The sequence below is a fragment of the Rhizobium sp. BK289 genome, assembly GCF_014193575.1.
Lineage (GTDB): Bacteria > Pseudomonadota > Alphaproteobacteria > Rhizobiales > Rhizobiaceae > Rhizobium > Rhizobium tropici_C.
Genome location: NZ_JACHZO010000011.1, coordinates 1 through 57,671, shown reverse-complemented (window position 1 = coordinate 57,671; position 57,671 = coordinate 1). Strand labels below are relative to the sequence as shown.

General features: G+C 60.6%; 46 protein-coding genes (1 of these 46 running past the window's edge). 20 read left to right on the top strand and 26 right to left on the bottom strand.

Annotated features, from left to right (window positions below; genetic code table 11):
- Positions 1-1,128, top strand: partial view of an ornithine/lysine decarboxylase gene (gene odc2, locus FHT84_RS21110; protein ID WP_183764788.1) — the 3' portion only. It extends 6 nt beyond the left edge of the window; the window shows 1,128 of its 1,134 coding nt (coding positions 7-1,134); its start codon lies beyond the left edge, outside the window; the stop codon is at positions 1,126-1,128.
- Positions 1,129-1,241: 113 nt separating this feature from the next.
- A complete protein-coding gene (locus tag FHT84_RS21105) occupies positions 1,242-1,832 on the top strand; it encodes an N-acetyltransferase (RefSeq protein ID WP_183764791.1) in 591 nt (196 codons plus the stop codon).
- Between the two features lie 57 nt (positions 1,833-1,889).
- Here the strand turns inward: FHT84_RS21105 and FHT84_RS21100 are convergent, their stop codons facing one another.
- The 6 genes from FHT84_RS21100 to FHT84_RS21075 form a co-directional block, all read right to left on the bottom strand.
- The gene (locus FHT84_RS21100) at positions 1,890-3,275 is read right to left on the bottom strand and encodes a cytochrome c peroxidase (RefSeq protein WP_183764795.1); all 1,386 of its coding nucleotides are present in this window, start codon (positions 3,273-3,275) and stop codon (positions 1,890-1,892) included.
- A gap of 18 nt (positions 3,276-3,293) precedes the next feature.
- Positions 3,294-4,922, bottom strand: coding sequence for an alkaline phosphatase family protein (locus tag FHT84_RS21095; protein WP_183764798.1), 1,629 nt, complete (start codon positions 4,920-4,922; stop codon positions 3,294-3,296).
- 417 nt (positions 4,923-5,339) lie between these two features.
- Complete coding sequence (gene cysE / locus FHT84_RS21090) at positions 5,340-6,155, bottom strand: serine O-acetyltransferase (RefSeq protein ID WP_183764801.1); 816 nt, start codon at positions 6,153-6,155, stop codon at positions 5,340-5,342.
- Positions 6,156-6,273: 118 nt separating this feature from the next.
- The gene (locus FHT84_RS21085; protein WP_112343272.1) at positions 6,274-7,263 is read right to left on the bottom strand and encodes a WD40 repeat domain-containing protein; all 990 of its coding nucleotides are present in this window, start codon (positions 7,261-7,263) and stop codon (positions 6,274-6,276) included.
- Positions 7,263-8,357 carry a GTP-binding protein gene (locus FHT84_RS21080; RefSeq protein ID WP_183764804.1) on the bottom strand — a complete coding sequence of 365 codons (1,095 nt, stop codon included), beginning with the start codon at positions 8,355-8,357 and terminating at the stop codon, positions 7,263-7,265. The genes FHT84_RS21085 and FHT84_RS21080 overlap by 1 nt, the downstream gene beginning before the upstream one ends.
- 152 nt (positions 8,358-8,509) lie before the next feature.
- Complete coding sequence (locus tag FHT84_RS21075; RefSeq protein WP_183764808.1) at positions 8,510-9,301, bottom strand: creatininase family protein; 792 nt, start codon at positions 9,299-9,301, stop codon at positions 8,510-8,512.
- An 86-nt stretch (positions 9,302-9,387) separates the two neighbouring features.
- On the opposite strand from FHT84_RS21075, the gene FHT84_RS21070 reads away from it, so the two are divergent.
- The 3 genes from FHT84_RS21070 to FHT84_RS21060 all read left to right on the top strand — a co-directional run bounded on the left by FHT84_RS21070 (position 9,388) and on the right by FHT84_RS21060 (position 12,049).
- The gene (locus tag FHT84_RS21070) at positions 9,388-9,900 is read left to right on the top strand and encodes a MarR family winged helix-turn-helix transcriptional regulator (protein WP_112343275.1); all 513 of its coding nucleotides are present in this window, start codon (positions 9,388-9,390) and stop codon (positions 9,898-9,900) included.
- Positions 9,901-10,019: 119 nt separating this feature from the next.
- Positions 10,020-11,039: a LacI family DNA-binding transcriptional regulator gene (locus FHT84_RS21065; RefSeq protein ID WP_112335169.1), complete on the top strand. Its 1,020-nt coding sequence runs from the start codon at positions 10,020-10,022 to the stop codon at positions 11,037-11,039.
- A gap of 41 nt (positions 11,040-11,080) precedes the next feature.
- Positions 11,081-12,049, top strand: coding sequence for a 2-hydroxyacid dehydrogenase (locus tag FHT84_RS21060; RefSeq protein WP_183764811.1), 969 nt, complete (start codon positions 11,081-11,083; stop codon positions 12,047-12,049).
- On the opposite strand, the gene FHT84_RS21055 is transcribed toward FHT84_RS21060, so the two are convergent.
- Complete coding sequence (locus FHT84_RS21055) at positions 12,050-12,838, bottom strand: gamma-glutamyl-gamma-aminobutyrate hydrolase family protein (RefSeq protein ID WP_183764814.1); 789 nt, start codon at positions 12,836-12,838, stop codon at positions 12,050-12,052.
- 296 nt (positions 12,839-13,134) lie between these two features.
- Between FHT84_RS21055 and FHT84_RS21050 the strand changes: the two genes are divergently transcribed.
- The 7 genes from FHT84_RS21050 (at position 13,135) to FHT84_RS21020 (ending at position 21,463) form a co-directional block, all read left to right on the top strand.
- Positions 13,135-14,241 carry a TRAP transporter substrate-binding protein gene (locus tag FHT84_RS21050; RefSeq protein ID WP_113250033.1) on the top strand — a complete coding sequence of 369 codons (1,107 nt, stop codon included), beginning with the start codon at positions 13,135-13,137 and terminating at the stop codon, positions 14,239-14,241.
- A gap of 229 nt (positions 14,242-14,470) precedes the next feature.
- Complete coding sequence (locus tag FHT84_RS21045; RefSeq protein ID WP_112343279.1) at positions 14,471-16,774, top strand: EAL domain-containing protein; 2,304 nt, start codon at positions 14,471-14,473, stop codon at positions 16,772-16,774.
- Between the two features lie 356 nt (positions 16,775-17,130).
- On the top strand, positions 17,131-17,886 hold the full coding sequence (locus tag FHT84_RS21040) for a hypothetical protein (RefSeq protein ID WP_112343280.1): 756 nt from the start codon (positions 17,131-17,133) through the stop codon (positions 17,884-17,886).
- 274 nt (positions 17,887-18,160) lie between these two features.
- Positions 18,161-18,385, top strand: a complete 225-nt coding sequence (locus tag FHT84_RS21035; RefSeq protein WP_112343281.1) for an aa3-type cytochrome c oxidase subunit IV — start codon at positions 18,161-18,163, stop codon at positions 18,383-18,385.
- A gap of 109 nt (positions 18,386-18,494) precedes the next feature.
- Positions 18,495-19,658, top strand: a complete 1,164-nt coding sequence (locus FHT84_RS21030) for a Re/Si-specific NAD(P)(+) transhydrogenase subunit alpha (protein ID WP_145644471.1) — start codon at positions 18,495-18,497, stop codon at positions 19,656-19,658.
- Between the two features lies 1 nt (position 19,659).
- Positions 19,660-20,058 (top strand): NAD(P) transhydrogenase subunit alpha, encoded by a 399-nt coding sequence (locus tag FHT84_RS21025; protein ID WP_112343282.1) that lies wholly within the window; start codon positions 19,660-19,662, stop codon positions 20,056-20,058.
- Positions 20,059-20,068: 10 nt separating this feature from the next.
- Entirely contained in the window at positions 20,069-21,463 is a 1,395-nt protein-coding gene (locus tag FHT84_RS21020; RefSeq protein WP_112343420.1) for an NAD(P)(+) transhydrogenase (Re/Si-specific) subunit beta, read from the top strand.
- A 48-nt stretch (positions 21,464-21,511) separates the two neighbouring features.
- Here the strand turns inward: FHT84_RS21020 and FHT84_RS21015 are convergent, their stop codons facing one another.
- The 4 genes from FHT84_RS21015 to rpsU form a co-directional block, all read right to left on the bottom strand.
- Positions 21,512-23,167, bottom strand: a complete 1,656-nt coding sequence (locus tag FHT84_RS21015; protein WP_113250031.1) for a sensor histidine kinase — start codon at positions 23,165-23,167, stop codon at positions 21,512-21,514.
- 254 nt (positions 23,168-23,421) lie between these two features.
- Entirely contained in the window at positions 23,422-24,492 is a 1,071-nt protein-coding gene (locus FHT84_RS21010; protein WP_112343284.1) for an FAD-binding oxidoreductase, read from the bottom strand.
- 118 nt (positions 24,493-24,610) lie between these two features.
- Positions 24,611-25,486, bottom strand: coding sequence for a tetratricopeptide repeat protein (locus FHT84_RS21005; RefSeq protein WP_112343285.1), 876 nt, complete (start codon positions 25,484-25,486; stop codon positions 24,611-24,613).
- A 136-nt stretch (positions 25,487-25,622) separates the two neighbouring features.
- Positions 25,623-25,835, bottom strand: coding sequence for a 30S ribosomal protein S21 (gene rpsU, locus FHT84_RS21000; protein WP_004117638.1), 213 nt, complete (start codon positions 25,833-25,835; stop codon positions 25,623-25,625).
- A 326-nt stretch (positions 25,836-26,161) separates the two neighbouring features.
- Here rpsU and FHT84_RS20995 point away from each other — a divergent pair, with 326 nt between their 5' ends.
- The 6 genes from FHT84_RS20995 (at position 26,162) to FHT84_RS20970 (ending at position 32,190) form a co-directional block, all read left to right on the top strand.
- Positions 26,162-26,440 carry a hypothetical protein gene (locus FHT84_RS20995; protein ID WP_183764817.1) on the top strand — a complete coding sequence of 93 codons (279 nt, stop codon included), beginning with the start codon at positions 26,162-26,164 and terminating at the stop codon, positions 26,438-26,440.
- A 162-nt stretch (positions 26,441-26,602) separates the two neighbouring features.
- Positions 26,603-27,856 carry a sarcosine oxidase subunit beta family protein gene (locus tag FHT84_RS20990; protein ID WP_112343287.1) on the top strand — a complete coding sequence of 418 codons (1,254 nt, stop codon included), beginning with the start codon at positions 26,603-26,605 and terminating at the stop codon, positions 27,854-27,856.
- Positions 27,856-28,275, top strand: coding sequence for a hypothetical protein (locus tag FHT84_RS20985; protein ID WP_183764819.1), 420 nt, complete (start codon positions 27,856-27,858; stop codon positions 28,273-28,275). Before FHT84_RS20990 ends, FHT84_RS20985 begins: the two co-directional genes overlap by 1 nt.
- A gap of 15 nt (positions 28,276-28,290) precedes the next feature.
- On the top strand, positions 28,291-28,656 hold the full coding sequence (locus FHT84_RS20980) for a sarcosine oxidase subunit delta (RefSeq protein ID WP_112343289.1): 366 nt from the start codon (positions 28,291-28,293) through the stop codon (positions 28,654-28,656).
- Positions 28,653-31,649, top strand: coding sequence for a sarcosine oxidase subunit alpha (locus FHT84_RS20975; protein WP_183764822.1), 2,997 nt, complete (start codon positions 28,653-28,655; stop codon positions 31,647-31,649). Before FHT84_RS20980 ends, FHT84_RS20975 begins: the two co-directional genes overlap by 4 nt.
- On the top strand, positions 31,642-32,190 hold the full coding sequence (locus tag FHT84_RS20970; RefSeq protein WP_183764827.1) for a sarcosine oxidase subunit gamma: 549 nt from the start codon (positions 31,642-31,644) through the stop codon (positions 32,188-32,190). The genes FHT84_RS20975 and FHT84_RS20970 overlap by 8 nt, the downstream gene beginning before the upstream one ends.
- Here FHT84_RS20970 and FHT84_RS20965 read toward each other — a convergent pair.
- The 13 genes from FHT84_RS20965 to FHT84_RS20905 form a co-directional block, all read right to left on the bottom strand.
- Entirely contained in the window at positions 32,187-32,675 is a 489-nt protein-coding gene (locus FHT84_RS20965; RefSeq protein WP_112343292.1) for a MaoC family dehydratase, read from the bottom strand. The two genes, FHT84_RS20970 and FHT84_RS20965, sit on opposite strands and share 4 nt — an antisense overlap.
- Positions 32,676-32,744: 69 nt before the next feature.
- Positions 32,745-34,715 (bottom strand): glycogen debranching protein GlgX, encoded by a 1,971-nt coding sequence (gene glgX / locus FHT84_RS20960; RefSeq protein WP_183764830.1) that lies wholly within the window; start codon positions 34,713-34,715, stop codon positions 32,745-32,747.
- A gap of 209 nt (positions 34,716-34,924) precedes the next feature.
- A complete protein-coding gene (locus FHT84_RS20955; protein ID WP_112343294.1) occupies positions 34,925-36,553 on the bottom strand; it encodes an alpha-D-glucose phosphate-specific phosphoglucomutase in 1,629 nt (542 codons plus the stop codon).
- Between the two features lie 4 nt (positions 36,554-36,557).
- Complete coding sequence (gene glgA, locus FHT84_RS20950; protein WP_183764833.1) at positions 36,558-38,000, bottom strand: glycogen synthase GlgA; 1,443 nt, start codon at positions 37,998-38,000, stop codon at positions 36,558-36,560.
- Between the two features lie 3 nt (positions 38,001-38,003).
- Positions 38,004-39,266, bottom strand: a complete 1,263-nt coding sequence (gene glgC, locus FHT84_RS20945) for a glucose-1-phosphate adenylyltransferase (RefSeq protein ID WP_112343296.1) — start codon at positions 39,264-39,266, stop codon at positions 38,004-38,006.
- Between the two features lie 26 nt (positions 39,267-39,292).
- Complete coding sequence (gene glgB / locus FHT84_RS20940; RefSeq protein ID WP_113250024.1) at positions 39,293-41,500, bottom strand: 1,4-alpha-glucan branching protein GlgB; 2,208 nt, start codon at positions 41,498-41,500, stop codon at positions 39,293-39,295.
- On the bottom strand, positions 41,497-43,959 hold the full coding sequence (locus FHT84_RS20935) for a glycogen/starch/alpha-glucan phosphorylase (protein ID WP_112343298.1): 2,463 nt from the start codon (positions 43,957-43,959) through the stop codon (positions 41,497-41,499). The genes glgB and FHT84_RS20935 overlap by 4 nt, the downstream gene beginning before the upstream one ends.
- 295 nt (positions 43,960-44,254) lie before the next feature.
- Positions 44,255-45,457, bottom strand: coding sequence for a VWA domain-containing protein (locus FHT84_RS20930; protein WP_245430398.1), 1,203 nt, complete (start codon positions 45,455-45,457; stop codon positions 44,255-44,257).
- A 148-nt stretch (positions 45,458-45,605) separates the two neighbouring features.
- A complete protein-coding gene (locus FHT84_RS20925; protein ID WP_112343299.1) occupies positions 45,606-46,484 on the bottom strand; it encodes a transglutaminase family protein in 879 nt (292 codons plus the stop codon).
- Positions 46,485-46,488: 4 nt separating this feature from the next.
- Positions 46,489-48,906 (bottom strand): circularly permuted type 2 ATP-grasp protein, encoded by a 2,418-nt coding sequence (locus tag FHT84_RS20920; RefSeq protein ID WP_112343300.1) that lies wholly within the window; start codon positions 48,904-48,906, stop codon positions 46,489-46,491.
- Positions 48,907-48,919: 13 nt separating this feature from the next.
- Positions 48,920-52,240, bottom strand: coding sequence for a transglutaminase family protein (locus FHT84_RS20915; protein ID WP_183764837.1), 3,321 nt, complete (start codon positions 52,238-52,240; stop codon positions 48,920-48,922).
- A gap of 182 nt (positions 52,241-52,422) precedes the next feature.
- Positions 52,423-53,850, bottom strand: a complete 1,428-nt coding sequence (locus FHT84_RS20910) for a mannose-1-phosphate guanylyltransferase/mannose-6-phosphate isomerase (protein WP_112343302.1) — start codon at positions 53,848-53,850, stop codon at positions 52,423-52,425.
- A gap of 292 nt (positions 53,851-54,142) precedes the next feature.
- Positions 54,143-55,243, bottom strand: coding sequence for a DUF475 domain-containing protein (locus tag FHT84_RS20905; protein ID WP_183764840.1), 1,101 nt, complete (start codon positions 55,241-55,243; stop codon positions 54,143-54,145).
- A 419-nt stretch (positions 55,244-55,662) separates the two neighbouring features.
- On the opposite strand from FHT84_RS20905, the gene FHT84_RS20900 reads away from it, so the two are divergent.
- Positions 55,663-55,914: a hypothetical protein gene (locus FHT84_RS20900; protein WP_112343304.1), complete on the top strand. Its 252-nt coding sequence runs from the start codon at positions 55,663-55,665 to the stop codon at positions 55,912-55,914.
- Positions 55,915-55,947: 33 nt separating this feature from the next.
- Here FHT84_RS20900 and FHT84_RS20895 read toward each other — a convergent pair whose 3' ends face one another.
- Positions 55,948-56,418, bottom strand: a complete 471-nt coding sequence (locus FHT84_RS20895) for a hypothetical protein (RefSeq protein ID WP_112343305.1) — start codon at positions 56,416-56,418, stop codon at positions 55,948-55,950.
- A gap of 172 nt (positions 56,419-56,590) precedes the next feature.
- The gene (locus tag FHT84_RS20890; RefSeq protein ID WP_112343306.1) at positions 56,591-56,833 is read right to left on the bottom strand and encodes a hypothetical protein; all 243 of its coding nucleotides are present in this window, start codon (positions 56,831-56,833) and stop codon (positions 56,591-56,593) included.
- Between the two features lie 312 nt (positions 56,834-57,145).
- Between FHT84_RS20890 and FHT84_RS20885 the strand changes: the two genes are divergently transcribed.
- Complete coding sequence (locus tag FHT84_RS20885; RefSeq protein ID WP_112343307.1) at positions 57,146-57,454, top strand: hypothetical protein; 309 nt, start codon at positions 57,146-57,148, stop codon at positions 57,452-57,454.
- Positions 57,455-57,671 lie beyond the last annotated feature (217 nt).

The window sequence follows — 57,671 nt, the reverse complement described above, 5'->3', positions numbered from 1 at the left end:
ACGCAACGTATTCGCGATTTCCTCGCTGCCCGACGTCCGGACGGTCCTTGCCTGGTGGTCGATCTCGATGTCGTCCGCGACAATTTTCACGCCTTCCGTCATGCCATGCCGGACAGCGCCATCTATTATGCCGTCAAGGCCAATCCGGCTCCGGAAGTGCTGCGCCTGCTCGCCAGCCTCGGCTCCAACTTCGATTGCGCGTCCGTCGCCGAAATCGAAATGGCGCTCGATGCCGGTGCGACCGCTGAGCGTATCTCCTACGGCAACACCATCAAGAAGGAGCGCGATATCGCCCGTGCGCATGCACTCGGTATCAACCTCTTCGCCGTCGACAGCCACGAGGAAGTCGAAAAGATCTCGCGTGCGGCCCCCGGCGCCCGCGTGTTCTGCCGCGTCCTGACCGATGGCGAAGGTGCGGAATGGCCGCTGTCGCGCAAGTTCGGTTGCGTCCCGCAGATGGCCGTCGACGTTCTCGTCTACGCCCACCAGCTCGGTCTGGAATCCTACGGCGTGTCTTTCCACGTCGGCTCGCAGATGACCAAAGTCGATGCCTGGGACAATGCTCTTGCCGATGCCAAGCGCGTTTTCGTCTCGCTCGCCAAGCAGGGCATCCACCTGCAGATGGTCAACATGGGCGGCGGTTTCCCGACCAAATACCTGCGCGACGTTCCCTCGGCCGAAGCCTATGGCAAGGCGATCTTTGCGTCTCTGCGTGCCCATTTCGGCAACCAGATCCCGCACACGATCATCGAACCGGGCCGCGGCATGGTCGGCAATGCCGGCGTGATCAAGGCTGAAGTCGTTCTGATCTCCAAGAAGTCGGACAATGACGCCGCTCGCTGGGTCTTCCTTGACATCGGCAAGTTCGGCGGTCTCGCCGAAACCATGGACGAGGCGATCCGTTACCCGATCCGCACGACGCGCGACGGCGACGAGATGGAACCTTGCGTCATCGCCGGTCCGACCTGCGATTCGGCCGACGTGCTCTATGAGAAGAACCTCTATCCGCTGCCGGTGTCGCTCACCATTGGCGACGAGGTCCTGATTGAAGGCACCGGCGCCTACACCACGACCTACTCGGCTGTGTCGTTCAACGGCTTCGACCCGTTGAAGGCTTACATCATCTGAGGTCCGGCAGGGATCTGAAGTTCGACAAAGCTGCCCCCGTAGCCAGCCGGGGCGGCACCCTCACAATAGTTTGTCACCACCGCTGATAACGGTATTGGGCACGGGAGGCCGAGATGGCCGCTGTTCTTGATTCTGTCCGCGCATTCTTTGCGCCGTCCACATTCACTCTCGACCTGGAAAACGCAGGCGATGTCGTTGCGCGCGAAAACCTGCTGGATCGCGCCATGGGTCCCGACCGCCGCAAGAAGTCGTCGGAAAAGCTGCGTCAGGGCCGCGTTCCGGCCGAAGGCCTGGCACTGGTCGCGCGCGATCGCGGCGACCATGTCATCGGCACGGTTCGTCTCTGGAACATCGAAGCCGGCGTCGATCGCGAGACGCGCCCGGTCGATGGGTTGCTGCTCGGCCCGCTGGCGATCGATCCCGCCTATGAAGGCAAAGGCATCGGTTCGGCGCTGATGCGCGCTGCCATCCTGGAGGCCAAGAAGCGCGGCCACGGCGCGATCCTGCTGGTCGGCGATGCGCCTTATTACGAGCGTTTCGGCTTCTTCGCCGCAAAGACGCGGCATCTCGTCATGCCCGGTCCGTTCCAGCGCGAGCGCTTCCTGGCTCTCGAACTCAAAGACGGTTGGCTCGACAGTGCCGCCGGCATGGTCGTTGCCAGCGGCCGCAAGCTTGCCCAGCCGCCGATAGCAAAGGCTGCGTAAAGCGCCCGAAGAGTCCTGGAATATCAAAAGCCTCCGCCTGTCCAGGTGGAGGCTTTTTTATTTAGCGGCCTTCATGCCCTCCTTCGCCGGGTCGTATCCGTCCGTCAGCGTTTTCAGGAAGGCGACGACATCGGCGATCTCGGCGTCGTTGAGCGCTGGGGCATCGCCGGGCTTGCGGTTCATCGGCGCGTCGATGACATCGATATTGGCCCGATACTGCGCTGGCAGGTCATCATATTTCAGGACCTTGCCGCTCGCATCCTTCGGATAGATTTCCCCCGGATTGGTGTCGCGCTTGACATAGAAGCGGGTGACATCCTCGAGGTTCCGATAGACGCCATTGTGGAAGAAGACATGTCGGGTGGCGACGTTGCGCAGCGTCGGCGTCTTGAACAGGCCGCAATTCTGCTGCTGGGCGGAATAGGCGTCGTTGCGCAGCGGGCCGCAAATACCGGTGTCGTAGTAATGGGCATCGGCATTGGCCGGAATGGCCGGATTGCGCGGTGCGCCGAGCGCCTCGAACTCGAAATCGGTGAAGTTGGGCATCTGCCCGTCGCCGGTCATCTTGTCGAGATGGCAGGAGGCGCAGTTGCCCTTGTTCGCATCGTCGAACAGCTTCAATCCCCGCGCTTCCGCATCCGTCAGCACTGACTTGCCGCGCAGGTAATAATCATACTTGCTCGTATAGGGATGGAAGGAGTTTTCCTCGATCTGATAGCGGGCAAGTGCGAAGCCTACCTCTGAAATGGTCATATCCTGATCGTTGAGGACATTGTCGCCGAAGAGCGCCGAAATATCCTTGCCGTAACCCTTCTTGAGCTTGGCATAGACGATGGCGGCATCGGCATTCGCCATTTCGAAGGGTGAGATCATCGGCTGCAGGGCCTGTTCCTCCAGTGAATCCACTCGCCCATCCCAGAACATGCCGCCCTGCGGCACGAGGTTTGCTGCGGCTGCCGCATCGGCCTTGACGACGGCCTCTGCCGCCAGCGGGCCGGTGACGGCCGCGGGGGCATTGGCGAGAGCCACGCCCGATGCTTCGGCCATCGGCGAGGCTTCCGCGGCCTCGTCGGCAGCGCTCTCCTCGCCTATCGAGAAGGATGGCGTCGACATCTTGTAGGCGAGGCTGGGCACCGCGCGGACGCCCGGCTGATCGAGATGCGGGCCACCGAGCTGGACGGCGAGGCCATTGGCCGGCGCATAGTGGTTGGCCGGGTCATGGCAGGTGGCGCAAGACATCTGGCCGCCACCGGACAGCGACGGATCGAAGAACAGCTTCTTGCCGAGCTGCGCCACCGCGCTCAGTGGCGCCTGTTCATCATAGCCATCGGTTGCCGAAGCACTGGCGGCCGGTTCGCTTGCCATGCCGACAGCCGCACCCGCAAGCGATAGGCCCGCGAGTGCGAGGAGCGGCAGGAGACGGTGGCTGATCTGAACGGGCATTCCGTCTCCCCTTTGGTTTTACGATGCCTGGTTGCCGGTCTTTGGATCGAGGATCAGCTTCGGCGCGTCACCCTTGGACCAGTCGAACATGGTGTTCAGCGAGCCCGAGAGCACATCGAAGGAGCCGCCGCCGAGGCGGGCGCCGGCCATCCAGTTGTCCTCGATGAAGCGCATGACGGAGGTCTGGTCCGTCAGCGTGTGATCGACGAAGTTGACCTTGGCGTAGGGTGAAATCACAAGCAGCGGCTGGCGCGTGCCGTAGCCGCAGCGTCCCTGCGCCGGCTGGCCATTGACGCCGGGGAGGGCGGTGCCGGTGGAGCAGCTGTCGCCACTCAGCACGTCATAGCCTTTGACCGGGATTTTCGACGGATTGACGACCGCATGGGCATGATCATACCAGCCATCGGAATCGTCGTAGAGGATAATGATGGCGGTGTCCTTCCAATCCGGCGAATTCTGCACGGTGTTGACTACCTCAGTTACGAATTCCTGTTCGTCGAGCGGATCGGAATAGCCGGCATGGCCGTCCTGATAGGCAGGTGCCTTCAGGAAGCTGACCGTCGGCATGTTGCCGTTCTTCAGCGCCGCATAGAAGTCGGTCATGTCGTACTGGTGGTTTGCCGCATCGGTCGTCCCGATCGCCGCCACCGAAGAGGGGCGCGCATGCGTCGGGTTGGCGGTCGAGGCATAATATTGGAACGGCTGGTGATGCGGAATGTAGTCGGCGTAGTTGACCTTGGTGATGGTCGACGTGGTCGCGCGCTTGCAACCTGTCGTGCCGTCCGGGTTGGTCAGCGACAGGTCGAAGCCACCCTCGAAGAAGCCCCAGGTGATCTTGTGATCGTTCAGCATGTCGCCGATGTTCTTGCCGTACATCAGCGCCGTCTGGCCGACCGAGCAGACGTCGCCGGTCGGGTCGAAATCGCTGATCGCGGTCCAGCCGCCATTGCCGTCAGGCACGATGCGGCCCTTGGAATAGGTGCCGTCGCTTTCCAGTGTGTAGCCGGGCGGCAGGATGGCGCCGTTGGTCTGGCCGGAAATCAGGTTCAGCGCGCCAGGGGTCGAGGGGCCGAAATTGGTGGAGAAGGAATTGTCGTTCAGCGCGTAATGCTGGGCATAATTCCAAAAGGCCGTGACGGTGTTGCCGTCATAATAGCCCATGACCTGCCCTTTGGTGCCGAAGGCACCGGCGGCACCCTTGGTGCCACGGCCGGTATTGGCTGGGAAAAGGTCCATAGCGAAGTTGTTGTAGGCGGCCTGTTCGGCGGTATAGCCGTGGTTCTGTGACTGGGTCGCCGCCTGCGTACGATCGAGCCGGAAGGGCGCCGCCGCATCGGCGCCGTTTGCCGTGTTGGTCTTGTTCGGGTTGTTGTCGAGAAGACCGGCATTGGCGAGCGTGTTGATATCGGTTGGCGTGTTGTCTGCCGCCTTGAATGCCGGTTCGCCATCGACATTCGCTGCCTTGGGATAGGTCGCGAAATAATGGTCGAAGGAGACGTTTTCCTGGAAGATCACGACAAGATGCTTGATGGGCGTCGCGGTATTCGGTGCCGGGCTTAGGTCAGTGGCACCGGCGGCGGAACAGAGCAAAACAAGGGTAAGCGCGCTGCCGGCGATAAGCGCGGCGCCACGTGAAAGACTGATCATCGTCATATCCTCTTCGAGTGGGGGCATTGCTCCGGCGCATTTGCGCCACGCCGGGCATAGAGAACCCTTTCGAGCTATCAATGGAGCATGACAGTTCCATGAAGGGTGACGGGCAGGCGATTCAGCCGTTGATATCGCATCTTCGGCAAGCACTTGATTCTGCTGTGCTGGATGCGGAACGGTACGAGTCGCCTGTCTGGAGCGTTTACGGTGCTACCTTATGTCACGGACTGCCTGCGGTTGTTTCCTCACCCGCTCTCGTGCTTCGAGACGGCCCTTCGGGCCTCCTCAGCACGAGGGCCGATTTGCGCGCCTCGCCACGGAACTTGCTTCACCTCATGGTGAGGTGCAGCGCCGTTAAGCGCGGCGAAAACGACGATGCCTTGAACCAGGAGGTGGCCACAGTCCCAGCTGAAATCAGATATTCTGATCCATCGTCTCAGCCGGGATCTCGTCGGCGCGATGGATGCGCACGACCACGGCAGGCACGCCTGCGACGGTGCAGTGCGGCGGCACGGGTTTGACCACGACGCTGCCCGCGGCAACCTTGCTGAAGGCGCCAACTTCGATATTGCCGAGGATCTTGGCGCCGGCGCCGATCATCACGCCGTGACGGATCTTCGGGTGACGGTCGCCGCTCTCCTTGCCGGTGCCGCCGAGCGTGACGTTCTGCAGGATGGAAACCTCATCCTCTATCACGGCAGTTTCGCCGATGACGATGCCGGAGCCATGGTCGAGCATGATCGAGGTGCCGATCTTCGCGGCCGGATGGATATCCGGGCCAAAGACGAGCGAGACGAGATTGGAGAGCCAGCTCGCAATTTCCTTGCGGCCTTCCGTCCAGAGCGCATGGGCGATGCGGTGCGTCTGCAGGGCATGAAAACCCTTCAAGTTCAGAAGAGCATGCAGGTAGGTTGTGCAGGCGGGGTCGCGGGTTCGCACCGCGACAAGATCCGCTTCCGTTGCTTGCAGGATGGCGGGATATCGCCTCAGTACGTCGGATAGCAGAGAAAGCATGTCGCCGTGCTCGATCCTGACGACGCAAAGCCTAGCGGCCAATACGTTGGCAAGGCTTTCGGCCTCGGAGTTTCCGGCAAGCAATTGCGCCTGCAGCAGCGGCGCAAGCGTCGGCTCGCGCGCCGCCAGTTCGGCGGCTTCGCAACGGATCACATCCCAGACGTTTTCGGCTGGTTTAGGCGCATTTCCGGCGATTGCCGTTCCTGACTGGGGCATGATCCTGTCTCTCTGCTTAGAGCAGTTCAGCGATCCACGGTATCCATGAACTGCTCTGTCTCATTGTTTTCACGCAATTCCGGACGGAAAACCGCTGCGCACTTTTCCTTGAATTGCCTTAACCGGAGATGTCGACGACGCCGCAGTCGCCGGCTTCGGAGGCGAAGGCGAGCAGCTTGCCGGATTTGCTCCAGCTCATCGACGTAATGGCACCCTTGCCGGGCCGTCGCAAGAGCGCTTCCTTGGCGTCGCCGATGCGCACCGCAAGGATCATGCCATCGATAAAGCCGATGGCGAGGATATCCTCGACGGGGTGGAACTTCACCGAAGTCGCCATGATGTTGGCGCGGGTGCCGAGCTCCAACGGCGCCTTGCCCATCGGACCATCCTTGCCCTGGAAGGGCCAGACGATCGCCGCCGGTGCGCCGGAGGAGGCCAGCCATTTCCCCTTGTTGGACCAGGAGAGCGACTTCACCTTGGCGGGATAGCCGGTCATGCGCATGTGCCTGGCTTCGGCACCCGGCTTCGCATCCATCTTCCAGCCGTGCAGCGCATTTTCCTGCATGGTCGTGACGATGAACTGGCCATCCGGCGAGAAGGTGACGCTGGTATGGGCGCCCTTCCATTCCAGATTGACCGGCTGGGCGCTCATGCCGACCCAATGCAGCGATACGCCGTTGTAGCGGGCAACCGCAATGCGCAGGCCCTTCGGAGCGAAAGCGATGCCTTCGACGGTACGTTCTTCCGGAAACTCTTTCGTCGTCCCGTCGGAGAGCTGTACGAAGGTGCTCTTGCCATAGGAATAGGCGACAGCGCCCTGCGGGCCGGCTGCAAGCTGGCTGATCCACTTGCGCGGCGCTTCGGCGAGCACCGCCATGCTGCCGTCGGCTGCGATCCGCAGAACCTTGCCATCCTCGCCGCCGGAGATCAGGCTCTCGCTATGAGGATCGCGGATGCAGGTCAGCATCCCCTGATGGGCTTCGGTAACCTTCTCACCGCCTTCGAGGCGGTGGATCGCGCCGGCGGCGCTGGCGAAAAAGGGGGTATCACCTAAAAATTCGACGGCCAGAACGTGGCCGTCGATATCAAGCGGAGCAACAGTCGGCATCAGGCAGACGCCTCGCACGCCTTGAAGCTGGCTTCCAGTTTTTCGCGGTCAAGCTCGCGGCCGATGAAGACGAGACGGCTCTCATGCTTTTCGCCGTCCTTCCAGGGACGCTGGTGGTCGCCTTCGATGATCATGTGCACACCCTGAACGACATAGCGTTCCGGATCGTCCTTGAAGGCGATGATGCCCTTGAGGCGCAGGATGTTCGGGCCTTGTGTCTGCGTGACCTTCTGGATCCACGGGAAGAAGCGCTCGGCATTCATCTCGCCGCCGCGCAGCGAAACCGACTGCACGGTGACGTCATGGATCGGGGAAGGAGCATGGTGGTGATGATGGTCGTGATCATGGTGGTGATGATCGTGGTCGTGATCATGATGGTGGTGGTGATCATGATCATGATCGCAATCCGGGCCGCAGACATGATCCTCATGGCCGTGCTCGAGGAAATGCGGGTCGTTCTCGAGCGCACGTTCCAGGTTGAAGGCGCCCTGGTTCAGCACGCGAGCGAGCTCGACGCCGGATCGGGTCGTCTTGTAGACGCGGGCAGCCGGGTTGATCGCGTGGACGATGTCCTCGATCTGGGCAAGCTCTTCCGGCGTTACGAGATCGGACTTGTTGATGACGACGACGTCGGCGAAGGCGATCTGGTCTTCGGCTTCGCGGCTGTCCTTCAGGCGCAGCGGCAGGTGCTTGGCGTCGACGAGCGCGACGACGGCGTCGAGTTCGGTCTTGGCGCGGACATCGTCATCCATGAAGAAGGTCTGGGCGACCGGAACCGGATCGGCAAGGCCCGTCGTTTCGACGATGATGCCGTCAAAGCGGCCGGGACGGCGCATCAGGCCTTCGACGACGCGGATGAGATCGCCGCGAACGGTGCAGCAGACGCAGCCATTGTTCATTTCGTAGATTTCTTCGTCCGACTCGACGATGAGGTCGTTGTCGATGCCGATCTCGCCGAATTCGTTGACGATGACGGCGTATTTCTTGCCGTGATTTTCAGACAGGATGCGGTTCAGCAGCGTCGTCTTGCCGGCGCCGAGATAGCCGGTGAGAACGGTAACGGGAACGGGCTTTTGCGTGGCTGTTTCGGTCATGGGAGCCTCGAAATATGGAAGGTTGCCCCGGAGAGCAGATATTGGTCGGGTTCCATATAAGGAGTTGAGGACGTCAGTTCAAAGGCTTTTGTATGTTATAAGATCACATTGCATTGCGCAGGAATGGAGCAGGCGTCGATTCATGATGCCGATCAAGTCAGCGTCGTCGCATCGAATGCGTCGACATCCTCGAACAGCTCGACGAGACCTTGCACCGCGTGCGCGATCAGCCGCTCGCCCTTGGCCGCCGTTGCGACGCCTGCATTGCCGGCAACGCCTTGCGTGCTGAGATCAGACATCTTCCAGCCGAAGGCATGCGGGCCGTAGGCGCGCAGATGCTTGAAGCCCTTGATGAACTCCGATTGTCGCGACGGGAAGTTCGCCGCCTTCGACATGTCCACTTTCTCCGGATGCAGCGCCAGCATGACCGATGTCTCGATATCACCGCCGTGAATGTCGATGGCTTTGTCATCCGGCGCGATCAGCCCGTCCGGTACGCCGAAGCGGGTCCAGCTGGTGGCGACCGCCAGCATGCCGAAGCGCACACGCGCCTCCGCCGCGACGATGGTCATCAGCGGCGAGTTGCCGCCATGGGCATTCAGCATGACGAATTTGCGGATGCCGAGCCCGCTCAACCGCTCGGCGATACCAAGCCAGCGCCCGATAGCCTCGTCGAAGGTCAGCGTCTTCGTGCCGGCGACATCCATATGCTCGATCGAGTAGCCGACGGCCTCGACGGAAAGGAAGGTAACCGGCAGTTTGGCCGGCAAAGCAACCTTGAGACGTGAAACGATTCCCTCGGCAATGAGCGTATCGGTTTCGAACGGCAGATGCGGTCCGTGTTGCTCATAGGCGCCAAGTGGCAGCACGGCGATCCATTTTGATCGCTCCTGCGGCGTCAGTGTTTCATCATTGTCATCGAAACATGGCAAAGGATACGCCATCTGAGGATGTGCCTCTTGTTTATGTCAGTAACCTGCGCAATGTCATAGCGTGATGACTTAGCGGCGAAAAGGTCAATGGAATCACGATGGGCAAGAAGAACAAGGTCGGGAAGAAAAGTAAGTCAGGTAAAAAGAAGGATCACCGGGACTACACGCTTGCCGATCTGTCGCCGGCATTGACACAGGCAGCGCGGGCCATGCGCACGGTGATGACACGCAGCCTGACAGCGAGTGGTCTTTATGCCGGGCAGGATGGGGTCATTCTGGCGCTGGCGGCAAATGACGGGCTGCCCGCTGGTACGCTGGCCCAGAAGCTCGGCGTCAAGGCTCCGACCATGACGAGGACGATCGGCCGCATGGAGGCGCAAGGCTTCGTCGAACGGCGGCCGGATGCCGAGGATGCGCGGCTGACGAAGGTCTATCTCACCGAGACGGGCCGCAATAGCGTCAGCGAGATCGAAAGTTCCGCCGCGACCTGCGATGAACTGGCTACCCGCGGATTCTCCGAAAAGGAAATCCGCTCGCTCGTGCGTCTGCTCAAGACGATCGAGAGCAACCTTCAGGCCGGCGACGACGAAGAAGACGACGAGGAATTCTGAGAATCCTCGCGAATTCGTGTTGCACGATGTGATTAAAGCTTTTAATTAAAGATTTTAAATTCCGGAATCGTAAAACGACGGAATATGTTGACGGCTGCGTTTCACGGGGGAGGGAGTGCGTGGCGCAAAAGATAAAGCTTTCTACGATTGCGGAAACGCTCGGTATTTCAACGGCAACTGTATCCCTGGCCTTACGCGATAGCCCATTGGTCGCGGTCAATACCCGCGAGAAGATCAAGGATCAGGCCCGCGCGCTGGGCTATATCTACAATCGCCGTGCGGCAAGTCTCAGGACATCGCGGTCCGGCATTATCGGCGTCGTCGTCCACGACATCATGAATCCCTTTTACGGGGAAATCCTGAAGGCGATCGAAAGCGAGCTCGACCGCAGCCGCCATACCTTCATTCTTTCCAATCATTATGATTCGGTCGAGAAGCAGCGGACCTTCATCGAGACGCTGTTGCAGCTCGGTGGCGACGGCGTCATCATGTCGCCGGCGATCGGAACGCCGCCGGAAGATTTCGAGCTGGCGGAAGAAAACGGCATGCCGGCCATTCTGGTGGCACGACAGATCGAAGCGCTGGATCTGCCGACCTTTCGCGGCGATGACAGCTATGGCATTTCGCTTGCGACCAACCATCTGATCAGCCTTGGCCACCGCTCTATCGCGATGATCGGCGGTACCGACCAGACCTCGACGGGACGCGACCGTTACCAGGGCTATGTCAATGCCCTGCGCAAGGCTGCCATCGAGGTCGATCCCAATCTGCGTATTCCCGGCGCGCGCTCCAAACAGGGTGGTTTCGAGGCTGCCGTGCATTTCCTGTCGCTGCCGCAGAAGCCGACGGCCGCCGTCTGCTGGAACGATCTGGTCGCTATCGGACTCATGAACGGCATTTCGCGCGCCGGCCTTGTGCCGGGACGGGATATTTCGGTTACCGGCTATGACGATCTGGAAGAAGCGGCGATTGCGACGCCGGCGCTGACGACCGTCTGGAACGGTCAGGCCGAGGTCGGAAGACTTGCAGCGCGGGCGCTTTTGGATAGGCTGGCAGGAAGCCATGAGCCGGATGGTATCCATCTTATCAAGCCGGAAATGCGCATCCGCCAATCCACGGCGCCCTACAAAGCTCGTTAGCAGCGGTTCGGCGCCGAACAGTCTCTCAAGAGGAAAGATCCATGTCCGACAGCCGCATCGCCATCCTCGTTCCGGGGAAGATACACCCGCGTGTCCTCGAAAGGCTCGGGAAACGGTTCGATATCGTTTCGGTCGAACGGGATGGCGGTCCGAAGGTCGATGCGGAGACCGCGGCCCGCATCCGCGGTGTGGCTGTCGCAGGCGGGTTCGATGCGGCCTGGATCGATGCCTTTCCGAATGTCGAGGTCATCGCCAATTTCGGCGTCGGCTATGACGGGATCGACGTCAAGCACGCCGCCTCGAAGGGGATCGTCGTGACCAATACGCCTGATGTCCTGAACGACGAGGTCGCCGATACCGCGATCGCCCTGCTCCTGAACACGCTGCGGCAGTTTCCGAAGGCGGAGACCTGGCTGCGCGAAGGGCATTGGGCAAAGGAAGGGGCCTTTCCGCTCTCGCCTTTTTCCATGAGAGGGCGCCGCGTCGGCATTTACGGGCTTGGTCGCATCGGTCTGGAGATCGCAAGAAGGTTGGAGCCGTTCAAGGTGAAGATCGGCTATCACACCCGCACGCCGCGCGACTCCCTGCCTTACGATTACTACCCGACCCTGCAAGAGATGGCGCAATCGGTGGATACGCTGATCTCCATCGTGCCGAAGACGCCGGAGACCCACAAGGTCATCAATGCCGAAATCCTGTCGGGGCTCGGGCCGCGGGGGGTGTTCATCAATATCGGCCGCGGCTGGTCCGTCGATGACGACGCGCTAATAACAGCCCTCGGCAACGGCACGCTGGGCGCTGCCGGCCTCGATGTCTTCTATGACGAACCGAATGTCCCGGCCGGATATCTCTCGCTGCCGAACGTTTCGCTGCTGCCGCATGTGGCATCCGCCTCGGTGCCGACGCGCGATGCCATGGCCGATCTGGTCTCCGACAATATCATCGAATGGTTCGCCAAGGGTGAGCCTGTGACGCCGGTGCCGGAAACCCCCGTCAAGCCACGAGGCTGATCATACGGCTTTTTGCTGATACGGAGCGACCGGAGGCCGCTCCTTGCCAGCCGCATAATCGCGCACTGCATCGCCGAAGGCGGTGAAGAGCTTCAGCGACGGCGAATCCGTTTCGGCCCAATATTCCGGGTGCCACTGTACGCCGACGGCAAAGGCCTTGGCGCCGATGACGGAAACGGCCTCGATCGTGCCGTCCTCGGCCAGCGCTTCCACCTGCAGTCTCGGCGCCGTATCGGCGATCGCCTGACGATGCAGCGAGTTGACGCGCACTTCACCCGGCCCGACGACGCGGGCGATGCAGGAGCCTTCCTTGACGAAGACGCTCTGGCGGATCGCATACATCGTGTCGCGATCGACATTCGGCGGCTTACGGTGATCCCAGATGCCCGGCTGATCCTGGATTTCGCTTGCCAGCGTACCGCCAAGCGCGACATTCAGCTCCTGAATGCCGCGGCAGATGGCGAGCATCGGAATGGCGCGATCGATGGCGCGGCGGATGAGCGGCAGCGAAGTCGCGTCGCGCGCCGGATCGAAAGGACCGTCGCTTTCAAGCGCTTCCATTCCGTAGAGGGATGGGTGCACATTGGTAGCCGAACCGGAAACGAGCAGCCCATCCACCCGGTCGAGAATGGCGTCCGCATCATTGCCCTCCTCGAGCGCAGGTACGATCAGCGCCATTAATCCCGCAGCCTTCACGGCGGCATGAACATATTGCAGCTGCACCGCGTGCCAGCGCGTGCCGTCGAATTCGCGAATGTCGGCGGGGATGGCGATGATCGGTCTGGACATTCGAGGCTCCGGAAACGGCGAAACGGTTGTATGGTGGGACCTCTGGATGATCATGATGTCAATCCAAAGGCATGTTATCCACGTCACGAATCTACGCGAAGACGGCGCAGGCGGCAACGTGCGGCGGTTTCCATAAGGCTTTGTTTCCCTTCGTCATGCGGATGTACAGGAATCGCCATAATGCGGTGCAAGAGAGCTAACTTGAAAGACTGGGTGCGGCGTGGTTAGTTCCATCGCTTGCGCCATGATGGGGAACGCGCCGTTTCCCAGCAATGCCGTCCGTATGGGAGAATTCGATGGATCGCCGTTCCTTCATCAGGCGGGCAGGAGCCGTTGGCGCAGGCGCTGCAGCCTCCACGCTTGCGAGCCCGGCTTTGGCCCAGGAATATCCGAAGGTCACCTGGAGGATGACTTCCTCTTTCCCCAAGAGCCTGGACACGATCTATGGCGGCGCGGAGGATATTGCCGCGCATGTTTCCGACGCGACCAACGGCAATTTCGTCATTCAGACCTATGAGGCTGGTGAGATCGTTCCTGGTGCACAAGCGGCCGATGCGGTGAGCGCCGGCGCGGTCGATGCCGCGCATACCTGCTCCTATTATTTCTGGCAAAAAGATCCGACCTATGCCATCGGCACGGCGCTGCCCTTCGGCCTCAACGCCCGGCTGACCAATGCCTGGTTCTATCAGGGCAACGGCAACAAGCTGATGAACGAGTTTTACGCAACGCAGGGCATATTGGGCCTGCCTGCGGGAAATACCGGTGCGCAGATGGGCGGCTGGTTTCGTAAGGAAATCAATACGCTCGACGACCTCAAGGGTCTGAAGATGCGCATTGCCGGATTGGCCGGCAAGGTGATCGAAAAGATCGGCGTGGTGCCGCAACAGGATATCGCGGTCAACGGGGTCTACGACGCGCTGAGCAAAGGCATCGTCGATGCGGCCGAATGGGTTGGCCCTTACGACGACCTGAAGCTCGGGCTGCAGCAGATCGCCAAATACTACTACTATCCCGGATGGTGGGAAGGCGGTTCCGTGGTGCACGCTTTCTTCAATCTGGAGAAATGGAATGCCTTGCCGAAAAATTACCAGGCAATCCTCACGGATGCCTGTGCCTTCGCCAATACCAACATGCTGGCGAAATACGATGTGAAGAACCCCCAGGCGCTGAAAGATATCGTGCAGCAGGGCGTGACGCTGCGTCCGTTCAGCCAGGAGATCATGGAGGCGTGCTTCCAGGCCGCCGGCGCGCTCTATGCGGATCTTTCCAAATCCAACGCTTATTTCAAGCGCATCTACGAGGATCAGGTTTCCTATAAAAAAGATGCGTATCTTTGGATGCAGCTTTCGGAGTATACTTTCGATACTTTTATGATGATCCAGCAGCGAGCGGGCAAGTTGTGATCGTATTCTGTAAGTCTTTAGTAATATCTTGTTTTATTTATTAGCGACTTAAATATTATTTTCGAGGTAGGGTGAGCCGGGAATCATTGCACTAATACGATGCGGACCGCAGCCTAACTTCGATGTAAGTTACCGACACGATTGATAAATCTGTCCAGTTGGGTGTTATTGAGCAATCAAATTTTAAAACGTTTTCACTAGGGTGTCCGCCGCATCAGGGGAAGTCTGAATGAAGCCTCCAAGCCCGGACACCGTGCCGACGGATGTTTATCTGTCGTTCGTCAGTTCGCTTTTCGGAAACCGTAAAACGCTGTTTACGGGCGTGTTCGTTCATATCCTCACCTATGTCATCGTTTTCCTGAGCACGCGCGCAAATATCTATCTCACGCTTTGCCTGGCTTTCGGTGCCGTATTTGCCTTGCGAATGTATTCGTTCCGGCAATTCGATGCGGCGGACAAGCATAGTTTCACGCGGGCCGATATCGCCAAATGGGAAACGCGTTATGTGATCGGTGCCGCCGCAACCGCATCCATCCTCGGCATCGGCAGCGGTTATGCCATCCTGATCGTGCAGGATCCGCTGGCGGAATTCATCTGCATCGCCGTAACGATGGCGTCGATGGTGTCGATCGTCGGCCGCAACTACGGATCCCAGAAGGCGATCGACCTGCAGACGCTCGCCTGCTGCCTGCCGATCATCATCGCCTGCCTGATGTCGCAGCAGCTCTACAAGGCGATCGTCTCCATCATGCTCGTCCCCTTCGGGTTGACGACGCGGGCGATGGCGAACGGCGTGCGCGAATTTCTCTACAAGAACGTCATCGCCTCGCGCGAGATATCCCTGATCGCCGACCGGTTCGATACCGCGCTCAACAATATGACGCACGGGCTCTTCATGCTGGATGCCCAGAACCGCATCCTCGTCGTCAACCGCAAGGCTTGCGAACTCCTGAATTTCGCGCATCCAGAGCAGCTCAAGGACTGCGAGTTCGACGTCGTTCTCCGTTACGGCGCGCGCAACGCCTTCATCGACGGCTCCTTGCCCGGACTCATCCACCGGCAAATGGGGCAGCTGGTCAGCGGTACGCTTTCCCGCACGCTTATCCAGTTCAACGAGGATCAATTTCTGGAATTCTCGGCCAGCCGTCGCGCCGACGGCATCGTCATCCTGATCTTCGAAGACGTCACCGTGCGCATCCGGGCTGAGCGCAAGATCCTGCATATGGTCCGCTATGACCCTCTGACGGGCCTGCCGAACCGCGAATATTTCATCGAGCTGGTCAAGGAAAAGCTTGCAGCGCGCATGCGGGACGGCCGGATCGGAATCCTGGTTCTCGATGTCGACGACTTCAAGCATGTCAACGATACAAAGGGGCATCTGGCCGGTGATCGGCTTCTTGTTGCCATAGCCGAGCGCCTGAAGGAGCTCGCGGGCACTGCGGCGCTTTCGGCACGGCTGGTGGGCGATCAATTCGTCCTGTTCTTCCCGAACGAGGACAATGCGCCGGAGATCGATGGCCATATTCGCGCGCTGCACGCGGCAATGACAGGCATCTACGATGTCGACGGCAACAGCTTCCGCATTTCCTTCAGCGGCGGATATGTGACCATGCCGAGCAGGGAGTTCCGCTCGGAGGAATGGCAGGTCAAGGTCGATCTGGCGCTGTTCGACGCCAAGTCGCGCTTGAAAGGCGGATGCAGCGCCTTCGAAGAGGAGATGGATGCGCGCTATGTCGAGCGCCAGAAACTGAAGGAAGACCTGCGCGAAGCTGTCGAGGCGGGCAGGCTGCATGCCGTCTATCAGCCGATGTTTACGCCGGACGGCTCCCGCATCGTTTGCTGCGAGGCGCTGGCGCGCTGGATTCATCCGGAAAAGGGTTCGATCCCGCCCAATATCTTCGTGCAGATCGCCGAGGAAATGGGCATCGTTGCCGGCATCACCCGCTTCATGATCAACCAGGCCTGCCGGGACTGCGTTTCCTGGCCGGCGCCGCTTGCGGTCTCGGTCAACCTGTCAGCGCAGGATCTGCGCAACGACGATATCGTCACCGTCGTTATGGAGGCACTCGAGGCGTCGGGATTGGAGCCGTCGCGGTTGCATCTCGAGGTCACGGAAAGCTGCCTGATGGACGAGGTGGCAACCGTTCGCTCCATTCTTGCCGATCTGCGCGCCAAAGGCATCACGATCGCGATCGATGATTTCGGAACAGGCTTTTCCAGCCTCAGCTACCTGGATTCCCTGCCGGTGGACGTCGTCAAGATCGACCGGTCCTTCGTTCGCGACATCACGACGGACAGCCGCCGCTTCAAGTTATTGTGCGGCATCGTCGATCTTTCCCGTGCGCTCAGCCTCCATATCGTCATCGAAGGCGTCGAGACGCTCGAACAGCTGGCACTCATCGTTGAGAAGAACCTGGCCGATATCATCCAGGGTTATGTGTTTTCCGCACCCGTGACCCGGGAACAGGTGGCTGTGATGGTGGCCGGCCTCAATCGTCGGCTGCCGGGTGCGCGTGAGGATCATGTCGCCTGATACAAGGAGCGGACGCGTATTATTGCGCAGACGCTAAAATAATCCGGGAACCGGCGATCGTATCACGCCACCATAATGATCCGGGCCAATCGATCATCCTGCCGCAGGCTGCTTGTGTAAATTGTAAGTCGAAGATCCGCGCTTGTTTTGTGCGGATCAGATAGCTGGGCAGATCCGCTTATTTATCATGTCATAACAACGATAACTTGGTTGCAGCGCGCGGCCGAGCCTATACCGGTATTCGTTAAAAAAATTAACCTTAATGGAATTAATAGTTAATAAAAATTAAATCAAATATTGATCAAACCACGAGTTTTTACCAATTATGTTCCGTTAACCATCATGGAACATTCATTATGACTCATGTGAGTGCTTGGAAAGACAGCTTTGCCGGCAAGCTGATGGAGGTGCTCGATCACGTAGAATATCGCCGGATCGAAAGCAGCGAAGACATGGAGGGTGTCGCGCGGCTACGCTACAAGGCCTACAAGGCGCGCGACGTCTTGCCTGTGGCGGCCAAGAACTTGATCGACGACATCGACTTCGACGATCACGCCTATATTTTCGGGGTCTATTATGACGAGGAGCTGGTGAGCACGGTGCGGATACACCATGTCACGCCGGATCATCGCGTATGTCAATCGACCGGTATCTTCCCCGAGGAAATTCACGCCTTCCTCGATGCCGGCATGACGTTGATCGACCCCGCACGCTTTGCCGTCGATCCCGATTTCGAGCTGGAGCTGCCGGGGCTGCCCTATCTGACGCTTCGGCCCGCGATCGTCGGCGCCGTCTATTTCAACACGGATCGCGTGATGCAGCACATCCGCCCGGCACATGCGGCCTTCTACAAGCGCGTCTTCTATGCCGATACGATCGTGCCGCCGCGGATGACCAAGACCTATGGCTTCGAGTTGACGCTGCTGGCGTCGCGCTCGAAGGAAATTCGGGGCAAGCTGATGCAACGGTATCCGTTCTTTGACTCGGAGCCCTATGAAAGACGCATGATGTTTTCCCGCAACGAGGATAACGGTTCGCCTCCGTTGACCATTCTGCCGACGGCACGGCTGGCAAATGGCGGTCGCCGCGAAATTCGCGGGCAATTCGGCTAGCATGGGGTGATTTTGGGTCGAATGGCCCGGATGCGATTCCGCGCCGGAATCAAGCAGCTGGAGCATGATGTCGTCCGAAATCGACTTTTCGGTATCTTGCTCCAGACTGCGCGCCCGTGCGACCTTCTCGTGCATTGCATTTTTCCTCGCTTTGTGTAACCCCTCGATAGAGGAAATTCGGCTGCGGCATCTGCCATGCCTCAGCCTTTGAGGATTAGCTCCAGCCGCCGGCCTGCATGGCCGGTCGGGGAGTGAATTGAGGGGAGACTTCTGAATGGCCGAACATCATACCGGACCGGTCGAAACTGGCGCCGCCATGGACTACAAGGAACATGAGAAAACCTATAAAGGTTTCCTGTTCGTGGCCAGGCTGGGATCGGTGATCGTCGCTGCTTTGCTGATTGCTATGGCGGCCGGTTTTTTCGGTCATGCCGGCTTGCTTGGCGGCTTTATCATTTTCCTCGTTCTTTCGTTCCTTGGTTTCCTATTGTCGCGTTGACCGACGCAGGGCCGTCCGGCCCGCGGCTTTGCTGAAAATTATGACCTGATTTCGCAGGTGTTGCCCTGCTGCATCGAGCAGGGCTGCGGTTCGATGTGGGGTGGTGCTGTTGAGCAATCTGGTTTTCGTGGCCAAGGAAAGCGTGACGGAAGAGACGCGCGTTGCGGCTTCCGTCGAGACGGTGAAGAAGATGAGGGGGTTCGGCTTCGATGTCGTGATCGAAGCCGGTGCGGGGGTATCATCGCGCATTCCGGACGCGGAATACGAAGCCGCCGGCGCACGAATCGGCTCCGTCAAGGATGCGAAGGCGGCGGATGTCATCCTCAAGGTCAGACGCCCGACGACCAAGGAAATCGCCGGCTACAAGAACGGCGCGATCGTTATCGCCATCATGGATCCCTATGGCAACGAGGCCGCTCTTGCCGAGATGGCGCGCGCGGGCCTGACCAGCTTTGCCATGGAGCTGATGCCGCGTATCACCCGCGCGCAGTCGATGGATGTGCTGTCGTCGCAGGCCAATCTCGCTGGATATCAGGCCGTGATCGAGGCTGCTGCCGTCTATGACCGGGCACTGCCGATGATGATGACAGCGGCGGGAACGGTGCCGGCGGCAAAGGTATTCGTCATGGGTGCCGGCGTTGCCGGCCTGCAGGCGATCGCCACGGCCCGGCGCCTGGGTGCGCTGGTATCGGCGACGGACGTACGGCCGGCGGCCAAGGAGCAGGTGGCCTCGCTCGGTGCGAAATTTATCGCCGTCGAGGACGAAGAGTTCAAGGCGGCGGAGACCGCCGGCGGCTATGCCAAGGAAATGTCCAGGGAATATCAGGCCAAGCAGGCGGTGCTCGTCGCCGATCACATCGCCAAGCAGGATATCATCATCACGACGGCGCTGATCCCCGGCCGTCCTGCACCGCGGCTCGTCGGCCGCGACATGCTGAAGGCGATGCGCCCGGGCGCGGTTGCCGTGGACCTCGCGGTCGAGCGCGGCGGCAATATCGAGGGCGCCGAATACGGCAAGGTCGCCGAAGTCGAAGGCGTTCGCGTGATCGGCTATCCCAATATGGCGGGCCGGATCGCGGCCAGCGCCTCGGCCCTCTATGCCAAGAATCTCGTCACCTTCCTGGAAACGATGGTCGACAAGGATAGCAAGAGCCTCGGCCTCAACCGCCTCGACGAACTGATCAAGGCGACGATGCTGACTGACGGCGGCGAGGTTGTGAACCCGAATTTCGTCGATCCCGACCAGCCGACGGTCAACAAGGGAGATCTCTGAGATGGCCAGCCAAGCAATGGATCAGGCACTGCAGCAGCTGAACGACGCCGTTGCCGCCGTCACCGCAGCCGCCGCACAAGCGCCAGAGGTCGCCAGCGCTGCAACGGGCGGAGCGGTCGATCCCTTCGTTTTCCAGCTTGCGATCTTCGTGCTGGCAATCTTCGTCGGCTATTACGTCGTCTGGTCGGTGACGCCGGCTCTGCACACGCCGTTGATGGCGGTGACGAATGCCATTTCCTCGGTCATCGTGGTCGGTGCCTTGTTGGCCGTCGGCATCTCGGTGAGCGGTATCGCCACCGGCTTCGGCTTCGTGGCGCTGGTGCTTGTCTCGGTCAATATCGTCGGCGGCTTCCTTGTCACCCAGCGCATGCTGGCGATGTACAAGAAGAAGGACAAGTGAGGGCGGCATGCTGAGCAATATCGCCGCTTTCCTCTATCTCGTTTCCGGTGTCCTGTTCATCCTGGCGCTGCGCGGGCTCTCCCATCCGGCCACCAGCCGGCGCGGCAATCTCTACGGCATGATCGGCATGGGCATTGCCATCGCAACCACGCTGGTGCTGGCGACGCCGTCCTTCGGCGGCCTGGTGCTGATCATTCTCGGCCTTGCCATCGGCGGCGGGGCGGGCGCCTATATCGCCCGCGTCATTCCGATGACGTCGATGCCGCAGCTCGTTGCAGGTTTCCATTCGCTGGTCGGTCTGGCAGCCGTCCTCGTGGCCGCTTCGGCGCTCTATACGCCATCTTCCTTCGGTATCGGCGAGATCGGCCGCATCCACACGGAAGCGCGCATCGAAATGGCGATCGGTGTCGCGATCGGCGCGCTGACTTTCACCGGCTCGATCATCGCCTTCCTGAAGCTTGACGGGCGCATGTCCGGCAAGCCGATCCTGCTGCCGAACCGGCATGTCATCAATGCTGCCCTGCTTGTGCTGATCGTGTTCTTCATTATCAGCCTTGCGGCAAGCGAGAGCCATTTCGCTTTCTGGGCCGTTGTGCTGTTGTCGCTGGCGCTCGGCGTGCTGCTGATCGTGCCGATCGGCGGCGCCGACATGCCCGTCGTCGTGTCGATGCTGAATTCCTATTCCGGCTGGGCAGCCGCCGGTATCGGCTTCACGCTCGGCAATCTGGCGCTTATCATCACCGGCGCGCTTGTCGGATCTTCGGGTGCGATCCTGTCCTACATCATGTGCAAGGGCATGAACCGCTCCTTCATCTCCGTCATTCTCGGCGGTTTCGGTGGCGAAACGGCATCGGGCGGTGCCGATAATTCCGACAAGACCGTCAAGCTTGGTTCGGCGGAAGATGCCGCCTATCTGATGGCGAACGCCTCCAAGGTCATCATCGTTCCGGGTTACGGCATGGCTGTGGCGCAGGCCCAGCACGCGCTGCGTGAGATGGCGGACAGGCTGAAGGCCCATGGCGTCGAGGTGAAATATGCCATCCATCCCGTCGCCGGCCGCATGCCCGGTCATATGAACGTGCTGCTGGCGGAAGCCAATGTGCCCTATGACGAGGTCTTCGAACTCGAGGACATCAATTCGGAATTTGCCCAGGCCGATGTCGCCTATGTCATCGGCGCGAACGACGTCACCAATCCGGCAGCGCGCGACGACAAGACCTCGTCGATCTACGGCATGCCGATCCTCGATGTCGACAAGGCCAAGACCTGCCTCTTCGTCAAGCGTTCGCTCGGCTCCGGCTATGCAGGCATCGACAACACGCTGTTCTACAAGGACGGCACGATGATGCTCTTGGGCGACGCCAAGAAGGTCACGGAGGAGATCGTCAAGGCGATGAACGAGTAGGCTTTGGAAAACGGCATACGGGAAAGACTGATGATCGCGGGAGGTGCTTCAGCTCCGCTCGCGTTCCATCGTGCTGCGCAGGGCGGTCAATCTCCAGACGAGGCCGGTTGGGCGAAAATCGATCTCGACGCTGCCGCTGAAGGATGCAGCGGCGTGCGTTTTCGTCACCGTGGTGCCGAAGCCGGTGTCCTTTGGCGGCTTGACCGGAGGGCCATCCCTTTCCGTCCACACGAAGCGGATCATCGGCCCGTTTTCGCCGGCCTCCGTCGTCCATTCGATGGTGATCTTGCCTTCGGGAGCCGAAAGCGCCCCGTATTTCACTGAATTGGTCGCGAGCTCATGCAGGACGAGGCCGAGATTCTGCACGGCCTCGGGCTTCAGCAGGAAATCGTTGCCGAGAACATCGAGCTGCTGCGGCCCCTGCAGGAAGGTCGCAAGATGAATGTCGATCACGCGGCGCAGCGAAACGCCGGACCATTGTTCGCTGGTCAGGACCTCGATCGAACGCGCCAATCCTTCCAGCCGGTCGGCGACGGCGCGCTGGAAGCTGTCGACGCTGTCCGTCTGCCGTGCGAGCTGCCTTGTCATCGCCTGAGCGAGCGCCAGCAGATTCTTGGTACGGTGGACGAGTTCGTGCATGACGAAATGCAGCCGGTCTTCCGTGACGCTGCGATCGAAGGATGCGTTGGAAAGCGCTATGGCCACCTGGTTCGCCTCGATGACACTGGTGTCGATCGGCGATACGATCTCGCCACGGCCCATGCGGTCGGCCATGTCGGCAATGCTCTGAATGGTGATGCGCACCTGCCGCGCCAGGGCATAGACAGCAATCAAGGCGATCAACAGCAGCGTGACGCCGCCGTAGATCAGAAAGCGCCAGGTGCTCATCAGCGACGCCTGCGCCGATGCGATCGGTCCCCAGACGACCGCCTTCCAGGACCAGCCGGAAATTTGCGCATAGCCGAGCACTGCGTTCGGCAGGACCTTCTCATCCTGATAAACACCGCTGGATGCGATCAGCTTCGGCAGGATGTTCTTATTGAATGCGTCGCCCGGGGCGAGGGTCGTCGGGCCACCGGCGGCAACGACATGTCCGGATTTGTCCAGAACGGCGGCAGACCAGCCGGGTGGCAGGGCTTCCGTGGTCACGAGCTTGGCGAGTTCGTCCGCATCCTGGGTTACCGCGAGGGCAGCTCCGGCCGGGGAGTGCTCGAGAGGCAGGGTGACGTTGTAGACCCAGCGGCGGGCGTTCGTGCCGATGAAGACATCGGACGCCTCGATTCGTCCGGAGTTCAGTGCCGATTGCAGCGCGGCTATATTGCCGGTCTTGCCGAGCGGCTTGCCGAGTGGCCAGCGCGTATTCAACCTCAGCTGGCCATCCTTTTCCATGAGCAGGACGAAGAGGGAATCTGTGCGCAGGACCGTTTCCGTGCGGGCAAAGAAAGTGGCGATATCGTTGCGCTCGAGTTCAGGCGAAGAGGACAGCAGCCGCAACGTCGTCGCCATGTCCTGCAGCTGGCGGTCGATGACTCGCGCCAAAGCCTGAGCGTCCTGAACCGTATCGCCTTTCAGCGCATCGCGTTCATTGTTTTCCAGCTGGACGAGAAGGAGAGCGACGAAGGCCAGAATAGGCAAGGCAATCGCCAAGGCTATGGCGATCAGATAGGCTCCAATCGACGCTTTCGGGAAATGCGATTTCCTCATGAGGCGATCAACCGATCGTGCCTCCACGACGGTCCAAAGCGCCGGCAAACGCGAAAAGAATGGTTTTGGTCATCATGCCCAGCGCCCCCATGCCCTGTCCCGAGCTACATGCTCTCGAAGCGTCCATGTTAGGGCTCGGTAAATTGCCTTGCAACATATGAAAAGTCATTGCTTCGAAATCATAAACGATCTCGGGTATTTACGACTGCGGCAATGCATCCCCTGAGTTGCGGTGCCCCTGCCTTTTACGAGGGTCAGGCAAAGCGCGAGAGGCGGAAAGAGGCAAGCTGATCGTCGTTCTTGCCGTCGACGATTGCCTCGGCCGCAAGCAGGCCGACCAGCGGCGCCAGCGTGACACCCGAATGCAGCACAGCGACATAGAGGCCGGGCGCGTCATCGACGCCTCCCAGAATGGGTAGGCCATCCTTTGGGGTCGGGCGATGACCGACGGTGTGGAAATCGAGCTGCAGCGCCTCTCCGCCCTTCAAGGTTGCCTTGGCCTTGGCGAAGAGCTCGCGGGCGGCCGCCTGTGGATCATCGCCGGGATCGGTGCCGCCGAAGTCGCCGCCGGCAATGATCCGCCCTTCAGCCGTCTGGCGCAAATGCAGTTCCGGCGCCATCACCAGGCCATTCAGCAGCTTTTGTGCGGGCTGGGAATGAACGATAAGCCCTGGCGGCGTTTCCAGCGGCACTTGGATATCGACAGATGCCGCAAGCGGTGCGGTGCCCGCACCGGCGGCAAGAACGACATGGTCGGCGCGCATCTCGCCTTCGCTCGTCTCAATACCGGTGATTCGCCCGCCTTGCATCAGCAGACGTTCGACTTCGACGCCGGACAAAAAGATCGCGCCGCGGCGTGTGGCATCTTGCAAGAGCTGCTCTGCCGCGGCAACGGGTTCGACGGCGCCCTCTTCGGCGACATGCAGCGCATAGTCCGGCGGATTGGCGAGATTGGGTTCGATCATCGCGCTGGTAGCTCGATCGACCGGCTGTATGCCGTAGCCCCAACCGTGATGCCGGGCTGCATAGGCGTCCAGCTCCGCCTCCGGGAGATCCCAGCACAGGCCGCCGCACCAGGATAGCGGCAGGCCGGGAAGCTCGGCGGCAAGCCTCGACCATTCGCGCATCGAGCGGTGGCGGAAATGGAAGTAGAATTCCGGATTGCCCCAGCTCGCATTGATCCAGGCGAAGGAATTCGGTGTCGCCACGCCGCCGGCCCGCTCCGCGATCACCGTGACGGACGCACCCTTGCGGCTCAGATGCCAGGCGATGGACGCGCCGATGATGCCGGCGCCGATAACGATGATCTTCTGGGGGGAGGGCATGTCTCTGTCTCGTTCGGATGGGAATGGACCGAGACTAGGCGTTCGCCGAGGCAAAGAAAAGCCGCCGGGCAAAGGATCGCCGGCGGCTTGGATGTCCTATCGCGATGCAACCTTCGTATCAGGCGCCGGCGCCGACACGCGCCAGGCCGTCCCTGGCCGGCTGGTAGTTCGGATCGAGATTGACCGCGTGCTGATAGGAGCGGCGCGCTTTCGCCTTGTCGCCCCGGCGCTCATAGACGAAGGCCTGGTTTGCCCAGGATTCGGCAACCTTGTTGTTGAGCTCGATGGCGTGGTTGAAATCGGCGAAGGCGTTGTCGTCGTCGTTCTGCGCGAGATAGGAGATGCCGCGACTGTTGTATGGCTCCGGCGAGTTCGGAGACAATGAGATCGCCTTCGAGAAATCGTCGATCGCCTTGTCCTGCTGATTGCGCTTCTGAAAGATCACGCCGCGGCCGTTATAGGCGCGACCGTCGGTGGTGCCGAGGCTGATTGCCTTCGAATAGTCATTGAAGGCGTCGTTATCGCGGCCGGCCTGGCGGTAGAGGTTACCACGGCCGATATAGGCGACGTCGTAGTTCGAATTGATCTGCAGCGCTGCGTTATAGTCCGCGATGGCTTCCGGCAGCTTGCCCATGTTGCGATAGATGAGCGCGCGGTTGGCGTAGGCCTGATAGAACTTCGGATTGAGCTGGATCGCCTGATTGAAGTCGCCGAGGGCGCGGTTGAAATCGCCGCCGCGGCCATAGGCCGTGCCCCGAACGTTATAGCCCTCAGGATCCTGCGGGTTGGCATTGATGACCGACGTCAGCGACGCGATATTTTCCGAGGAGCCTTGCGCCTTGTCGATCTGAATCACGTTATCGGTGGAGGCGGTTTGGCAGCCGGAAAGGCTGATTGCGGCAAGTATCGCCAAAGCAGGCAGCACCGCGGCGCGCTTCGAAACGGGTAAGGAGAGGTTCGAAGTGCGGAACTTTACGGAAGTCGTCATTGCCATTATCGGGTCGCTTTCCCCATGCGTCATATCAGGCTGTTCTGATTTAATCCGATTTGCCCAGAGAATAAATCAAAAAGGCGGCGGCGAACGACTCGCCCCCGCCACACATGCATCTGAAAACGTCGAAAAACGGCGATTACTTGGCAACCAGGCCTTCGCGCTGAGCGCGCTTGCGAGCAAGCTTGCGAACGCGACGAACAGCTTCAGCCTTCTCGCGAGCACGCTTCTGCGACGGCTTTTCATAGTAGTCGCGCATCTTCATTTCGCGGAAAATACCTTCGCGCTGCATCTTCTTCTTGAGAGCGCGGAGAGCCTGGTCGACATTGTTATCGCGGACAAGTACCTGCACGAGAATCACGTTCCTTTGGTTTGGTTGATGCCAGCGGCGACTGCAGCGCCAGGAGGCAAAAATATAACGTTCGCGCAGCCGCAGCCTTGCGATTGGTAGGCGAGATAGCAGATCGGTTTGTCAAAGTCTAGCCAGATCGTGAGTTTGCAGAGGAAAAAGCGGTTTGTCGAGTACCGAATTCAGCCAGAAATGCCTGTGGCACTTCGCGGAAGCTGTTGAATAAGCGATCGGCGATCCCCCGGTCTTTGCGACATTGACATGCTTGTGTGAGTATCTCGGATCACGCTCCATTTAGGCCATCGCCGGATGTCAGAGAGAATCGCCTTATGAAATCGCGTCGCTTTGTTGCCGTTGGAAGATTGCTTGCAGCGCCAGCGCTTGTCCTCGTCGTTCTCGCTGCGGCGCTTGCGCCTGCCGCGGCCGGCGAGGTGCGGCTCGGCAAGAATGTCCGCGTCGGCGGCCACGACTTTTCCAATCAGACCTTCGACAGTAAGCACCGTGCGAGGATCTATCTTTACAATGGGAAGCCGCAGAGGGAGGGATGCGCCTGGCGTAAGGACGGTCATGGCGGGCGGGTGAAGGTCTGCCATCTGCAGCGCAAATAAAGTTGCTAAGAGGTCGTAAGCGCGGCAGCCGGGAACGCGGCAATTTTAACCGTGTCGAAAGACGGTCCCTAATGCGTCGCAAAAGAGCCGTTGTGTCGGTTTTCGATTTGCGATTTGTATGACCCACAAGAAGGGCGTCTTGCCTGAAGGAGTTGAGGGCGAATGCGTAAATACTCGGTTTTTGCCGTGGCACGGGAAGCGATGCGGGCTCACAAGGGTTGGGAGGCTCAGTGGACCTCGCCGGAGCCGCGCAAGGAGTATGACGTCATCATCGTCGGCGCCGGCGGTCATGGCCTTGGCGCCGCCTACTATCTCGCCAAGGAGCACGGCATCACCAATGTCGCGGTCATCGAGAAGGGCTGGCTCGGCGGCGGCAATACCGGCCGCAACACGACCATCATCCGCTCGAACTATCTCTATGAAGAGAGCATGCACATCTACGAGCATTCGATGAAGCTCTGGGAGGGGTTGTCTCAGGATCTCAATTATAATGTCATGTATTCGCCGCGCGGCGTGATGATGCTGTCGCACAATGTGCACGACCAGCAGTCCTTCAAGCGGCATATCCACGCCAACCGTCTCTATGGCATCGACAATGAATGGCTGACGCCGGAACAGGCCAAGGCTTACTGTCCGCCACTCGATATTTCGAAGACGGCGCGCTATCCGATCAACGGCGCCGCTCTGCAGCGCCGTGGCGGCACGGCGCGTCACGATGCCGTTGCCTGGGGCTTTGCCCGCGCCGCTTCCGATCGCGGCGTGCACATCATCCAGAATTGCGAAGTCACCGGCATTCGCCGTGGGCCGGATGGCCGCGTGACGGGCGTCGAAACGAGCAAGGGCTTTATCGGCGCCAAGAAGGTCGGCGTTTCGGCCGCCGGCCACACCACGGTCGTCATGCAGATGGCCGGGGTGCGGGTGCCGCTGCAATCGAGCCCGCTGCAGGCGCTGGTCTCCGAGCCGCTGAAGCCGATCTTCCCCTGCGTCGTCATGTCGAACACGGTGCATGCCTATATCTCGCAGTCCGACAAGGGCGAACTCGTCATCGGCGCTGGCACGGACCAGTACAACTCCTATAGCCAGACCGGCGGTTTGCAGATCATCACCCATACGCTGGATGCGATCTGCGAGCTGTTCCCGATGTTCCGCCGCGTGAAGATGATGCGTTCCTGGGGCGGCATCGTCGACAATACGCCCGACCGTTCGGCGATCCAGTCGAAGACGCCGGTGCCGGGTCTCTACGTCAATTGCGGCTGGGGCACGGGCGGCTTCAAGGCGACGCCGGGTTCGGCCAATCTCTTTGCCCATCTGATTGCCCGCGACGAGCCGCATAAGTTCAATGCCGGCCTGACGCTGGATCGCTTCCGCACCGGCCGCCTGATCGATGAGGCGGCCGCCGCCGCCGTAGCGCACTGATGCCGGCGGCGGTCGGGATCGTTCTTGCGGCGGGGCTTTCCTTGCCGGCCGGAACGATCGCGGCCGAAGTCAGCGATCTTATTCCGGGGGCCGGGGATTTTCGCATGCAGGTGATTCACAAGGCGAAGGATGAGGCCGAATGGCCCTTCGTGGCCGAAAGCGGCGTGCTTGCCTGCGCCAGGGTGCTGAACAAGCCGGCCGTTTACTTCGTGCCGGAGCAGAAGCCCGAGACAAAGCGCGCTTTCGCGCTCGATACGGATCTGCTTGGCATGAGCCTGGTCAATCTGGGGATGACCGACGTGCTGAAACCCTATGGATCGCTGGAAGCGCTGCTGAAGCGCATAACACCTTTCGTCATCATGGGACGGCGGCTTTGCGCCCAGCCTCCCGGCACAAGCCTTACGGGCTCCGAGCTTTAACACAGGTAGAAAACGATGCTGCTGATTTACTGCCCCTATTGCGAGGAAGAGCGTTCGGAACTCGAATTCCGCAACGCCGGCGATGCGCATATCGTGCGGCCGGCCAATATTGCCGGAATCTCGGATGAGGAGTTCGAGGAATATTTCTTCCTGCGCGACAATCCGAAGGGCCTGATCTTCGAGCGCTGGCGGCATATCCATGGCTGCGGCCGCTTCTTCAATGCCGCGCGTGACACGGTAAGCGATCATTTCTATCGCACGTATAAGGCCGGCGAGCCGAAGCCGGATGCCGCGACGCTGCTGCCAGGCGCGTCCGAACCGGTTGCGCAGCATAAGAACGAACAAGAACAGACGGCACAAGCAGAGGGATTTGTTGAATGAGCGGCGCCAATCGTATCGCGGGCAAGGGACGTCTGACGCCGGCCAGAACCGCTCGCTTCACTTTTGACGGCAAGAGCTATACCGCGCTCGAAGGCGACACCGTCGCCTCGGCGCTGCTTGCCAACGGCGTCCATCTTGTCGGCCGGTCCTTCAAATATCACCGTCCGCGCGGCATTCTTTCGGCCGGAGCCGAAGAGCCGAACGCGCTGCTCGATATCTCGCGCGATGCGGCGCGGCGTCAGCCGAACGTACGCGCCAGCGTGCAGGAAGTATTCGACGGCATGAAGGCACAGTCGCAGAACCGCTGGCCCTCGCTCGCTTTCGATGTCGGCGGCGTCAACAATCTGATGTCACCCTTCTTTGCCGCCGGCTTCTACTACAAGACCTTCATGTGGCCGAAGGCGGCCTGGAAGCATCTCTACGAACCCTTCATCCGCCGTGCAGCCGGCCTCGGCGTCGCGCCGACGGAAGAAGATCCGGATCATTATGCCAGCCGCTATGCGCATTGCGATGTGCTTGTCGTCGGTGCCGGTATTGCCGGCCTTTCCGCAGCACTCGCCGCCGCCGAAACCGGCGCCAAAGTCATCCTCTGTGACGAGCAGCCTGATGTCGGCGGCGCGCTCCGCTTCGATACCGGCATCAAGATCGACGGCGTCGAGGGCTATGACTGGGCGCAGGCTACCGTCGCCAAGCTCAAGGCGATGCCGAATGTCCAGGTCCTGACGCGGACGACTGCCTTCGGCTACTACAACCATAATTTCTTCGGTCTTGCCGAACGGGTGACCGACCATCTTGCAAGGCCAGGCCGCGACCTGCCGCGCGAACGCCTGTGGCAAGTGCGCGCCAAGCGCGCCATCCTGGCGACCGGCGCCATCGAACGCCACATGGTATTCCCGAACAACGACCGGCCGGGCATCATGCTGGCGTCTGCCGCGCGTGCCTATCTCAACCACTATGGCGTCGCCGTCGGCGCGAAGATCGGCGTCTATACGGCGCATGATTCGGCCTATGAAGCCGCCTTCGATCTCAAGCGCGCAGGCGTTTCCGTCGTTGCGATCGTTGACAGCCGCGCGCGGCCCGGCGAGGCAGTTCTGGCCGAGGCAAAGCGGCTGGGCATCGAGGTGATGACCGACTATGCCGTCATCGACACGGCCGGCAAACTGCGCGTTTCCTCGATGACGGTCGCGCGCAACGGCAGCTCCGCTACCCGCAAGATCGCCATCGACGCCCTGCTGGTTTCGGCGGGCTGGACGCCTTCCGTTCATCTCTTCTCGCAATCGCGCGGCAAGCTGAAATTCGATACCGAGAAGCAGCGCTTCCTGCCGGGTACCTATGTTCAGGATTGCCTTTCTGTCGGCGCCTGCAACGGCACGGACGGGCTGCAGGCCGCGATCGAGGAATCTCTTGCCGCCGGTGAGCTGATGGCGCGCGCCACGGGCAGCACCAATGGCGGTGAAAAGATCCAGCTCCACGCCGAGCAGGCCTTCGAATGGACCGGCGGCATGATCGGCGCGGCCGAAGGCGCCGGGCCGGACACGAATGCAAAGGCTTTCGTCGATTTCCAGCACGACGTCTGCGCCAAGGATATTCGTCTCGCCGTGCGCGAGGGCATGCATTCCATCGAGCACATCAAGCGCTTCACCACCAATGGCATGGCCTCCGACCAGGGCAAGCTTTCCAACATGCACGGGCTGGCGATCGCCGCCGAAATGCTCGGCAAGGATATTCCGCAGGTCGGTCTTACCACCTTCCGCGCGCCCTATACGCCCGTCACCTACGGCACGCTGATCAGCCATTCGCGCGGGGCTCTCTTCGATCCCGCCCGCAAGACGCCGATGCATGCCTGGGAAGAGGCGCATGGCGCCATCTTCGAAGATGTCGGCAACTGGAAGCGCGCCTGGTTCTATCCGCGCGCCGGCGAGACCATGCATCAGGCCGTCAACCGCGAATGCCGCACGGCGCGCGAAGTGGCCGGCGTGTTCGATGCCTCGACGCTCGGTAAGATCGAAGTGGTTGGGCCGGATGCGGCGGAATTCCTGAACCTGATCTACACCAATGCCTGGGACACGCTGAAGCCCGGCCGCTGCCGCTACGGCATCATGACCCGCGAGGATGGTTTCGTTTATGACGATGGCGTCGTCGGACGTCTGGCCGAGGATCGCTTCCATGTGACCACCACGACCGGCGGTGCGCCGCGCGTGCTGCATCACATGGAAGACTATCTGCAGACAGAGTTTCCTCATCTGAAGGTGTGGCTGACGTCCACCACAGAGCAATGGGCCGTCATTGCAGTGCAGGGTCCGAAGGCGCGCGAGATCATCGAGCCGCTCGTCGAGGGCCAGGATCTGTCCAACGAGGCCTTCCCGCATATGAGCGTGGCCGAGTGCAAGGTCTGCGGCGTACCGGCGCGGCTGTTCCGTGTCTCCTTCACCGGTGAAACCGGCTACGAAATCAACGTGCCTGCCGATTATGGCCAGTCCGTCTGGGAAGCCGTCTGGGCTCGCGCCGAGCCGATGGGCGCCTGCGCCTACGGCACCGAAACCATGCACGTGCTGCGCGCCGAAAAGGGCTACATCATCGTCGGCCAGGATACCGATGGTACGGTGACGCCTGACGATGCCGGCCTTGCCTGGGCTGTTTCCAAGAAGAAGACCGATTTCGTCGGCATTCGCGGCCTGAAGCGGCCGGATCTCGTCAAGGAAGGGCGCAAGCAGCTCGTCGGTCTCGTCACCCGCGATCCGAAGGTGGTGCTGGAGGAGGGCGCACAGATCGTTGCAGATCCGAATGAGCCGAAACCGATGACTATGCTCGGCCATGTCACTTCTTCCTACTGGTCCGAGAATCTCGGCCGCTCCATCGCCTTCGCGCTGGTGGCGGGCGGGCGCGAGCGCATGGGCAAGACGCTCTATGTGCCGATGCCTGACAAGACCATATCAGTCGAGGTGACGGATCTGGTGTTCTTTGATAAGGAAGGAGGCCGGATCAATGGCTGATCTCGCTACCCGCAAACTGCCGCTCACCGGCCGCCACGGCGGCTCCTCCACCGTTCGGTTGACGCCTGCCGCTCCCGCAAGCCGCATTTCGCTGCGCGCACCGGCCGATTCCGTCGGTGGTCTTTCGCAGGCGCTCGGCCTTCAGCTGCCGACCCGGCCGAAGACTTCGGTCAGCGGCAATGGCCGTCATGCGCTGTGGCTCGGCCCGGACGAATGGCTCGTTATCGATGAAAATGGTGCCGAGTTGGTCGGGGTGGCTGGATCGGCTGGCGTGCTGCATTCGGCGACCGATGTCTCACATCGCAATACAGCCATCGTCGTGTCCGGCCCCGGCGCGGAAGCGACGCTTGCCGCCGGCTGCCCGCAGGATGTCTCGTTGAGCGCATTCCCCGTCGGCGCCTGCTCGCGCACGCTGCTCGGCAAGGCGGAAGTCGTAATCCTGCGGCTCGATGATGAGACATTCCGCGTCGAAGTCTGGCGCTCCTTCTCCGACTACGCCTTCGGTCTTCTGGCCGAGGGTGCGGCGGATGCGGGTCTTTAACCCTCTTCCGGACGATCCTTCGGATCGAACTGCGATATGGTCGTCCATGTCGCAGTCAGTGCCGGCTTGCGTTCGTTTTCGATCTCGACCGTCACGTCATAGGTCAGCATCAGCATATTGGCGCCGCGCAGCCGGGTTTCGGCGAGCGTGAAACGGCCACGCACCTGCGCGCCGCATTTGACCGGCGACATGAAACGGATCTTCTCGAAGCCGTAGTTGATGCCCAGGGTTTGTTCGCGGATTTTCGGCAGGGCGCTGTAGTTCATCGCCGAGAGAAGCGAGAGTGTCAGGAAGCCGTGGGCAATGGTGCCGCCATAGGGCGTTTCCGCCCTGGCACGTTCGGGATCGACGTGGATGAACTGGTGGTCGAGCGTCGCATCGGCAAAGGTGTCGATCATCGTCTGGTCCACGATGATCCAGTCGGAAACGCCGATCTCCGTTCCCGCAAGTTTCATGATCTCTACAAGCGAGATATCGCCGGGCATTCCATCCTCGTCAGTCTAAGTGGCCGCTGACCCCTTTCTGGCGAATCGAAACGGAAAGTGCAACCGCGATCAGTTTTCGAGAAGGAAGGCGACGGAACGTGCGGGTAAGGTGATTTGGGCGCCTGCCGCATTCTCGCCTGCTGCGGTCAGCAGAGACCAGCCGCCGCTCTCGGCAGCAGGCAATGTGATGGCGCGTTCGTCTGAGGCGCGATTGAAGACTATGGCGAGCCGCGTCGCCCGATTCTTGGCGTGATCCTGTGTTTTGAGCGCCATGCCGAGCACGGCCGCCTTCGGCGCCTCCCAATCGGGCACCGCCATTGGCGTTCCTGCGCCTGAGAACCAGAGCACATCGCCATCGCCGTGAAAGAAATCCATGTCGCCAAAGGCGGTGAAGCGGCGGCGCAGGCCGGCGAGCCAGGCGGTATGGCCGATCAGTTCCTCGTCCAGCACCTTCCAGTCCATCCAGGTGATGGCATTGTCCTGGCAATAAGCGTTGTTGTTGCCCTGCTGGCTGCGTCCGCCTTCATCGCCTGCGGTCAGCATGATCGAGCCGCGTGTGGCAAAGAGCGTCGAGAGCATGGCTTCGATATCGGCGCGGCGCTTGCGCTGGATCGACGGATCATCCGTCTTGCCTTCGACACCGTTGTTCCAGGAGAAGTTCTCGTTGTGGCCGTCGCGATTGTTCTCGCCATTGGCCTCATTGTGCTTGTTCTCGCAGGAAACAAGGTCCATCAGCGTGAAGCCGTCATGGGCGGCGAGGAAATTGACCGTGCGCGTCTGTGCGCGCCCGTCGCGGCCGAAGATGGAGGAGGAGCCGGCAAGCACGGTCGCGAGATCGCCGATGCCGGCATCACCGCGCCAGAAGCGTCGCAGGTCGTCACGGGCGCGGTCGTTCCATTCGAGAAAAGGTGTGGGGAAATTTCCCAGCTGGTAGCCGCCCGGGCCGATGTCCCAAGGCTCGGCGATCATGACGCGATCCTGCAGCACCTCGTCCGCCAGCATGGTGCGCAGCGTCATGCTTTCCGGATCGAAGCCCTTGCCGTTGCGGCCGAGCACGGTGGCGAGGTCGAAACGGAAGCCGTCGATGCCGGCATTCCGAACGAAATGGCGCAGGCTGTCGATGATGAGCTTGCGCGTTGCCGGCTGGTCGCAGGCGACGGTATTGCCCGTGCCGGTATCGTTGACCAGCGTGCCGGGCTGGTCAGGCAAATGGCGGAAATAGGTGGGGTTGTCGAGGCCGCGCAATGACAAGGTCGGCCCCTGGCGATCGCTCTCGCCCGTATGATTGAAGACGAGATCGAGAATGACGGCGATGCCTTCGGCGTGAAGGGCTTCGACCGTCTCGCGCAACTCCTTCATGCCGCCGGGCGCGAGGCGTGGATCGAGCGCCATGAAGGCGACCGGGTTGTAGCCCCAGCCATTGGTGAGGCCGAGCGGCGGCAGGTGCCGTTCGTCGATCCATGCGGTGATCGGCATCAGCTCGACAGCGTCGACCTGAAGGCGCCTGAGATGCGCAATGATGGACGGGTGGGCGAGGGCGCCGAGCGTGCCGCGTTGTTTCGCCGGCACATCGGGATGCAGCATGGTGAAGGACTTCACGGCGATTTCATAGATCAGGCCGCCGGGCTGAAACAAAGGCTTGGCCGGCTTGACGGCGACATCGCGCGAGACGATCGCCTTGGGCATCAGATCCTGCGTATCGGCACCGAAGACACCCAGTCGTGGATCGTAACGAAACGGCCGATCGAGCTCCCTGGCGTAGGGATCGACCAACAGCTTGGATGGGTCGAACCACAGGCCGTGATCAGGATCATAGGCGCCATGGGCGCGCAGGCCATAGCGCGCGCCTTCCCTTGCGTCCTTGACGAAAAGGCGATGCTCATCGCCATCGCGGGTGAGCGGAAGCCGCGCGATTTCCTTGTGGCCCTCGGCGTCGAACAGACAGAGGTCTATCTGCTCGGCGTGTCTGGAGTAGACAGCAAATTCGACACCCGAGTCGGTGAGGGTGGCGCCAAGGCAGCGGGTTGTCGGTTCGGACATGTCTCGCGGGCTTTCCATTTTCGGACGTTGGAACGAAGGGGATGCAATTTGCCGTCGTTCCCGGATACACCCCTCATCCGTCTTTCGGCGATTTCGCTCTGCTCAATCACCGAAATCCACCTTCTCCCCGAGGGGAGAACGTCCTTATGGCACAATCTCCTCTCCCCTCGGGGAGAGGGCACAGTGAGGGGGCTCTGCAAAAATTGCCGTCAGGTAATCACCGTCGGCGCGTCACGGCCGGTGCGGCCCTTGATATCGGCGATTTCCTGGGCGGCGACGATGAGATCGGCCAGCGCTTCCTGGGTTTCGATATTGTGACGGGTCGGATCGGGCTCGTAGCGCTCGATGTAGACGCGCAGCGTCGCGCCCGTCGTGCCGGTGCCTGAGAGACGGAAGACCACGCGGGAGCCGCCCTCGAAGAGGATTCGGATGCCCTGATGCTGGCTGACCGACTTGTCGACCGGGTCGTGATAGGCGAAGTCGTCGGCGGCGGAAACGGTGAGATCGCCGAACTTCGTACCCGGCAGGGTCGGCAGCTTTTCGCGCAGTGCTGCGATCAGGCCGTTGGCAGCATCGGTGTCGACGCCTTCATAATCGTGGCGGGAATAATAGTTGCGGCCATAGGTGGCCCAATGCTGCGTCACGATATCGATGACGCTCTCGCCCCGAACGGCCAGGATGTTCAGCCAGAGCAGCACGGCCCAGAGGCCATCCTTTTCGCGAACGTGGTTGGAGCCGGTGCCGGAGCTTTCCTCGCCACAGATGGTCGCCATGCCGGCATCGAGCAGGTTGCCGAAGAATTTCCAGCCGGTCGGCGTCTCATAAATGCCGACGCCACGCTTTTCGGCAACGCGATCGGCGGCGCCGCTGGTGGGCATCGAGCGGGCAATGCCGGCAATGCCGTGCGAATAGCCTGGAGCGAGATTGGCGTTGGCCGCGAGAATCGCCAGGCTGTCGGACGGAGTGACGTAGATGCCTTTGCCGATGATGAGGTTGCGGTCGCCGTCGCCGTCCGATGCGGCGCCGAAATCGGGCGCATCGTCGCTCATCATGTCGTCGTAAAGCTCCTTGCAGTAGACGAGGTTCGGATCCGGGTGGTGACCGCCGAAATCCGGCAGCGGCAGGAAGTTGCGGACCGATCCGTCCGGCGCGCCGAGGCGGATCTCGAAGATTTCCTTGGCGTAGGGGCCGGTGACGGCGCTCATCGCGTCGAAGTTCAGGCGGAAGCCGAGGCTGATCAGATTGCGGATCGCGCCGAAATCGAACAGCTCCTCCATCAGAGCCGCATAGTCTTCGACGGGATCGATGACGGAAACGATCATGCCGCCCACATCTTCGCGGGCAATGCGATCGAGGTTGATGTCCGGGAAATCGGATATCTTGTAGCTGTCGATGACCTTCGAGCGCTCATAGATGGCGTCGGTGATCTTCTCCGGCGCGGGGCCGCCATTGCTGATATTGTATTTGATGCCGAAGTCTTCGGTCGGGCCGCCGGGATTGTGGCTTGCAGACAGGATGATGCCGCCGAAAGCCTTGTATTTGCGGATGATGTTGGAGGCTGCGGGCGTCGAGAGGATGCCGCCCTTGCCGACCATGACCTTGCCGAAGCCGTTCGCGGCGGCCATCTTGATGGCCTTCTGGATGACTTCGCGATTGTAGTAGCGGCCGTCGCCGCCGATGACCAGGCACTTGCCCTGATAGCCTTCGAGCGAATCGAAAATCGACTGGATGAAGTTTTCCGCGTAGTTCGGCTGCTGGAATACGGGAACCTTCTTTCGCAGGCCCGAGGTGCCGGGCTTCTGATCCGCGTAGGGGGTGGTGGGTACGGTTTTAATCATCGGGTTAAGCGCCTCTCGAGACTAGACTGGAGTAGAGAGCGGCGTAGCGTTCTGCGCTCCTGCCCCAGGATACGTCGGATTTCATGCCCTGCTTTTGCATCTGCGTCCAGACCTTTCGATCCTGGAAGAGGTGCATGGCACGGCGTATGGCCTGCAGCAGCCCTTCGGCGGTGACGGGCGAAAATTGGATGCCGGTCGCGACTTTTGCCTGCAGCGCGGCATGGTTGGCGTCGATAATCGTATCGTTGAGCCCACCCGTCCGTGCAACGATCGGCAGGCAGCCGTAGCGTAAGCCATAAAGCTGCGTGAGACCACAGGGTTCGAAGCGCGACGGGATGATAATCGCGTCACAACCGGCCTGCAACAGATGCGAGATCGGCTCGTTATAGCCGGCGGAAACGCCGACACGGCCGCGATGACGGCCGGCCGCGGCAAATAGCGCGCCCTCCAGCGCCGCATCGCCCGCGCCCAGAATGGCAAGCTTGCCGCCCATGTGGACAATCTCGCCGGCGATACTTGCCAGGAGATCCATGCCTTTCTGCCAGGTGAGCCGGCTGACGACACAGAAGATCGGACCATCATCGTCGTCGAGGCCGAAATGTTCGATGACCCGGTGGCGGTTGATGGCACGATCCTTCAGCGTCGCCGCGCTATAGGTCTGTGCGATCATCGGATCGGTCGCCGGGTTCCAGATGTCGTCGTCGATGCCGTTGACGATGCCGTAAAGATTATGGGCCTTGCTGGTGATGACGCCTTCGAGGCCCATGCCGAATTCCGGTGTCAGGATTTCTTCGGCATAGGAGGGGCTGACCGTGGTGAGGGCATGCGCGGTCTGCAGTCCGCCTTTGAGGAACCCGACATCGCCGTAATATTCCACACCCTCCATCGAAAAGGCATGCGCCGGCAGGCGCAGGCTCGGGAAGATATCGGAGCCGAACTGGCCCTGGAAAGCGATGTTGTGGATGGTGAGGACGCTCGGCAGCTCCGGCGTCGGATTATAGCGCATGTAGACCGGCACCATGGCCGACTGCCAGTCATGCGCATGCACGAGATCCGGCAGCCAGCCCGGCATAAGGCCGGCGGCTATTTCCGCGCCGGCCAGCGATAGCGCGGCGAAACGCCGCCAGTTGTCGGGATAATCCTTGCCTGTCGCATCGACATAGGGGCCGCCGGTGCGGCTGTAATAGGCCGGCGCATCGAGCACGAGGAAAGAAATGCCTGCATGCTCGACTTCCAGAACGGTGGCCGGCTCGCCGAGGAGATCCGGAAGCTCCAGGCGAGCAACCGGATCGCGGATGGCTTTCATGACGGCGGGATAGCCCGGAATAAGGGTCTTGGTTTCGACGCCGTAGGGCTTCAGCGCGATGGGCAGGGCGCCGGCCACGTCGGCCAGGCCCCCCGTCTTGATCAAGGGGAAGACTTCGGACGAAACCGAGAGAACCTTCATAGGTTACAAATCCAGCTTGTCGATCATCGATTGGGTGATCAGGCAAATGCCGCTTTCCGTGCGGCGCCAGCGCTTGGCATCGAGGTCCGGATCCTCACCGACTACCAGCCCTTCGGGAATGGTGACGCCATGGTCGATGACGACATTCTTCAGTTGCGCGCGGCGGCCGATCTTGACGCTCGGCAGCACGACGGCTCCCTCCAGCTTGGAGTAGGAATTGGCGCGCACACCGGTAAAGAGCAGGCTGTTGTAGAGGCTCGCGCCGGAAATAATGCAATCGCCGGCGACGACGGAAGAAACTGCCGAACCGCGGCGATCCTCGTCGTCATGGACGAACTTGGCGGGCGGGCTGATTTCCGCATAGGTCCAGATCGGCCAGGACTTGTCGTAGATGTCGAGCTCTGGCACCACGGCCGTCAGGTCGATGTTGGCCTGCCAATAGGCATCGATCGTCCCGACATCGCGCCAATAGGCTTCGCGCTCGAAATCGGAGCGAACGCAGGATTGCGTGAAGCGATGGGCGACGGCTTTGCCGTTCTTGACGATGTAGGGAATGATGTCCTTGCCGAAATCGCGACTGGAGTTCGGATCGGCCGCATCGCGCTTCAGGCATTCGATCAGGAACTTCGTGTGGAAGACGTAGATGCCCATGGAGGCGAGCGCGAAATCCGGATTGCCCGGAATGCCGGGCGGATCGGCCGGCTTTTCGACGAAATCGATAATCTCGTCCTTCTCGTTGACATGCATGACGCCGAAGCCGACGGCTTCCATGCGCGGCACTTCGAGGCAGCCGATAGTAACTTCCGCGCCGGAATCGACGTGCTGCTGCAGCATCCACTCATAGTCCATCTTGTAGATGTGGTCGCCGGCGAGGATGACCATGTATTCCGGGCCGTAGGGCTCGATGATGTCGATGTTCTGGTAGACGGCGTCGGCCGTGCCTTCGTACCATTGCGTCTCCGAGACGCGCTGCGACGCCGGCAGGATATCGAAGCTTTCGTTTCGCTCCGGACGGAAGAAGTTCCAGCCGCGCTGCATATGGCGGATCAGCGAGTGCGCCTTGTATTGGGTGGCGACGCCGATGCGGCGGATGCCGGAATTGAGTGCGTTGGATAGCGCGAAATCGATGATTCGCGTCTTGCCGCCGAAGTAGACGGCCGGCTTGGCACGGCGGTCGGTCAGTTCTTTCAGACGGCTCCCACGCCCGCCGGCAAGAACGTAGGCCATGGCATCGCGCGCCAGCGGCTGGAAACGTTTTTCTACCATTTTATTCCTCCCTGTCCGTAATGATCTCAAAATTCCGGTTCGAGCATGATGGTCGCCAATGGAGGCAGCGTTATTATCGCTTGTACGCCTCCGCCTGCGCTGACGGCTTGTACTCGCCCGCCATTTCCTTTGCCGCTGCCGCCGTAGATATCGGCATCGGTATTCAATATCTCGCGCCACCGCCCCTCAGCCGGCAGGCGCAAGGTATAATTCTCGCGATAGACTGGCGTAAAATTGGTGATGACGGCAACCGGCTTTTCGCCCGGCGCCTTGCGCAGCCAGGCAAAGACCGAGTTTTCGAAATCATCGACGACAAGCCATTCGAAGCCGTCGCCCTCGCAATCGCGGGCATGAAGGGCCGGCTTGCTGCGATAGGTGAAGTTGAGATCGCGCACGAGACGCCGCATGCCCTCATGCATGCGGTATTGCAAAAGGTTCCAGTCGAGCGCGCGCTCTTCGCTCCACTCGCTCCATTGCGCGAATTCCTGGCCCATGAAGAGCAGCTTCTTGCCGGGATAGCCCCACATGAAGGCATAATAGGCACGCAGGTTGGCGAATTTCTGCCAGTCGTCGCCGGACATCTTGGCGATCAGCGATCCCTTGCCGTGGACGACTTCATCGTGCGAGAGCGGCAGGACGAAATTTTCCGAGAAGGCGTAGATCAGCCCAAAGGTCAGCTCGTTGTGGTGATACTTGCGATGCACGGCCTCGCGGGAGAGATAGCTCAGCGTATCGTGCATGAAGCCCATGTTCCACTTGAAGCCGAAGCCGAGGCCGCCTTCATGGACAGGCTGCGATACCTTCGGCCAGGAGGTCGATTCCTCGGCGATCGTCATGACGCCGGGATGAGCCCCATAGATCCGGGTGTTCATCGACTGCAGGAAGCGGACGGCCTCGAGATTTTCGTTGCCGCCGTATTCGTTCGGTATCCATTCGCCATGCTTGCGGGAATAGTCGAGGTAAAGCATGGAGGCGACGGCATCCACGCGTAAGCCATCCAGGTGGAATTTTTCGGCCCAGTAGAGCGCGTTGTTCAAGAGATAGGCGAGCACCTCGGTGCGGCCGAAATTGTAGATCGCCGTGTTCCAGTCGGGATGGAAACCCTTTCGCGGGTCCTCATGCTCGTAGAGCGCCGTGCCGTCGAACCAGCGCAGGCCATGCTCGTCGGTGGGGAAATGCGCCGGCACCCAATCCAGGATGACGCCGATGCCGACCTTGTGGCAGCCGTTGACGAAACGGGCAAAGCCTTCCGGCTCGCCGAAGCGGGCGGTCGGCGCATAGAGGCCGGTGGTCTGATAGCCCCAGGACGGATCATAGGGGTGCTCGGTGATCGGCAGGAATTCGATATGGGTGAAGCCCATGTCGACGCAATAGGGGATGAGGCGCGAGGCAAGCTCGTCCCACGAGAGCATCGAGCCGTCGTCCCGGCGCTGCCAGGAGCCGGCATGGACCTCGTAGATGCTGATGGGCTGGCGGCGCTGGTCGACGCTTGCCCAATGCTCGAGGTGGGCCGAATCCTCCCATGCCTGGCTGAGCTCGGCGGCCGTGACCGAAGCGGTCTTGGGGCGCAGTTCGCTGCGGCGGGCGAAGGGATCGGCCTTCAGCGGCAACACCACGCCGTCATGGCCGCGGATCTCGAACTTGTAGGCCACGCCGGCCGGCACGTCGGGAGCGAAGATCTCCCAGATGCCGGAGTCGGAGCGGAAGCGCATGACATGGCGGCGGCCATCCCAATTGTTGAAATCGCCGACGACCGAAACGCGCTGCGCATTCGGCGCCCAGACGGCGAAATGGAAGCCCTGGACACCTTCGTGCTTCATCGGGTGCGCGCCCATCTTGTCGAAGAGGCGCAGATGCGTGCCCTGACGGGCGAAATAGTCATCCATCGGCCCAAGGATCGGGCCGAAGCTATAGGGATCGGTCACTGCCCATTCGGCATCGCCGCGCCGGGCGCGATAACGCAGCGGCTGCTGCTTGCCGAGCTTCACGTCACCGGAAAAGAAGCCCGCCGGATCGAGGCAGTCCAACTCGCCGATGACTGAGCCGTCCAGCGCCAAGGCGGTGACGGATTCCGCGCCGGGGATGAAACAACGCACCACATAGCCGTCATCCGTCTTGTGGGCGCCGAGGACGGCGAACGGATTGGAATGGGTGCCTTTGAGAATCGCAGCGATCTCGTCTGCCGAAATATCCCTCAAGCTGTTGCCGTCACCGGGTTTTTTCGGCTTCTTCATCCGGCTCTCCAGATTTCCTTGGCATATTGGCGTATCGTACGGTCGGAAGAGAACCAGCCCATGCGAGCGGTATTGTTGATTGTCTTGGCATACCACTCCGACGGGTTGGCCCAGAGAATATCGACTTCGCGCTGTGCCGACGCGTAGGCGTCGAAATCGGCGGCGACCATGAACCAGTCGTGGCTGTAGATGCCGTCGATCAGGCTGGCATAACGGTTGCGGTCATCGGGCGAGAAGACACCGGAGGCAATGGCCGACAGAGCCTGCGAGAGTTCGCGCGAACGCTCGATGATGGCGCGGGGATCGTGACCGTCGCTGCGCAGGTTGGCGACCTCATCGGCCCGCAGACCGAAGATCACGATATTGTCCTCGCCGACATTGTCGCGCATTTCGACATTGGCGCCGTCGAGCGTGCCGATCGTCAATGCGCCATTGAGGCCGAATTTCATGTTGCCGGTGCCTGATGCTTCCATGCCGGCGGTCGAGATCTGTTCGGAAAGGTCGGCGGCCGGAACCATGACCTCGGCAAGCGAGACATTGTAGTTCGGTACGAAGACGACCTTCAGCAGGCCGCGCACCGACGGATCGTTGTTGATGACGCGGGCGACGTCGTTGATCAGCTTGATGATGAGCTTGGCGTTGTGGTAGCTCGGCGCTGCCTTGCCGGCGAAGAGCTTGACGCGCGGCTGCCAATCGAGCTCCGGATGCGAGCGAATCTGATCGTAGAGCGCCACGGCTTCGATGACATTCAGAAGCTGGCGCTTGTATTCGTGAATGCGCTTGATCTGGATATCGAACATCGCGTTCGGATCGAGCTTGATGCCCATGCGGCTGGCGACGAGATTGGAAAGCTGCACCTTGTTGGCACGCTTGATGGCGGCGAATTTTTCCTGGAAGGCGCTGTCGCGGGCGAATTGATCCAGCGGCTTCAATTGCTCGGCATCGTCGAGGAAGGCATCGCCGATGGTTTCGCGCACGAGGCTGGTGAGGCCCGGATTGCACTGCATCAGCCAGCGGCGCGGCGTAATGCCGTTCGTCTTGTTGTTGATGCGGTCAGGGTAGAGCTTGTGCAGGTCGGCGAAAACCGTGACCTTCATCAGGTCGGTGTGGAGTGCCGAAACGCCGTTGATCGAATGCGAGCCGACAAAAGCGAGGTTGCCCATGCGCACGCGGCGGTCGCCGTTCTCGTCGATCAGCGAGATCGAGCGAATTTCCGTATCGCTGAAGTTGCGCAGCTTGCGTGCCTCGACGAGAATCTTGGCGTTGATGGCGTAGACGATCTGCATGTGGCGCGGCAGCAGCCGCTCGAACAGCGGAACGGGCCAGCTTTCCAATGCCTCCGGCAGCAGGGTATGGTTGGTGTAGCCGAAGGTGTTTTTGGTGATATCCCATGCCTTGTCGAAGTCGAAGCCGTGGACATCGACCAACAGGCGCATCATCTCGGTGACGGAAACGGCCGGATGCGTATCGTTGAGCTGGATTGCAACCTTGTCGGCGAGATTGGTCAGATCGTCATATTGCTGCAGATGGCGGCGCAGAATGTCCTGCAGCGAGGCGGATGAGAAGAAGAATTCCTGGCGCAGGCGCAGTTCCTGGCCGGCTGGCGTCGCATCGGCCGGATAGAGAACGCGCGTCAGGCTCTCGGCCTTGTTGCTCTCGCGCAGCGCGCCGATATGATCGCCGGCGTTGAAGGCGTCGAGCAGGATCGGATCGATCGGCTGTGCCGACCAGAGGCGCAGCGTATTGACGCGCTTGCCGCGCCAGCCGACGACGGGCGTGTCGAACGCCGTGGCGATAACGCGCTCGGCCGGCTTCCAGACATAACGCGGCTGATCGTCATGGCCGCTGACGGTCTCGACAGCACCGCCGAAGCCGATTTCATAGGAGCTTTCCTGACGTTCGAATTCCCAGGGGTTGCCGTGCGCCAGCCAGGTTTCGGGCAGCTCCACCTGCCAGCCGTCGGCCATTTGCTGGCGGAACAGGCCGTGGACATAGCGAATGCCGTAGCCATAGGCCGGCACGTCGACGGTTGCCATGGATTCCATGAAACAGGCGGCGAGACGGCCGAGGCCACCATTGCCGAGGGCCGCATCGGGCTCGATACCGGCGATGACACGGATATCGACGCCGAGCGAGGAAAGCGCGTTGGTGATCTCCTCCATCAGGCCGAGATTGGAGACCGCATCGCGCATCAGGCGGCCGATCAGGAATTCGAGCGATAGATAGTAGACACGCTTGGCACCGGTCTCATAGGTCTTGCGGGTCGATTCAATCCACTTGTCGATGACGCGGTCGCGAATGACGAGGATCGTTGCCGTCAGCCAGTCATGCGGTTTGGCGACCTTGGCGTCCTTGCCGATACGATAGGTCAGGCGCTCGATGATTTCTTCGGCAAGGATTTCCGGGCGGGAACTGCGCGGGGCTGGAACGGGGAGATCGGCCTTCGTCAAGTTATTCATATCATCAACTCTCGCCATTTGTGATTTATATTCAGCCCCTTACGGCCAATTAAATCGATTTGCCTTCCGTTTCACTATCAGTTTACGCACTGATGTAAAGCAGTTGCAACAAGCGAGTTGCGCAGATGCGAAAATTGCGGCGAAAGGTTTGGCGTGAGCGGGAAAAGACTTGATTCCGATGATATTTCGAGCTTTTATTCGCGCATCGATCAAAAGAAAAGCCGCGCGATACTCGCATCGCGCGGCTTTTTCTTTGTTCTCTATCCTTGGTTGCTTTGTGCTGCTGCCGGTGGGGTCACTTGGTCAGGAGCGTCATCTGCTTGGCCGCCTGAGCACCGATACTCTTGAAGGCGGCCACGAGATCGGACATTTGTTGCGCATCGAAATAATTGGACGGGCTCGAAGCGCAGGCGGCGAGCAGTGTCTGTCCGCGTGTCGGAGCCATGAAGGCAACCGTATAGATCTGCACGCCGGCGTCCTTTGCGGCCTGGCATGTATTCAGCGTTTTTTGATCGGAACTTGTGTCGTTGTTTTCGCCGTCCGTCATCAAGACTATATATTTCTGAAAGGTCTTGTTGCCATTGTTACTTTGTGCAGTTGCCTCGGCAACGGCGGTAACGCTGTTATAAGCCTTTTTCATCGGAGCGTTCGATTCGGTGCCCCCTTGGGCATTCAGTCCGCTCACGACATTCGTACGGGTCGTTTTCGTTCCCCAATCGAGATTGCTGAAGCTGTCGACCTGACTGCTCCAGGCAATGGCCGCTGTGCGAACATATTGTGACTTGGGATCGGCGGCATCCAACTGGTCGAGAAGGCTACTTACTGCCGTCTTCAGCGCATCTATTTTCTTGATATAGCAGGGGCTTATCGGATTTGGATACTGATACAGATAGTTGCCGTTGGTATAATACTGTATGCAGCTGGCTTGTGTCTTGTCGATGGCGTTTGTGTTGAGCAGCATCGATCCAGACTTATCGAGTGCAATTTCCATCGACAGGGCGGTTTTTTGAACGGCCGTTCCGCTCGTGCTTGAACTCGACGATGAAATTGTCATCGATGTCATGCCGAGCAGGCGGCTCATGCTGTTGACCTGCATGCCGTAGGAAGCGTCGACCTTAACAGTATAGCTCGTGCCGCCGGATGAATTGCTGCTCGATGTTACCGTGGTCGATGTTCCTGCCTTCAACGCGTTCGTTGTCGTGGTGTCTCCCGGCAGGTAGTTCGACATCTGGCCGAGGACGAAGTTGTTGGCGAGATCCTTAGCGGTCGTCGTCGTTGCCGTCCCGTTAGCGAGCGAAGTCGCTGCCGCAAGTGCGGCTGCGTCGGTTGCTTCCTGAAGCTCGCTGTGCGACAGCGACATGTTGGTGACGTCTACCGCCATGCCGCCCGCTGCTACCAATACGGGTACAGCAATCGCCGTCAGGATGCCAAAATTTCCAGCTCTATCACGTAGAAGTTGTTTTAATGCGCAAAGTAGATCAGAGCCGGCAAGCATCATGTCCGCCTATTCGAAAGAGTTAAGTTCCCAAGAACGGCGAGACTATCAATTACAAATCTTAGTTGAGCGTTTAAGCGGCAGGTTGATTTTTAACGAATGACGCAATCTGGCACGATTTGCTTCAGATTTTTACTACTTTAAGCATATTCTATTTTAGTGGAACAACATCTACTGCCTGAACGGCCTTCTGGCTGCCATAGCTTTTAAGCACGCCGATGACGGGTGCGACATCGGAGTAATCGCGACCATAAGCGACGACGATATGGTCCGTGCCGGCGGGAATATTGTTGGTCGGATCGAGCTCGATCCAGCCGGCCGTCTCGCCGCACCAGACGCGCACCCAGGCGTGCATGGCGTCGGCGCCCTCGAGCCGTTCCTTGCCGGGCGGCGGGATGGTACGCAGGAAGCCGCTGACATAGCCGGCGGGGATGCCGAGACTGCGCAGCGCAATGATCATCACATGCGAGAAATCCTGACAGACGCCGCGCTTGAGGCGGAAGGCCTCTTTCGGCGTGGTGTCGACCGTCGTCGCCTTGGGGTCGTAGGTGAAATCCTTGTGTATCTGCGCGCAGAGCGCATGGGCGATCTGCAGGGTCGTCAGGCTGGTCGATCGCCACTGCCTGCTGTAATCGGTGATTTCACTCGTCTCAGGCAGGCGCGGGCTGCTACCGAGGAAATGGTGGGGCGAAGAGGGGTCGACCGACCAGCAATCATCGATCTCTTCGGGCAATTTGGCGAGCAAGGGCGAAAAATCCGCTGCGACGGGCTGGCTTTCCACCTGGACACGCGCCTGCATGCGGATATCGAGCCTCTCGTGCGGATCGCGCACGAGGATCGAAGTTGCCGGATGCTGGAAGAAATCCGTGAAGTTCGATTGCTCGTCCGGGCCTGGGGTTATTTTCACCGAGCCGGCGATCAGCCTCTGCCGATTGGGCAGGGAGAGCGGCATGACACGCAATATATGCCGTGCGCCGCTGGCCGGCACGTCGTATATGTAGCCCATGTGAAGCGAGAGATCATAGAGCATCACGTCATCCGAGATAGGTGCGTGCCAGCAGATCGGAAAGCCGCTCCAATTCGCGTGCCAGCTGCTGGTAGACTTCGACGGTCATCGCTTCGGGCGTCATCACGGCAAGACCCGAATGCAGCCGCATGGCCTCGCGGTAAAAGGGCGACATCTGGCCGTTGACGAAGGCATTCGGCAGCTGTTCCACTTCGCGGTGAATCTCGTTCATCTGAAAGAGGATCGAACGCGGATTGAGGGGATCGAGCGCCAGGAGATCGGTCACCGTCAGGCGGGCCGTATTGACGTTGTAGCGGCGGCGATGAGTCATGACGCTGTCGCCGATCTCAAGCAGCATGTCGAGCGCGCCATCGGGCGCATCCGGACCGGACATATGGCCGAGCAGCCGCGTCATATGCAGGCCGCGCTCGATGTATCGCCCGAGCGACAGGAAACGCCAGCCGGTGAAGCGATACATGTTTTCGTGCACGAGGCCTGCGAAGCCAGCAAGCTTGCGCAACAGGATCGTCATGGCATGACTGGCGTCGTCGCCATGCTTTACCCGCTCCTTGAAACGGCGCGCGGTCTTGGCAAGATCGTTCAGCGCGAGCCAGCCGTCCGGGGAAAACCGGTCGCGGATGTTGCTGGCCGAATAAACCGCGCTGTTTATGTTGCTCAGCAGGCTTTCGGGAACCGCCTCCTCGGTATCGATATCGATGGCGGCGAGATAGGCGCTGACGTCGGCAAGCAGAGGCTGCTTCGGATCCGCCGCCTCGGCAAAACGCCCATGCCAGGCGCGCAGGATGCGCAGGGCGCCTTCGGCCCGCTCGATATAGCGGCCAAGCCAGAAGAGGTTGTCGGCGGCTCGGCTCGGCAGGCTGCCTGGCATATTGCGGGTGAAGGTTTCTTCGGCCGGCAGCAGTGTATGGGCTTCGACAGGCTTGTCGGAGACGATCCAGACATCGGCGGCCGAGCCGCCGGCCTGCATGGCGATGGCGGCAACATCGTCACCGCTGCCGATGCGGGCGAAGCCGCCGGGCATGATCTGCCAGCCGTTTTCGGTGCGGGCCGCGAAGACGCGCAGGCTCATCGGCCGCGGCGTCAGCCTGCCGTTGACCCAGGCCGGCGTGGTTGAAAGCGTGACGACTTCCTGGCCGACCAGCTTGTGACCTTCGCTCGCCAGCCATTCCGCGATCGAATCGCGGGCGGTGCTGCGCAAGGTCGAGCCCAGCACGGACTGGCCGTTATCGTCGAAGAAGGGCATGCAGGAATAGGCCGGCCCGATCACCATCTTCTCGATATTGGCGGCGACATGCTCGCGCTCGGCCTTCTGGCCGCACCACCAGGTGGCGATCGACGGCAGCTTCAATTCCTCGCCGCGCAAATGCCGACAGATGGTCGGCATGAAGGCGAGCAGGGCACGCGTCTCGAGGATGCCGGAGCCGAGTGCATTGACGATCGTCACCGTCTGCGCCCGTAGCGCCTCGACCATGCCCGGTGTGCCGATATGGGAATGCTGGTTGAGCTCCAACGGATCGGCATAGGAAGCATCGAGGCGGCGCCACAGGACGCTGATCGGCCGCAGTCCAGCGACGGTACGCACCATCAGCTGGTCGTCGACGACGGTGATGTCTTCGCCCTCGAGCAGCATGAAGCCGAGATAGCGGGCGATATAGGCGTGCTCGTAATAGGTCTCGTTGGCGGGTCCCGGAGTCAGAACGGCGACCCGGCCCTCGCCGCTGCGCTTGCCACCCAGCAGGGCATCGCGAAACGCGCCGAAGAAGGAGGCGAGGCGATGAACCTTGGTTTCCGCATAGATATCGGAGAAGGCGCGAGTGGTAGCGACGCGCGTTTCCAGTGCAAAGCCGGCGCCTGATGGTGCTTGCGCGCGGTCGGCCAGCACCCACCAGTTTCCATCCGGGCCGCGGCCGACTTCGAAGGCCAGGAAATGCAGATAATGACCATTTGCGGGCTTGACGCCGACCAGCGGACGCAGGAATTCCGGATTGGCCGCGATCAACGCCGGCGGCAGCAAGCCTTCGCTCACCAGCCGGCTGTCGCCATAGATATCGGCCATGACCGCTTCGAGCAGATCGGCGCGCTGGCGCAGCCCTTCCGAAAGCGATTGCCATTCGCGCTCATCGATCAGCACGGGAATATGCGAGATCGGCCAGCCGCGTTCGCTGGCGCCAGTCGTCCCATAGGCCCGATAGAAAACGCCGGCATCGCGCAGATAGCGGTCGGCTCGGGCGAAGCGCTCCGTCAGCTCCAGTTCCGACATGCGCGACAGCGCCGACAGCAGATTTTGCCAGACCGGGCGAACGGCGCCTTTATTGTCGACCATTTCGTCGGCGACGCCGGGCAACGGACGATAGGCGAAGGCCGGTTCCTTACCGGTTCCGGTCTTCACTTCGTCCCGCCGTTCCGTCGCCGGTTTTCTAGCCATTCACAGTTCCGTCTCAAATTCCTGCCGGCCGCCTGAGGTCGAGCGTCAGAGGAAATTCCACCGACGCAGTCTCCGGTCGCAAGGCGTAGCCACCCGCTGTATGCCCCCAAGGTTCGAAACGCGCAAGTCGTCGCGCTTCCGCCTCGTTGCCGTTGACGGGGAATGTGTCGTAGTTGCGGCCGCCAGGGTGAGCAACATGGTAGATGCAGCCGCCGATCGAGCGCCGCGACCATGTGTCGTAGATATCGAAAGTCAGCGGCGTATCGATGGGCAGAACGGGATGGAGGCCTGAGGCCGGATGCCATGCCTTGTAGCGCACGCCGGCGACCGAAATGCCGGACGCTCCCGTCGGCGTCAGCGGCACGGGGCGGCCATTGCAGGTCACCGTATAGCGCGATGGATTGGAGGTTTCGACTCGAACCTGCAGGCGTTCCACCGACGAATCGACATAGCGGACAGTGCCACCGATCGCGCCTTCTTCGCCCAGCACATGCCAGGGCTCCAGCGCTTGGCGCAATTCCAGTTTGCTGCCTTCATATTCGACTTCCCCGCAGAAGGGAAAACGGAATTCAAGCTGCGCCTGGAACCATTCCGGCCGCAGGTCGAAACCGTTTTCGCGGAGATCGGCGAGAACGTCGAGGAAATCCTGCCAGATATAATGCGGCAGCATGAAGCGATCATGCAGTGTCGTGCCCCAGCGCACGAACTTGCCGTCGATGGGATTGCGCCAGAAACGGGCGATCAGCGCGCGCACCAGTAATTGCTGGGCAAGGCTCATGCGGGCATTCGGCGGCATTTCGAAACCGCGGAATTCGACGAGACCGAGGCGTCCCGTCGGGCCGTCAGGCGAAAACAGCTTGTCGATGCAGATTTCCGAGCGGTGGGTGTTGCCGGTGACGTCAGTCAGGAGATTGCGGAAGAGGCGATCCACCAGCCATGGAAGCGGCTGCAATCCGCGGCCGGGTGCCGGGACCTGGGCCAGTGCGATTTCCAGCTCGTAGAGGCTGTCATGGCGGGCCTCGTCGATGCGCGGCGCCTGACTGGTCGGGCCGATGAACATGCCGGAGAAGAGATAGGAGAGCGAGGGATGGCGCTGCCAGTGCAGCACCAGGCTCTTCAAAAGGTCGGGACGGCGCAGGAAAGGGCTGTCCATGGTGCTGCGGCCGCCGACGACCACATGGTTGCCGCCGCCGGTGCCGGTGTGGCGGCCGTCGATCATGAACTTGTCGGTGCCGAGCCGGCTGGCGCGCGCCTCCTCGTAAACCGCCGTGGTGATATCGACGGCTTCCTTCCAGTTCGATGCCGGATGGATGTTGACCTCGATGACGCCGGGATCGGGGGCGACGCGGATGACATTGATGCGCTCATCCTGCGGCGGCGGATAGCCCTCGATGTGAACCGGCAGGTTCAGGGCCGCAGCGGCCCGTTCGGCTGACGCAACGAGATCGAGGTAATCCTCGACGCTGACCGTCGGTGGCATGAAGATGCAGAGGCGTCCATCGCGCGGCTCGACGCTGATGGCCGTGCGCACATAGCCGCCGATCTCATCGAGGGATTGCGGCATGATCGGCTGCTGGCCGGTGAAGGGCTGGAAATGGGCAGCCTGCAGCGGCCGGCCCTTGTCCTCACCATAGTCAGGCAGCGCTTCACGCGGGATCGTCGGGTCCATCGGGTTGATGTAGGGATATTGCGATGCCGGTATCCAGCCGAGCGAGTTCAGCGGCAGGCGGTAGCCGACCGGGCTGTCACCAGGCGTCAGGAAGATGCGGCCGCGGCGCGTGCGCCATTTCTCGCTCGTCCAGCGACGGCCGCTGGCGCGCGCATTCCATGCCTGGATGGGGAGGATATAGCCCGTGGGCCGCGTCAGTCCACGTTCGAAGACGCGGGCCATTCGCGAACGCTCTTCCGGATCCTTCAGCTTCGAATTGGATGGATCGACATTGTCGGGCAGGTTCGCTTCCTTCACCAGCCATTCGGCTGGATCTTCGAAGGCGGGCGCCACATAGCCCGGCTCGATATCGAGTTCGCCGGCGATCGCCGTCAGCAGGCGGCCGGCATCGTCCTCGGTGACGCTGTAGTCGCGGCCTTCATTGGCGATCAGATCCGGATTCGACCAGATCGGCAGGCCGTCGCGCCGCCAGTAGAGCGAAAAGGTCCAGCGCGGCAGGCTTTCGCCGGGATACCACTTGCCCTGGCCGTAGTGCAGGAAGCCATTCGGCGCGAAGCGTTCGCGCAGGCGGCGGATCAACGTATCCGCTTTTTCACGCTTGGTCGGACCGACGGCTGCAGTATTCCATTCGTCCGACTCGAAGTCGTCGATCGAAACGAAGGTCGGCTCGCCGCCCATGGTCAGGCGCACGTCTCCTTCCTTCAGGATCGCGTCGACCTTTTCGCCGAGTTCGTTCAGCGCATCCCAGCTTTCGTCCGAGAAGGGCTTGGTGATGCGCGGATGCTCGGCGACGCGGGTGACCTTCATGTCGAAATCGAATTCGGTCTTGGCTTCGCCGAAATAACCGCCCGAGATCGGCGCGGCATTGCGGTAATGCGGCGTGGCGGCAAGCGGAATATGGCTCTCGCCCGTCAGAAGGCCCGATGTCGGATCGAGGCCGACCCAACCGGCGCCGGGGAGGTAGACTTCCGCCCAGGCATGCAGGTCGGTGAAATCGACCTCGGTGCCGGAAGGGCCGTCGAGCGCCTTCAGGTCGGGTGTCAGCTGAATGAGGTAGCCGGAGACGAAACGGGCGGCGAGGCCGAGATGGCGCAGGACCTGAACAAGCAGCCAACTCGTATCGCGACAGGAGCCTTTCGCCTTTTCCAAGGTCTCCTCAGGCGTCTGGACGCCGGCTTCCATGCGGATGACATAGCCGATTTCCTGCTGCAGGCGCGTATTGAGACCGACGATCATATCGACGGTCTTTTGCGCGGAGCGGTCGAGCGTGGCGAGGAAGGCTTTCAGTCTGGGACCGGGTTCTTCCGGCTTCATATAGATTGACAGATCCTCGCGGATGGTCTCGGGATAATCGAAGGGCCATTTCGTCGCTTCCTCTTCGACGAAGAAGTCAAAGGGATTGTAGACCGTCATGTCGGCGACGAGATCGACTTCGATCTTCAGCTCGGTTACCGGATCGGGAAAGACGAAGCGGGCGAGATAGTTGCCGTAGGGGTCCTGCTGCAGGTTCACGAAATGATTTGACGGCGTGACTTTCAGCGAATGGCTCAGCACGCGCGTCTTGGAATGCGAGGCGGGTTTCAGGCGGATGATCTGGGGGCCGAGGCGAACCGGATTGTCGTATTTATAATGGGTGAGATGATAGATGCTTGCCTTGATCGCCATATGTCTCTTCGCCTAGCCCGCATCGTTGTGCGGTGATTGCTGTTCCCACCAGCAGTGTGTGCAATGCAGCGAAAGAAAGCAAGGCGTCTCCCGGCGCTTCGGAAGCTCCTGCCGTGTAATGCCAAGAAAAAACGGCGGGCTTTTGCCCGCCGTTCTGAAATCTGGATCTGTTTGCTTGCGGATCAGCTTCTGCCGAACTCATCGACCAGGCGGATGATGTCGTCCTCGCCGAGATAGGAGCCGGTCTGCACTTCGATCAGCTCCAGCAGGATCTTGCCGGGGTTCGACAGGCGATGCACTTCGCCGAGCGGGATATAGATCGATTCGTTTTCGCGCAGCATCTGCACGTTTTCGCCGACTGTCACTTCGGCCGTGCCCTTGACGACGATCCAGTGCTCGGAGCGGTGGTGATGCTTCTGCAGCGACAGCTTCTTGCCCGGAAGCACGAAGATGCGCTTGACCTGGAAGCGCTCGCCGTTCAGCACCGAGGTATAGCCGCCCCAAGGGCGATAGGAGGTCGGGTGCGTCTCGGTGAGCTTGGCGGTCTTCTTCTCGCTTGCGAGCAGCTTGACGAGCTTGCCGACTTCCTGGCTGTCCTTGAGGTGGCCGACATAGACGGCGTCCTCGCTGGCGATGACGGCGACGTCCTCAAGCCCCTGCACGGCGACGTGCAGGCTGTGCGTCATCACGAGCGAATTCTTCGTGTTGACCAGTGTCGTGGCGCCGGCCGATACGTTGCCGCTTTCGTCACGATTGCCGACTTTCCAGACCGCGTCCCAGCTGCCGAGATCGGACCATGTGAAGGGCGAGGGAACGACGGCGGCGTTCGCCGTCTTTTCCATCAGCGCGTAGTCGATGGAAATGTCGGGGCTCTTGGAGAAGGCATCGGCATCCAGACGGGTGAAATCGAGGTCGCGGGTTGCCTTGGAAACGGCCTTGCTGGCCGCTTTCTCGACGTCGGACGCATATTCCTTCATTTCGTCCAGAAGCTGTGCCGCCGAGAACATGAACATGCCGGAGTTCCAGTAGAAGCTGCCGCTTGCCACCATTTCCTGAGCCTTGTCCAGCGCCGGCTTCTCGACGAAGCGCTTGACGGCATGGGCGCCGGTCGAAAGCGCCTTGCCGCTTTCGATATAGCCATAGCCGGTGGCCGGTTCCGTCGGCTTGATGCCGAAGGTGACGAGCTTGCCCTGAAGGGCGGTGTCGCGCGCCTGGCGCACGCAATCGTAATAGGTCGCGTTGGCATCGATCTCATAGTCCGAGCCGAGGACGTGCATGATCGCGTCCTTGCCGAAAAGCTCGGTGACGAGCGCGGCGGCAGCTGCGACGGCGGCAGCGGTATTGCGGGCGACCGGCTCCAGCAGCACGGCGGCCAGTTTCAGGTCGAGCTCGCGAGCCTGTTCCGCAACGAGGAAGCGGAATTCCTCGTTGGTCAGGACGATCGGCGCTTCGTAAAGTTCAGGATCGGCAACGCGCTCCAGCGTGTTCTGAAACAGCGTCTTGTCGCCGATGAACTGGATGAATTGCTTCGGAGCGGATGCGCGCGATAGCGGCCATAGCCGTGTACCCTTGCCGCCTGCCATAATCACCGGAACGATCTTTGCTGCCATACTCTGCCTCTCCTAGACACTTCATTCGAGAGCCGACCGCCAGGAAGCGCAACCGCTGCGCCTTCCGCCATGCTCCTTCGACAACGTCAATCGCCATTGCGATATTTTTCGGCAAAACGCTAGCGCTAATATGTCGGCAGCGTAAACATTCGGCGATCTCGGAGCGGAAATCCCAATGAAAATCCATTCACGGCGCTGTCCTGCATGAAAAGGCGGAGGCCGTCGGGAAACGGTCTCCGCCATAGATTCTGGATTGCTCGTTCGCAAACAGCAGCCTTCAGCGGCTGGGCGTCTACGCTTCCGCCCTGTCGTGCTGTTCGCCACGTGCCGGCACATGGTCGAGGGCGTTGCGCCTGTTGTAGCGGATCGACGACCAGAGTGAGATGCCGATCAGGGCCGCGCCGCCGAGGCCGGTGATGACTTCAGGAATGTGGAACAGTGTCTGCACATACATGATCACCGAGAGGATCAGGATGGCGTAAAAGGCACCGTGCTCGAGGTAGCGGTAATGGGCAAGCGTGCCCTTTTCCACCAGCATGATCGTCATGGAGCGGACATACATGGCGCCGATGCCGAGGCCGATGGCGATGATGAACAGGTTCTGCGTCAGGGCAAATGCGCCGATGACGCCGTCGAAGGAGAAGCTGGCGTCGAGGATTTCGAGATAGAGAAATGCGCCGAAGCCGCCCCTTGCGGCTGCGCTCATAGTCTTTTGCGAGGCATCCAGGAAACCTGCCAGGACTTCCACCAGGAGGAAGGTCAGGAGGCCATAGATGGAGGCATGCAGGAAGGTCGTCGAATCGTCGCCGTCGAGCAGAGAGCTGAAGATCAGAACAAGAACCAGCACGAAGGCGATTTCAACGCCCTTGACGGTGGCGAAATGTGCCATGCGCTTCTCGATGAAGCCAATCCAGTGCACATCCTTTTCGTGATTGAAGAAATAGGTCAGGCCGACCATCATCAGGAATGTGCCCCCGAAGGCGGCGATCGGCAGATGTGCATTCTGCATGATCTCGGCATATTGCTCCGGCTTGGTGGCGGCCAGCTTCAGCGCCTCCCACGGGTCGATCCAGGCGGCGATCGCGACGATTGCCAGCGGAAAGACGATCCTCATGCCGAAGACGGCGATGATGATGCCCCATGTCAGGAAGCGATGCTGCCAGACCGGCGTCATCTCCTTCAGTTTGTTGGCATTGACGATGGCATTGTCGAAGGAGAGCGAAATCTCCAATACGGCGAGAACCGCGCAGATGAAGAAGGCCGTGGCGAGGCCACCCATCGTGCCGGTGGTATTCCAGCCCAGAAAGGCGCCGAGAGCAAGGCCACCGATGGTGACGGCAAAGGCCCAGCCGAAATAGCCGAGTACGGATTTGGAGGCGGCGGGCGGCGTCATGGGCGCACCTCGCCACAAAGGAACTGATGATTTTCGGATGGAACGGGCAGCCATATGCCGAAGACGGCATGCGGGCGAGGCATGGTCAAGCTGTTCATGAAAGAAATCCGCCGGCTCATCTGCAGGCGGTACCGACATCGCGAGAGCGCCGTGAAAACTCTCGCCAGAGGGGCCCGGCACCAAAGTTCAATCCGTCGCCGATGTCAGGAAGGCGCGGAGATAGTCAATAGTTAGTGAAGTCGCGACGCAGGTCAAGAGTTGAAATAGGGCCTGCTGACCTTGCTCCCAATAATTGCGAATTTGGGGAACCAAACGGAAAAGGCCGCGTTTGCCCCTCACGCATGTTTGCGCCGTCCGCTACGCGGATCCCTCGAGCGGATCCGTTACCTTCAATACAGCGATCGACAGGAGAAGCTCCCATGAGCCCTTATTCCATTCACCGCAACGAACCATCGCAGAAGCCGGAATTGACGGAGCGGCAGAAGAAGGCTCGGCCGAACACGCTTCGCCAGGCCCAGGTCCTGCCGCCACATCAGGTGGATCTGACGCTGCATCCCGTGACCCATGAGGATGTGCATGTCCCCGCCCATGTCAACGGCGCGGATCTCTCGCGCGAAGCGCCGGCAGACGCCAATCATAACCACAAGCAAAAGAGCGGCCCGCAGCATTAAACGGACCGCGCCTTGTGCGACGGCAATGCCTGCTTATTTGTGCCGCGGCGTTTTGCCGTCGGACGTGAAGCTGCCGTTGAAGCTCATTTCCGTCGATTTCGCCGAGCATTGGATGGCAATCGGCTTGCCTGCGTAGGGATTGGCAAAGGTGCACGTGCCCTTTGCCTCGACTTGACCGGATATCTTGCTGCCGGCCCCTGTCGAGATGACATCGATCGGCAGCTGCGCGGTTCCCTTCTCACTGCCGGGCTTGATACCCTTGCCGTTGCCCTGGAAGCCGAGCATCTTGCCGCCTGATGTGAAGATGAAGGTCACCGAGCCGTCCGGACCCGTCACGCTGGCGATTTCGGCCTTGCATCCTTTGGAGGCGTCGAGCTTGCCGACCACGAGTTTGGAACATTTTCCACTGACGACGGTGACGCCTTGCGACGGGAAATTTTCCACTGCGCCGGCCGAGGTCGCGGCCAAGACGGTCAATCCAAAAGCAATGCCTGCGAATCGCATAAGAAGGGCTCCTTTCAAGCCCACGCAGTTTGCCGATCAAAATGTGGCAGTCAACCCAAAGCAGGGCGCGAGCCTGAACCGGCCGCCGATCGGTCCGATCGCCCGTTGTGCTTCACGCTCGTAACCGGAGCAGGCCGCTATCGCAAAACGACCGCTCAGGGTTGTGCGGATTTCAGTGAGGGGCCGATTCCGGGACGAGCGAGCCGATCAACTGCAGCAGGGCGTTCTGGCGGTTGCCGCCGCCGGCCAGGAATTCGTAGAGGGTCATGGTTTTCTCGCTGCCGCCGTCGACGACATAGTCCGCCTGGCGGATGACGTAGACCTCGCCGCTCTCGGTGTCGCGGGCGAGATGGAACATGTATTCATCGCCATTCGGCTTGTGGTTCTTGTAGAACTGCCGCTTCATCACCGTCATCTCGTCCTCCCGTATGATCGATGCGCTGATATGACAGTAGGATGACGGCGCGCCCGGAAGTCAAGCGGCTTCTGGCGAGAACTTGTGTCGCAGGCGGCGTGCAACTCGCAATCGCCGCGAACATCAGCATGTGATTGGCTATCTTCCAAAAGACGATTATTCTCGACCTGCGCTCGAATTTTCGGGCGCGGGAGGAGCGGTTCAGCTTTTCATAAAACCTCTGACCCGCTCTATCTTTTGCTTTTACGCAGTTCCGGACGGAAAGGCGCTTCGCACTTTTTCCGGAATTGCTCTAGTTGGAGATCGAAGCACATGAGAATGATGTTAGCGCTGGGAGCGATTTTGAGCCTGGCATGCGTCTCAGCAGGTGAGGCGCCTTCAAACTATCAGACCTATCACGGCATTCGCGCCGACAGCGATCCGGTGGTGCTTGCGACATACGAGAGGGTTCTCGATCGCTGCGAGCCTGAGGCTTATTCCTGGCACCGTGGCTCTCCGGATCCAAACAGCACGCTTTACTGGCTGGCTCTGCGGGATTGCCTCTACCGCCACGGTTTTGTCGATCGCGGTGCCTACGCCTATCCCACGACGGCGGTGTTCCGGCATTTCCTGGATCGCTGATCGTCTGCAATTCGTTTTGGCTCCCGATCGGCTCATTGGCCAATCTGCTCCAAGGCAAACTTAGGTTCAGCAAGTCGATGACGAAACTAAAAAGGCCTTTCGATTTCTCGAAAGGCCTTTGCTTATATCGATAAATAAACCTCCACCTACGGTGGAGGACTGGACGAGTTCTACACGGTAGTTGAGAGACCTCCTGCTTGAACCGCTGGGGTGGCCC

Excerpts from the sequence above, each read along its gene's own strand:
- FHT84_RS21105 (WP_183764791.1), top strand. The coding sequence starts at position 1,242 with ATGGCCGCTGTTCTTGATTCTGTCCGCGCATTCTTTGCGCCGTCCACA.
- FHT84_RS21100 (WP_183764795.1), bottom strand. The coding sequence starts at position 3,275 with ATGCCCGTTCAGATCAGCCACCGTCTCCTGCCGCTCCTCGCACTCGCG.
- FHT84_RS21095 (WP_183764798.1), bottom strand. The coding sequence starts at position 4,922 with ATGATCAGTCTTTCACGTGGCGCCGCGCTTATCGCCGGCAGCGCGCTT.
- cysE (WP_183764801.1), bottom strand. The coding sequence starts at position 6,155 with ATGCCCCAGTCAGGAACGGCAATCGCCGGAAATGCGCCTAAACCAGCC.
- FHT84_RS21085 (WP_112343272.1), bottom strand. The coding sequence starts at position 7,263 with ATGCCGACTGTTGCTCCGCTTGATATCGACGGCCACGTTCTGGCCGTC.
- FHT84_RS21080 (WP_183764804.1), bottom strand. The coding sequence starts at position 8,357 with ATGACCGAAACAGCCACGCAAAAGCCCGTTCCCGTTACCGTTCTCACC.
- FHT84_RS21075 (WP_183764808.1), bottom strand. The coding sequence starts at position 9,301 with ATGGCGTATCCTTTGCCATGTTTCGATGACAATGATGAAACACTGACG.
- FHT84_RS21070 (WP_112343275.1), top strand. The coding sequence starts at position 9,388 with ATGGGCAAGAAGAACAAGGTCGGGAAGAAAAGTAAGTCAGGTAAAAAG.
- FHT84_RS21060 (WP_183764811.1), top strand. The coding sequence starts at position 11,081 with ATGTCCGACAGCCGCATCGCCATCCTCGTTCCGGGGAAGATACACCCG.
- FHT84_RS21055 (WP_183764814.1), bottom strand. The coding sequence starts at position 12,838 with ATGTCCAGACCGATCATCGCCATCCCCGCCGACATTCGCGAATTCGAC.
- FHT84_RS21050 (WP_113250033.1), top strand. The coding sequence starts at position 13,135 with ATGGATCGCCGTTCCTTCATCAGGCGGGCAGGAGCCGTTGGCGCAGGC.
- FHT84_RS21045 (WP_112343279.1), top strand. The coding sequence starts at position 14,471 with ATGAAGCCTCCAAGCCCGGACACCGTGCCGACGGATGTTTATCTGTCG.
- FHT84_RS21040 (WP_112343280.1), top strand. The coding sequence starts at position 17,131 with ATGACTCATGTGAGTGCTTGGAAAGACAGCTTTGCCGGCAAGCTGATG.
- FHT84_RS21035 (WP_112343281.1), top strand. The coding sequence starts at position 18,161 with ATGGCCGAACATCATACCGGACCGGTCGAAACTGGCGCCGCCATGGAC.
- FHT84_RS21025 (WP_112343282.1), top strand. The coding sequence starts at position 19,660 with ATGGCCAGCCAAGCAATGGATCAGGCACTGCAGCAGCTGAACGACGCC.
- FHT84_RS21015 (WP_113250031.1), bottom strand. The coding sequence starts at position 23,167 with ATGAGGAAATCGCATTTCCCGAAAGCGTCGATTGGAGCCTATCTGATC.
- FHT84_RS21010 (WP_112343284.1), bottom strand. The coding sequence starts at position 24,492 with ATGCCCTCCCCCCAGAAGATCATCGTTATCGGCGCCGGCATCATCGGC.
- FHT84_RS21005 (WP_112343285.1), bottom strand. The coding sequence starts at position 25,486 with ATGGCAATGACGACTTCCGTAAAGTTCCGCACTTCGAACCTCTCCTTA.
- FHT84_RS20995 (WP_183764817.1), top strand. The coding sequence starts at position 26,162 with ATGAAATCGCGTCGCTTTGTTGCCGTTGGAAGATTGCTTGCAGCGCCA.
- FHT84_RS20990 (WP_112343287.1), top strand. The coding sequence starts at position 26,603 with ATGCGTAAATACTCGGTTTTTGCCGTGGCACGGGAAGCGATGCGGGCT.
- FHT84_RS20985 (WP_183764819.1), top strand. The coding sequence starts at position 27,856 with ATGCCGGCGGCGGTCGGGATCGTTCTTGCGGCGGGGCTTTCCTTGCCG.
- FHT84_RS20980 (WP_112343289.1), top strand. The coding sequence starts at position 28,291 with ATGCTGCTGATTTACTGCCCCTATTGCGAGGAAGAGCGTTCGGAACTC.
- FHT84_RS20975 (WP_183764822.1), top strand. The coding sequence starts at position 28,653 with ATGAGCGGCGCCAATCGTATCGCGGGCAAGGGACGTCTGACGCCGGCC.
- FHT84_RS20970 (WP_183764827.1), top strand. The coding sequence starts at position 31,642 with ATGGCTGATCTCGCTACCCGCAAACTGCCGCTCACCGGCCGCCACGGC.
- FHT84_RS20965 (WP_112343292.1), bottom strand. The coding sequence starts at position 32,675 with ATGCCCGGCGATATCTCGCTTGTAGAGATCATGAAACTTGCGGGAACG.
- glgX (WP_183764830.1), bottom strand. The coding sequence starts at position 34,715 with ATGTCCGAACCGACAACCCGCTGCCTTGGCGCCACCCTCACCGACTCG.
- FHT84_RS20955 (WP_112343294.1), bottom strand. The coding sequence starts at position 36,553 with ATGATTAAAACCGTACCCACCACCCCCTACGCGGATCAGAAGCCCGGC.
- glgA (WP_183764833.1), bottom strand. The coding sequence starts at position 38,000 with ATGAAGGTTCTCTCGGTTTCGTCCGAAGTCTTCCCCTTGATCAAGACG.
- glgC (WP_112343296.1), bottom strand. The coding sequence starts at position 39,266 with ATGGTAGAAAAACGTTTCCAGCCGCTGGCGCGCGATGCCATGGCCTAC.
- glgB (WP_113250024.1), bottom strand. The coding sequence starts at position 41,500 with ATGAAGAAGCCGAAAAAACCCGGTGACGGCAACAGCTTGAGGGATATT.
- FHT84_RS20935 (WP_112343298.1), bottom strand. The coding sequence starts at position 43,959 with ATGAATAACTTGACGAAGGCCGATCTCCCCGTTCCAGCCCCGCGCAGT.
- FHT84_RS20930 (WP_245430398.1), bottom strand. The coding sequence starts at position 45,457 with ATGATGCTTGCCGGCTCTGATCTACTTTGCGCATTAAAACAACTTCTA.
- FHT84_RS20925 (WP_112343299.1), bottom strand. The coding sequence starts at position 46,484 with ATGCTCTATGATCTCTCGCTTCACATGGGCTACATATACGACGTGCCG.
- FHT84_RS20920 (WP_112343300.1), bottom strand. The coding sequence starts at position 48,906 with ATGGCTAGAAAACCGGCGACGGAACGGCGGGACGAAGTGAAGACCGGA.
- FHT84_RS20915 (WP_183764837.1), bottom strand. The coding sequence starts at position 52,240 with ATGGCGATCAAGGCAAGCATCTATCATCTCACCCATTATAAATACGAC.
- FHT84_RS20910 (WP_112343302.1), bottom strand. The coding sequence starts at position 53,850 with ATGGCAGCAAAGATCGTTCCGGTGATTATGGCAGGCGGCAAGGGTACA.
- FHT84_RS20905 (WP_183764840.1), bottom strand. The coding sequence starts at position 55,243 with ATGACGCCGCCCGCCGCCTCCAAATCCGTACTCGGCTATTTCGGCTGG.
- FHT84_RS20900 (WP_112343304.1), top strand. The coding sequence starts at position 55,663 with ATGAGCCCTTATTCCATTCACCGCAACGAACCATCGCAGAAGCCGGAA.
- FHT84_RS20895 (WP_112343305.1), bottom strand. The coding sequence starts at position 56,418 with ATGCGATTCGCAGGCATTGCTTTTGGATTGACCGTCTTGGCCGCGACC.
- FHT84_RS20890 (WP_112343306.1), bottom strand. The coding sequence starts at position 56,833 with ATGACGGTGATGAAGCGGCAGTTCTACAAGAACCACAAGCCGAATGGC.
- FHT84_RS20885 (WP_112343307.1), top strand. The coding sequence starts at position 57,146 with ATGAGAATGATGTTAGCGCTGGGAGCGATTTTGAGCCTGGCATGCGTC.